The organism is Streptomyces mutabilis, assembly GCF_014649815.1.
In the GTDB taxonomy this organism is placed as follows: domain Bacteria; phylum Actinomycetota; class Actinomycetes; order Streptomycetales; family Streptomycetaceae; genus Streptomyces; species Streptomyces mutabilis.
The window spans coordinates 340530-398200 of record NZ_BMTT01000005.1 but is presented as its reverse complement, the minus strand read 5'-3'; the positions used below and the strand labels follow the sequence as shown (position 1 = coordinate 398200).

Here is a 57671-nt window from a genome sequence, read left to right as displayed (position 1 = left end):
GCTTCGACACCCACAACGCGCAGCAGAAGATGACCCTTGCGGACGGCACCGAGCTGGAGCCGGCGCTGGGCATCGGCGCCTTCGCGGAGAAGACCCTGGTCGCCGCCGGCCAGTGCACCAAGGTAGATCCGAGCGCCGCGCCGGCGGCCGCCGGCCTGCTCGGCTGTGGCGTGATGGCCGGCCTCGGGGCGGCGATCAACACCGGCAACGTCGGCCGCGGCGACTCCGTCGCCGTCATCGGTTGCGGCGGCGTCGGCAACGCGGCCATCGCCGGGGCGCGCCTCGCCGGCGCCGCGGACATCATTGCGGTCGACGTGGAGGACAGGAAGCTGAACTGGGCCAAGGACTTCGGCGCCACCCATACCGTCAACTCCCGCCAGTGCGATCCCGTCGAGGCCATCAGGGAGCTGACCGGCGGCTTCGGCGCAGATGTCGTCATCGACGCCGTCGGCCGCCCGCAGACTTACGAGCAGGCCTTCTACGCCCGCGACCTGGCCGGCACCGTCGTCCTCGTCGGCGTGCCGACTCCGGAGATGAAGCTGGAGCTGCCGCTGCTGGACGTCTTCGGACGCGGGGGCGCGCTGAAGTCCTCCTGGTACGGCGACTGCCTGCCCTCCCGCGACTTCCCCATGCTTATCGACCTCTACCGGCAGGGCCGGCTCGACCTGGACGCCTTTGTCACCGAGACCATCACGTTGGACGAGGTGGAGAAGGCGTTCGAGAGAATGCACGACGGCGACGTGCTGCGCTCGGTGGTGGTGCTGTGATGACCGCACGCATCGAACGCCTCGTCACTTCCGGCACCTTCAGTCTCGACGGCGGATCCTGGGACGTCGACAACAACGTGTGGATCATCGGTGACGACGACGAGGTCCTGGTCATCGACCCTGCCCACGACGCCGAGGCCGTCCGCAAGGCCATCGGCGACCGCCGGGTGACCGCCATCATCGCCACCCACGGCCACAACGACCACGTCAACGCCGCCCCGGCCCTCGCCGACCTCACCGGCGCCCCGGTCCACCTCCACCCGCAGGACGAGGTGCTGTGGCGCATGACCCATCCCGGCCGCCCCGCCGACCGCCCCCTGGCCGACGGCGACGTGTTCGAGCTGGCCGGTACCGCTGTCACGGTCATCCACACTCCCGGTCACGCGCCCGGCGCCGTCTGCCTGTATGCGCCCGCGCTGCGCGCCCTCTTCTCCGGCGACACCCTCTTCCAGGGCGGCCCGGGAGCCACGGGCCGCTCCTACAGCGACTACGACACGATTCTGGCCTCCATCCAGGACCGGCTGTTGCCGCTGCCGGGGGAGACCGTCGTCCATACGGGTCATGGCGACACCACCACACTCGCCGCGGAGGCGCCCCGCCTGAGGGAGCTGCTCGCCAAGGGCTCGTGACCGAGCGCCTCCTCTGTCCGGGCGGGCCCGCCCGCGTGCAAGGCCCGTACGAAGGTGTCTCACGTGGCGAGCCGCGGACTTTGCAGCAGGGCGGGTGCGGCGGCGAGGCCAGGCGTGATGGGTGTGTGGCCGGCCGGCGGGCCCGTCCGGGCAGGGGCCCGGCCAGTAGAGCAGGAGGTGACACCGTGACGCAGCGGCGCTGTCGCTGTTCGTGAGCTCGGCGTCGCCTGCCGGGACAACTCCCTTCTGGCTGTTGCGGGGGCGGGCAGTCGGCACTCCGGGCGGGTGCCGTCGTCGACGGTGGCGTACGGGCAGGAGCGCTTCTCCGGTCCGCTCCGGCCGAGCGGCTCGGTGGACCTGACGGCGCCCTGCAGCTGGTGGCGGGTTGCCGCTTCTCGTTACTCTTTTCGGCCACGTCGGCCGTCGTGGTGTGCGGAGCGCTGGGGTCGTCTGCGCGGCCGTCCAAGGCTTTGTGCTTCGTAGCCGCCGGGTGCAGAAGCGCTGGCGGCCGATGCCGTAGCAACAGGTGGTGGCGATGTTGCCGCTCACGTCTTGCGCGTGACGCAGCCCCGGCAGCCGCGGGCGGGCGTGTCCTGCGAGTGCGCGTGCGCGGGGGTTCCTCAGGGACGGCAGACCCACCTGTCAGCGGCGTCCGTCGGTTTCAGACCCAGCCGGTCCCGTGCGCCGCGTCGCAGGCTCGTGCCGCTTGCATGATGAGGAGCTCGGCTCGCTCTTCTCTGACAGCCTTCAGCACGTTCGCGGAGAGTGCTCCGTTGCCCAACAGGTCGTCCGTGCCCGCCAGCACGCTCTGCTCGGCGTGGGTGTAGCGGGGATAGAGGGCGCGAGCAAACGCCAACGCGAACTCGGGCTCGGCGGTTCCTGCCATGCTCTCCAACGCCGCCAAGTAGCGTGCTGCGTAAGGAGTGAGCAAGGCCTCCTGTCCCGGCTGCCGCAGCCCGGCCATGACGGCTTTCCGGTCCGCAAGCGAAAGGCTGCCGCTGAACAGCCGCGTCCACGCTTCTTCTTTGGCGGCGCGGGTGGGACGTGCGGCCTTGGCCCTCAACGCGTTTCGACGGCCGCTGTCCCCCGGATCGGCTTCCATCGCGACGTCGAGGAGCCCGTGGATGTCGCCTCCCGTCGAAGCGAGGCGGAGCAATCCCCGCCAGCGCAGATCACTAGCCACCTCCAGTCCCGCCCAGGGGGACCGGCCACACACGATGTCGCTCAGCAGACCGTGGCCGTCGGCCTGGGCGACGCCCACGAGGGCGTGGGCAAGGACCAGTTGGCGGTCGGTACCCGCGTCGGCGCCGTCCAACTGCTCCCGCACGTGGCGCGCCGCAACCTGGAGCATGCGGCAACTGCTGACCGGGTCCCCGTAGACCTGCACCGCCTGCACGGCCCGTTCCAAGAGCACGCGCAGGATGCCGGCATCGTTCTCCAGCACTCCATGCGCGAGAACCGCCGATGCGTAGCTCCGCGCGGGCAAGTGCGCGTCGAGCACGTCGTCCCACAACGCTCCCCAGACGACTGCTCGCGCTCGTCGATCACCGAGTGTGGACAGGCTGCGCAGGGCCGTCCGTCGAGATCGTGGGTCCAGCCTGACCTTGACATGACTGACCGCATCGTCGTTGGGCACCAGCAGGTCCGGGCTCGCACCGGACAGGGCGAGTTCACCTTCACCCCTGCGGGGACTGAGCGACACGTGCGCGCGTTGCCGCAGCACCAGCTTGGCATCGTGGTCGTCGAACACAGCGATCCGCAGATTCAGGTGGCGCGGCGGAACATCGGGATCGGGACACTGCACCACCCGGTGGCCGCCCGCCTGGCGCACCACCTCGACCGTGTTGACACCACGGCGCAGCAGCCATTCGTCCACCCACCGGTCCACATCTGCGTTCGACGCCTGCCGTAGCGCCGCCACAAAGTCGTCGAGGCCGGCGTTTCCCCACGCATGCGTCCGAAGATATGTCCGTACACCGGCGATGAAAGATTCCCAGCCCGAGCGCTCAGCGAGGTCGTGCAGCACCGCTGCGCCTCTCAGGTAGACGATCGGGCCGAGGTTCGACCGCGCAGCATCGGTGTCGGCTGTTTCGACCCGGATGGCGTGGCTGGTGGGCAACTGGTCGGCATGTCGCGCCGCTGGCAGGGCGTGGTGTGCGAAGGCGGTCCAGCCTTCCCCGTAGCGCGTTGCTTCGCCCTGTGCGACGACCGCCATCATCGTCGCGAAGGCCTCGTTCAGCCACAGGTCGTCCCACCAGCGCATCGTCACGTAGTCGCCGAACCACATGTGCGCCATCTCGTGCAGCAAGACGTCGGCTCGTCTTCGCCGCGTGTCCTCAGTGACACGATGCCGGAACAACAGTTGCTCGTTGAGTGTCACACAGCCGGGGTGTTCCATTCCTCCGAACGCGTACTCGGGTGCGAAGACGTGGTCGTACTTGCTGAAGGGGTACGGAAGGTCGAACAACTCGCTGTAGTAGTCGAGGCCACGGCTGATGACATCGAAGATCTCGGGTGCTTCGCAGGAGAGCTCTTCGAAGAGCGAGTTCCGCGCGTACAGCGCCAGCGGCACTCCTGCGTGACTGGAGGTCAGCCGCCGGAACGGGCCGGCGGCGAAGGCCACCAAGTAGGGCGGCAGCGGTGGCGTGCGTCCGAAGCGCCACGTCGAACGCTTCTCGCCTGCGGGCGCCCGTAGCTCCTCGTGGTCGGTGTTGGCAACCACGACCCAATGGGTGTCAGCGGTGACGGTCAGGTCGACCGTTGCCTTCAGATCGGGCTGGTCGAAGCAGGCGTACACCGTGTGCGCCGCAAAGGGTTCGAACTTGGTGTGCACGTAGACCTGTCCGTCAAGCGGGTCGCAGAAGCGGTGCAGCCCCTCGCCCGTTCGCGAATAGGGAGCGGAACCGACCACTCGCACCGTGTTCTCACCGGGTCGCAGGTTCAGCCGGACGCGTGTCCCGTCCTGCGCGTCCGGCCCAAGCGCACGGCCATTGCATTCGACCGACTCGGCCTCCCCCGCGAAGTCGAGGAAGATGAAGGCATCCCCCGACCGGGACTGGAAGCGAGCCACGGTAGTCGTAGCGAACGTCCGATCGCCTGCGGTCAGGTCGAGGTCCACCGCGTAGTGGACGTCGGAGATTTCGGCCGAACGCGCTGCTGCCTCTTCCTTCGTCAGCACGGTCCTGGGCACGAGACGACTGTCGCGTGGCATACGTCAGTTACCGCGCGCCGACCCGTGCGGGCGGCGGTAGACGAGCTCCTCGCGGACTGTTTCGGCCTCTGCCGTCCCATCCGCCTGATTGGCGCGAACGAGGACGTCGTGCACCAAGTGGTGGTCCGGTGAGTGCATGCAAACCGGATCGGTGCGCGCCGGGTCGCCGGTCAGGGCGAAGGCCTGGCACCGGCATCCGCCGAAATCCATCTCCTTGCGGGGGCAGCTACGGCAAGGATCAGCCATCCACTCAGTTCCCCGGAATGCCTCGAACGCGTCGGACTTCGCCCAGATCCACGCGAGGTCGTGGTCGCGAACCGAGGGGAAGTTCATCGTCGTGATCTCCGCAGCCACTGGACACGGATACGCGGTGCCGTCGGGTGCGACGGTCAGTGCGGTCTGCGCCCATCCGCCCATGCACGGCTTCGGATAGGGCTCGTAGTAGTCAGGGAGGATCCAGAGGAGTTCCATGTCCTTGCCCAGTTCGGCCTTCCGGCGTTTGTAGACGCCGACGGCCTCCTCCAGCTGAGCCTTGGCCGGCAGCAGCAGGTCGCGGTTGCGAAGAGCCCAGCCGTAGTACTGGGTGTTGGCGAGCTCCAGCCGCTCGGCGCCCCACGACACACAGACGTCGATGATCGCGTCCAGACGAGGCAGGTTCATCCGGTGCAGAACCACATTCATGTTCAACGGCAGTCCGGCCTCGCGGATGATGCGCGCGGCTTCCTCCTTCTTGTCGAATCGCTTGCTCGCTGCCACCAGGTTCGTCGACTCAGCGGCGTCGCCCTGAATGCTCAGCTGTGCACTGTTGAGCCCCGCCGAAACGAGCGACCGCGCGCGGCTCTCCGTGAGCCCGAGCCCGCTGGTGATCAGGTTCGTGTACAGGCCGAGACGACGGCACTCGGCGACCAGCTTCTCCAGGTCACCGCGGACAAGGGGTTCACCGCCCGAGAAGTGCACCTGTACGACCCCGAGGCCGGCTGCGTCGCGGATCACCCGCAACCAGTCCTCGGTCGCGAGCTCGTCGTGCCGATCGAGCAACGCCAGCGGGTTCGAGCAATAGACGCAGTGCAACGGGCACTGGTGCGTGACTTCGGCCAGCAGGGCGTACGGATGCGGCATACCGTTCATGTGACCACCACCCAGCCCCGTCCACGCGCGTCATGAAGGAAGGTCATCACGTCGTTCGTGAGATCGGCGGCCTCGAAATCTTTCTCCAGCTGGGTGACCACCTGCCGCACGGTTCGGCTGCCGTCGCACAACCCCAAGATCGCTGCCCCGGACTTGTTCAGGAGGACGACCCTCTCCGGCAGCAGGAGCAACTCCACGTCCCGGACACTGTCGTGCCTGAGCATCGCCTTGGTCGCCAACCGGGGGACGGCCGTCAGATCGGATTCGTCCATCACGGCTTCTTGCTGTACGCGAGTTCCACGGAGTCAAGCAGGCTCCAGAGGACGTCACACTTGAACTCCAGCGCTCGTACGCACGCGTCCTGCTGCTCCCTGGACTCGGCGTGGTTGATCACCAGGTCGAGCAGATGCGCGATGTCCTTGGGCTGCTGGGTGAGTCGCGCACGGAAGTACTCCAGACCTTCCGGTGCGATCCACGGGTAGTGCTGCTGGACGTCGGCGATCCTGCGGCTGAGCAGACCCGGCGCGAACAGTTCGGTCAGGGCCGACGCCACGGCCTCCAGCCACGGCCTCCGGTGGCAGAAGTCCACGTAGGCGTCCACGGCGAACCGTACTCCGGGCAGCACCGAGTCGCCGTCGAACAGTTCACGACGGGTCAATCCGACAGCTTCGCCGAGGCGAACCCAGTTTTCGATGCCGCCTTCGTCTCCCGTTCGCCCGTCATGATCGATGATGCGTTGAATCCACTGGCGCCTGTCCTCCCGACCGGGGAGCTTGGTCAGGATAAAAGCGTCCTTCACCGGCAGGTTCACCTGGTAATAGAAGCGATTCCGCACCCAACCTCGGAACTCTTCCTCGGTCAGCAAGCCCGCGTGCATTCGCTCGTTGAACGGGTGCAGATGGTGGTACCGCTTTTCTCCGATCGACCGCAGCTGCGCTTCGAATTCCTCAGCAGACCAAGCGTTCATATTTCCACCTCCAAGCCGGCTCGACCAACCTCGATACCCAAGTCCGTCAGCCAACGCCGCTCCTTGGACTCCTCGTTGAGAACAGGGTTCGTGTTGTTGATGTGGGTGTAGATCTTCCGCTTCGCGGGAAGTGCAGCCAGAGCGCGGGCGGAACCGTCGTCGCCGCTGATGGGCATGTGCCCCATGGAGCGTCCGGTGCGGCTGCCTGCCCCCTGGCAGGACATTTCGTCGTCCGTCCAGAACGTGCCGTCCAGGAAGACGCAATCAGCCGACGCAACCTGCTCGGTGAACTTCTCGTCCCACCGGGGCAGCGTCGGCGCGTACACCAGCGTCCCGCCAGTCACCCTGTCCTCCAGGCGGAAGCCCACCTCCCACTCCGACTCGCGCTGCCCTGGACCGCCTACGTAGCGGGGCGGTTTGGAGCCGGTCAGGAAGGCAGTCGCGGTCAACCGGTCGTCGAGGTCCATCGGCTTGCCGATCTCGACGGCAGACCAGGAGAAGTCCGCGTAGTCGCTCAGCAGCTGCCGGACCGGGAACCGCCGGGTCAGCGCGTCCAGCACGGGGCGCGTCCCGTACACCGTCAGGGACGACCCCTCACGCAGCATCAGCAAGCCGATCGTATGGTCGAACTCCGCGTCCGTCAGCAGCACACCGGCAACTGGCGTCGTCCTGATGCCCGGACCCGGATGCAAAGAGGGATCTGCCGCTATTTGATGATGGACATCCGGCGTAGCATTCAACAGGAGCCACTGCTCGCCGTCTCCGGAAACCGCAATCCCTGCGTGTGTCGTTGCGACCTCGGGCTTTGCGCGGGCCTCTCGGCACCCTGCGCAAGCACAGTTCCACTGCGGATATCCTCCGCCGGCCGCCACTCCGAGGCAATGAATAAACACGATGTGAAAACAGTCCGTTTATCGGCGACGCGAGTGGTCATCGGTTTCAGAGTGCGCCCCTGCCTCCGGAAAAACAGGCTTCTCCCGCCCCATTGCGTCCTCCTTGAGTTCAGCCATTCATGTGGTCGTCCAGCAACAGGCCTCGTTACCCGCCGAGGGCGTGGTCCGGGCGGCTATCGGCTATAGTCGGCCGGGACTCACCTTTGCTTTTCACAGCTTATTCGTCCTCGCCCGGCAGACAACCGACTGTGAACGAACGGCGCCGGACGACCGACGAACGGCTGCTGTGCCGCCACGAGCGGGCCGGCTTCGAACACTGAGCGTCCCGACCCCGTGCGAGAGCACGGCCGTCGACTGGCTCGGGGACGGCCTCCTCGGCGCGTGCGACCGTCTGATCGACGGGCGGGAGGGGGATCGCTCCGCGAACGCCGACGCCACCGAGCGCCGACGGCCGGCATGAGGCAGGCACCTTGTCCGTGACGCTTCGTGACCTGTGCCCGACACGGAGGGCACGCGGTCGCGGCACGGAGCCGACGAGCAGGGGCGGTGGCGGAAGCCGTCACCGACGCCTCCATGTGCTCTGTGATCAGGTCCCGTTCGGCCCGATATGCAATCCAGCCGGCGAACTCCCCACGGCGGCGGGTGGCTATTTGTTGTGCGCATCACGGGATTGTGATTTTGCATGCCGTTAAGTGTTGCCGCGTTTTACGTGGTGGGCAATTGTGAGGGAGGCCGGTGACCGGCCCGGTCCTCGGTAGCGGGTGCGCGGATGCCCCCGCCCTCCGCCCGAGTGCTCCCGACGACGTGTGCGCAGCACCGTCTCCACCGATGAGGAGAACGTTATGCAGTTGCAGGTTGCGCTGGATGTACTCGACCTTCCCTCGGCGCTGACCCTGGCGAATCAGGTGTCCGAGCACGTCGACATCCTCGAACTGGGAACGCCCCTGGTGAAGTCCGTCGGCATCAGCGCGGTAAGCGCGATCAAGGCCGCGCACCCCGACAAGCTGGTGTTCGCCGACCTCAAGACGGCCGACGCCGGCGAACTGGAAGCCACTCTCGCCTTCGAAGCGGGAGCGGACCTCATCACCGTGATGGGCGCGGCCGACGACGACACCGTACGAGGAGCGGTCGCGGCCGGCCGCAAGTACGGCAAGAGCGTCGTCGCCGACATGATCGCCGTGGTGGACGGCCGGGTCGACCGGATCCGCGAAGTGGCGAAGCTGGGCGTGACCTTCGTCGAGATCCACGCCGGCCTCGACGAACAGGCCCGGCCCGGATACACCATCGACACCCTCCTCCACGACGGCCGCCGGGCCGGCGTCCCCTTCTCCATCGCCGGCGGCGTCCGCGCCGACACCATCGCCTCCGTCCGGGAAGCCGGAGCCACCGTAGCCGTCGCCGGAGGAGCCATCTACAACGCAACAGACCCGGCCGCAGCCGCCTACGAACTCAAAAAGCGCGCAACCGCCTGACCGGACCCGCCCGAACACCACTTCCCATTCCATGCGATTCCGATGACCGGAATGCGCCGAGTGGGTCTCGAACCAGATCGTGACCTCGGTCCTCGGCGCGCTGTCTGCGGCGGAGTCGAGTCGGTGCCTGCGACGCTCGGGCGGTCTTCGGTCCGCTTGAGCGCTTCCCAGGGCCTTGCCCGCCCTTTGCCAGATCGATCCGGAAATGGCGGCTGGCGGCCTACATGACGGGTTTTCCTCTGTACGAATTCGAGATGAACCGAGATTATCCAGGAGTGCGCGTCCATGGCAGCAATCGAATCGATCTCCCGTGACAACGCGATCGAATCAACTGACGACGTTGTTCGCTTGACGACCAAGCGACTCCCCGAAGACTGGACCGAGTTGGACCAGCGCGCGGTCGACACCGCCCGTGTGCTGGCCGCTGACGCGGTCGAGCACTGCGGGAGCGGACATCCCGGCACGGCTATGAGCCTGGCGCCCGTCGCCTACGCGCTGTTCCAGCGGGTCATGCGGCATGACCCCAACGACGCACAGTGGATGGGGCGCGACCGGTTCGTGCTCTCAGCCGGCCATTCGAGCCTCACCCTGTACATTCAGCTGTTCCTGTCCGGCTACGGCCTGGAGCTCGACGACCTGAAGGCCTTGCGCACATGGGGTTCGCTGACCCCTGGTCACCCCGAGTACGGGCACACCGTGGGCGTGGAGACCACCACCGGCCCGCTTGGCCAGGGGCTGGCCAACGCGGTCGGTATGGCCATGGCTGCCCGCCGCGAGCGTGGCCTGCTGGACCCGGACGCCGAGCAGGGCAGGAGCGTGTTCGACCATCAGATCTACGTGATCGCCTCGGACGGCGACATCGAGGAGGGCGTCACCTCCGAGGCTTCGTCGCTGGCCGGAACCCAGCAGCTTGGCAACCTCACGGTGATCTACGACAGCAACGAGATCTCCATCGAGGACGACACCCGCATCGCGCTGTCCGAGGACACCGCCAAGCGCTACGAGGCCTATGGCTGGCACGTCCTCACGGTCTACGGCGGCGAGGACGTGGCAGGGTTCCTGGACGCCGTTGAGCAGGCCAGGGCCGAGACCACTCGCCCGACTCTGATCGTGCTGCGCACCGTGATCGGCTACCCGGCACCGACCAAGATGAATTCCGGCAAGGTGCACGGTGCCGCGCTGGGCGCCGAGGAACTCGCCGCGCTCAAGCGCGCCGTCGGCTTCGACCCGGAGCGCAGTTTCCAGGTGGAAGCCGGGGTCCTGGCCCATGCCCGCGAGGTGGCCGAGCGCGGGAGGGCCGCCCACGAGAAGTGGCAACTCGAGTTCGATGCCTGGGCGAAGGAGAACCCTGAGCGCAAGGCGTTGCTGGACCGGATCAGCACGCGCGAGCTGCCCTTCGGCTGGGCCGACGACCTGCCCGCCTGGGAGACCGACGGCCAGAAGATCGCCACCCGCAAGGCTTCGGCCGCGGTACTGGCCAAGCTCGGCGAGGTGCTGCCCGAGCTCTGGGGCGGGTCGGCGGACCTCGCCGAGAGCAACAACACCACGATCAAGGGTGCGGACTCCTTCGGACCGGCCGAGATCTCCACCCACGCCTGGAAGGCGCACCCCTACGGTCGCACGCTGCACTTCGGCATCCGCGAGCACGCGATGGGTTCGATCCTCAACGGCATCGCGCTGCACGGCGGAACTCGCCCGTACGGCGGCACCTTCCTCGTCTTCAGCGACTACATGCGCCCCGCGGTACGTCTGGCCGCGCTGATGCAGCTGCCGGTCACCTACGTGTGGACACACGACTCGATCGGTCTCGGTGAGGACGGCCCGACCCACCAGCCCGTCGAGCACTTGGCCTCGCTGCGCGCCATACCCGGAATGTCGGTGGTGCGCCCCGCCGACGCGAACGAGACCGCGCACGCGTGGAGAGCCGTACTGGAGGACACCAGCGGCCCTGCCGGGCTGGCGCTCACCCGACAGGACGTGCCGACGCTGAAGGGCACCTCCGCGGAGGGGGTGGCCCGCGGCGGCTACGTACTCGCCGAGGCGTCCTCGGGCAGCCCCGAGGTGGTGCTCGTCGGCACGGGTTCCGAGGTCCAGCTGGCCGTGGAGGCCAGGAAGATCCTCGAGTCCGAAGGGGTTGCCACCCGAGTGGTGTCGATGCCCTGCGTGGAGTGGTTCGACCGGCAGGACGGGTCCTACCGGGAGCAGGTGCTGCCCCCGTCGGTGCGTGCCCGGGTTGCCGTTGAAGCGGGTTCGGCGCAGCCGTGGCACCGGATCGTCGGGGATGCGGGCGAGATCGTGTCGTTGGATCGGTTCGGTGCTTCGGCGGACTACAAGACCCTGTTCAGCCAGTTCGGCATCACCACCGAGGCCGTGGTCGAAGCGGCACGACGAAGCGTGCGGTCCGTGCGCCCGAGTTGATGCCCGTCCGCAGCCGGCAGGAGGTGTCCCTGATCAGTCCGCCACCTGTTCGACGAGGCTGACGGGAATCTCCTGAACGGCGGTTGCTCCAGCGGCCCCGGCCGGAAGCCGGGGCCGCTTCCTCTTCCCGGCCTGCTCCCGCCACGAGTACAGGCTCTTGTGTGGCAATTATGTCGACCGTCATTCGTTGTCCCAATTACAGGATATTGTTTCTCAATGCCGTACGTCTTGCCAATCGGCGCGGAGATGAACAATTATTTCACGCAAGTAGCCTGTTCCCCCGCACTCTGACCCACGGCCTTCTGCTGAAGCAGAAACTGTGTCTGTGGCGAAGGTGCGGCGTGTCCTGGAAGATCCGCGCGATGGCTGTCCTGACCGCAACGGACGAGGATCCTTGCCCAGGATCCGGATTCGTGGCAGTGAAAGTGAACATTGCCATACGCCCAGCATTCGGAGGAAGATCTCGTTGACGCAGTCAATACCGCAGCAACTTGAAGCCGGCCATTTCGTGGACGCAACGCGTGCTGTTGTCGCAGAGGTGGAAAAGGTGCGTGCAGGGGTGCAATCCACCTCCTGGATCCGTGCCGGCGAACTGCTGCTCAAGGCGCCGAAAGTGTTCACCCTCGGTACCGGGCGGAGCGGGCTCGCCCTGCAGATGGCCGCGATGCGGTTCATGCACCTCGGGCTCCCCACCCACGTCGTCGGTGAGACGACTGCTCCGGCGATCGGCTCGGGCGACGTCCTGGTGGCGGCATCGGGCTCGGGGTCGACCGCCCGGGTGGTGCGGGCAGCTCAGACTGCTCGTGACCAGGGCGCGGACGTGATCGCGCTGACCACGGCGGCCGGCTCGGCGCTGGCTGAAGCCGCAACCGAAATACTCGTCATCCCGGCGGCGGACAAGCAGGACTTCGACGGCACTGCCTCCGTCCAGTACGCCGGCAGCCTGTTCGAGCAATCTGTCCTGCTGATCACCGACGCGCTGTTTCACACGCTGTGGAAGACCAGCGGGACGCGGGCCAGCGAGCTGTGGCGCCTTCACGCGAATCTCGAGTAGCCAGTACGCGCTCTTGAGGCCGGCGCTGGAGGAACGGCGTGATTCCCGATCGGCTCACGGAACGAAGGCACGGCGATGCATCGAGCTGGTCACACGGCGTGTACCGATCGATCGCGACCCCTCTGTCCCGCATCCGCACACGAGAATGGGAGCCCGATATGCAGTGTCAGAGTGAGGTCGCGCCGCGGACCGGCGCCGATATCCATACTTTGGAGGCGGTGGCACTGGCGGCTACCCGCAGTGCTGCAGTGGCCAGCTACGCCTGGGTAGGCCGGCACGATCAGCAAGCCGCCGATGCAGCGGCGACGTCGGCCATGCGCAAGGCATTGGCCGACGCGCCTGGGCGAGGAACAGTGGTTATCGGGGAGGGAGAGAAGGACGATGCCCCGATGCTGTTCAACGGTGAAGTCGTAGGCAATGGCCAGGGCCCCGACTTCGACATCGCCGTCGATCCCCTTGAGGGAACCTCGTTCTGCGCGAAGGACCTGCCCGGTGCCCTGGCTACGATCGCGTTCGGCGAGCCTGGAACCCTGTGGTCACCTGGTCCCGGCTTCTACATGGACAAGATAGTGGTGCCCCCCGGGGCGAGGGACGTCATCGATCTGAGCGACCCTCCCGAGCGCACCTTGGTCAAGGTCGCCGAGGCTCTCGGCAAGAAGGTCGGCGAACTCCGCGTTGTCATCATGGACAAGCCGCGGCACAAGGAGCTGATCGCCCGGGTGCTGCGGGCGGGCGCGGCCGTGCAGACGCCGGCAGGAGGCGATGTCGGGGGGAGTCTGGCGGTGCTCCTGCCGACGCTCGACGTCGACCTGCTCCTCGGAGTCGGCGGCACGCCGGAGGGAGTGATGACCGCCGCAGCGGTCCGTGCCCTGGGCGGCGGCATGGTGGGCCGCTTGGCCCCTCAGCGTGACGAGGAGGCGGACGCCATCCGCGCAGCGGGCATGTCCCTCGACCGCATCTACAACTGCGACGAGCTCGTGGCCGGCGACGCCTTCTTCGTTGCCACTGGTGTCAGTGGAGGATCCCTTGTCGGACGTCCACGGGAATGTGATGGCACGACGATCGCCGAGTCCCTCCTGATCTCCAGGGGCCAGGTTCGCCACATAACGCACACCACCTTCGAATCATTTCCGGGATAGGGTGCGCCGCGACTTCCGATTCTCCGTGGCGTCCATGTCCGAGCGGACACTTTTTGCGGCAGCTGCAAAAAAGGCCCTGCCGGTGCTCGTCACCGCTGTTCAGCGACGTGAGGGGGTGGGGCAACACAGAAGCCGACACCGCACCATGGCAGAAAGTTCAGCTGCCGCACACATACCATCACGATTTAGGAGATTCGGTGACGTTGCACCTGGACGACCTTCGCGTGCGCCGCCTCGGCGAGTGCCGTTACGATTCGCCGTTCGCCGAGATGCTCTCCACCAGACAGACCTCTCCGCATTACGTTGCGGAGGGTGACCGTGTCCTGCTCGAAGACACCGTCTCGATGCTTTCCGGGCACAGCCTCCCTCCCGGCCGGGTTCCGAGTTTCGAAGCAGCCGGGCCTCGCCGGAAGATCTATTTCGATCCCGCGGACGTGACCGCCGGCATCGTCACTTGCGGGGGGCTGTGTCCAGGTCTCAACAATGTCATCCGCGGCATCGTCCAAGAACTCGCTGTGCATTACAAAGTCAAGCAGATTCTTGGATTCCGGAACGGCCTGCAGGGGCTGACGGCCGCACACCGCGATGACACCGTCGAACTGACGCCTGAACGAGTACGTGATATCCATAACGCCGGCGGCACCATTCTGGGCAGCTCGCGCGGCGGCCAAGATGCCGACGAAATGGTCGACAGCCTCGTCATGCGGGGCGTCGACATCCTGTTCGTCATCGGTGGCGACGGGGGGATGCACGCCGCGACGTTCCTCAGCAGGGCGATCAGGGGACGCGGTCTTGACATTGCTGTCATCGGGGTACCGAAGACGATCGACAACGACCTGCCCTTCACTGATCAGTCGTTCGGGTTCCAGAGCGCGTTCGCGCGGGCCACCGACTTCATATCCTCGGTTTCCGTCGAGGCTGCAGCCAGCCCGAACGGCGTCGGGATCGTGAAGCTGATGGGCCGGCACTCCGGATTCATCGCCAGCTACGCCGCGTTGGCCGCCAACGCCGCGGACATCGTCCTGATCCCCGAGATTCCCTTCGCCCTCGGGGGAGATGACGGACTGCTGGCTCACGTCGAGCGGCTCGTGCGGTCCAAGGGCTTCGTGGTGATCGTCCTCGCCGAGGGGGCAGGCCAAGACCTCTTCGAGAAGCACGGCCTGCCCCAGTACAACGGTCGCGGAACCGACGCCTCGGGCAACGTCAGACTCGGAAACATCGGGGAGCTGCTCAAAGAGTGCATCACGGCCCACCTGACTGCGGTCGGCCTTGCCCCGGCGATGCGCTACATCGACCCGAGTTACGCGATCCGCAGCATCGCCGCCAACGCTTATGACAGTGTTTACTGCCTGCGTCTGGCCCATGCCGCGGTGCACGCCGCCATGGCGGGTCGTACTGAAGCCGCTGTCGCGCGCTGGCGGCGACGCTTCGTGCATGTCCCGCTGTCACTGATGATCAGCCGTCGTAACCAGGTTGACCCGGACGGTGACCTGTGGATGTCCGTGCTCGAAACCACCTGCCAACCGGCCGGATTCGGTTCGGTTCCGGACCGGGGTGAGCTGAACCGCGTTCCGTGAGATCCCGGAGATCGTCGTCCAGGCGGTGCGCAGATCTCCGTCCCGGCTCCGCAGTGATCGCTTTCGTGCTCGGCGGGCCGTACGCAGTCGAGGGCCGAGGGGAGCCGCCCACCCTCCCTGTGCACGCGCCCACGCACCCTGAAGAAGGGCAGTACGCATGTCACGTCGCACCGCGAACACGGCCGTGTCCGTCCACCCCCTTCTCGCCGAACGCTGGAGCCCGCGCTCGTTCGACGCGACCCGCACGATCACCGAAGAAGAGCTGATGTCATTGCTGGAGGCAGCCCGGTGGGCACCCTCCGCCCACAACTCACAGCCGTGGCGCTTCCTGGTCGGGCAGCGAGGCGACACGACGTACCGGCGCATCCTCGCCACCCTCGTGCCCGGCAACCGACTGTGGGCAGGAAACAGCTCACTGCTGGTCGCGGCGGTTGCGGCGGAGCGCCCCGAGAACGGCACACGGCACGCCGGCGCCGCATACGACACCGGGCTGGCGGTGGCCCAACTGTCCCTGCAAGCCCGCGCCCTGGGGCTGCACACCCACCAGATGGGCGGCTTCGACCCCGAGCGGCTGCGCACGTCGCTGGGCGTTCCGGACGGCTACCGGCCTGTCTCCATCACGGCGACAGGAGCCCTGGCCGCGCCGGAACTCCTCCCACAGGAACTGCGGGACCGCGAGACCGCCGCCCGTGAGCGGCGCCCTTCGGCGGAGACCTTCTTCGCGGAACGCTGGGGAAATCCGCTCCCCCTCGCGCCCTGAACCAACACCGCGGTCCCCGTCGAGACCAGGTGACACACATCAGGCATTCAGCAGCCCTGCGGCGGCCCGGGGCGTGGTGCAGCCGACGGGGGCGGGTCAGGCCAGCGCTGGACCATGCCGCCGCTCAGTCGTTCTCGCTCGGTCCCGAGGCCGAGCGCCTTCACCGGCGCACCCTCGCGACGCGGGCGAGGCGGGGCGGGGCGGGGCATGAAGGATCGCGGCGTGGATCGCGCCGTGGATCGCGGACGGCCACCACGAGGGATCGCCGTGTTCTTGTTCGTTCCCTGTCGCCCGGGGCTGTGCGGGGCGGCTGCCTGCGCGCCGCGGTCGGCCACGGCGGGGCCTTCTTGACGCTTGGCTCACCTGCCGTGGCCGACCATCCGCGGCAGGTGCAGCAGCATGGTGCACCGCCTCGTGCGTTCCACGAGCGCGCCGGCCGCGGACCGGCCGGCACCCGTGACCAGGTCGTCCTCCCGAGTCGTGAGACCGCCCGTTCCTCGGCCCCCGGCAGGCCGAGCGCTGGTCGACACCGCGAACGTGACGCCCGGTTGGCCGCCTGCGGGAGCGTGCGCTGGCGCGCGGCCGGCAGGCGCACGCCCGGTTCGCAGGCAGGCGGCCGGCTCACGCCCCTTGCGATTCCACGAGACCGCCCGCCGACGTTCCTGTCGTCGGTGCCTGTCCGCCCTGTCCCCTGGCGCCTGAGGCTCGCTCACCGTGCGCGTCCCGGAGTCGGGCCTGTCCAACCGGGTCCGGCCTGTCCGCACCCGTGCAGAGGCGCATTGGCTGTCAGCTTTGAGGGTGTCGGGCGCCGTGCAGCCGGCTCCGCGGCCTGCGCCACCGCCGTCGCCCGCTCTGCCTTCTCCCGCAGCACTGCCGCGGTCGTTGCGGCGCCCTGCTGGACTCCACCGGGGCGCTGCGGGCCGTCGGTCCCCGCTCGTGGGCTCCACGGTGCCGTTCGACACCGATTACCGCCCGCTAGTGGAGCGTAAGTTGTCGCCCCGTTAAATCGAAGCTACGGTTTCGATACCGCGGGATTTCGTGACGCGGCCGTCAATTACGTGGATCACGCTTCCCGACTTTCACCCAACCTTTCGGGCACAGTCGGCAGGAGGAGGAATCATGACGTGGGAAACTCCGGAATACACGGTGATCGAGGTTTGCGCCGAGGCCAGTGGATACTTCTACCGGGGCTGACAGCCGACCTGACGGGCCGTTTTACTCGATGCCCCGCAGTCACGGAAGGTGACTGAACCGAGACTGGATTAGTCTGCGTTGACGCAAGGCCGCAAGCATTGATCGTGCAGAGGCCTTGCGTCATTCGCTGAACCGGGGTTTCAGGCGTGCCGCCGGAGACAATCGATTGCGTGCGGCGTCAGCAGAGCTGCATTCCACGGTTCCGCGCCGGCGGGCAGATTGTATTGCCGTATCCCTCGATTGCATGCACCTTTCGCCACGCCAATGCCCATGCGATCGAACTCCCGTGCTATTTTCCTCCGGAATCGCGTTCGCGGAGGTGCAGAGCTCAGGCGGGGCGCTCTCAACGATTCCGTACGCGGCAGGGTTTCCGGCTGGAAACAGCGAGCGTGCCCCAGCAGTGAGCCAGTCCCGGCTGCAGAAGAAGTCTGAATTATCGTTGGACCTTTTAAGGTGGTTCAGATGACCCTTGAATTCCTTCCGCTGGTGGCGCTCGCTTTTGGTCTCAGTCTTGATAACTTCCGCTCGGCGATTGCCATCGGAACCATTCCGTTCAGCTGGCGCCGCGCCGTGCAGATATCCCTCATCTTCGGGGCGTTCGACACCGTGGGCCCGCTCTTGGGAGGACTGGTCGGTCACTACCTGGGCGGTTTCCTCGGTGATTGGGCGGAATACATCGGAGCGGCCGCACTCGGGGCGTACGGTCTGTGCTTTCTTGTCAGCGCAGTGCGGAACCCGGAGCCGGAAGAGATGGACCATCCGTGGGTGACGCTCTTCGGTATGCCGCTCACACTGAGCATCGACAATTTCTTCGCAGGCGCCGGTCTGGGAATCGCCGGATTCTCTCTCGTGATCCCCATGCTGACTTTCGGCGCGATGACGGTGGTCATGTCGCTGGCTGGACTGTTCGTGGGCCGGATGGCTGCCAAAGCCGTCCGGATCCGTTCCGACTTGTTCAGCGGTATCTCACTTGTCGGGGCGGCGATCCTGCTGCCGTTGGTCTTCAACGGCTGAACGGCGGGGCACCGCCGCCGTGCCGCGCCGGCCCGTTCTTCGCCTTGACCGGGTGCTGAAGAGGCACCCGGTCAAGGCGAAATCCACATGCACCGTCCACAGGGCTGTTCGTATCGGCCGCGGGCGACCGTGAGACCGGGTGCCGGCGCCGGTCTCCCGACACGATGCGCCCAGGCAATCGATATTCTCAGGCTCGGCAACACCTGGGAGGACTCCATGCCCGAGAATCCCGATACCCACGTCTACCGCACCTACGACAAGGTCTTGAGCGAGGGGCAGTCGGCGCGGCGGCGGAATCATCCGGCGGCCGGTGGAAGTCCCAACGACTGGTGGCCGCACAGGGTCGACTTGAAGGTATTGCACCACAACCAGCCCGCAGACAACCCGCTGGACGAGGACTTCGACTACGCCGAGCAGTTCAATACCCTGGATCTCGCCGAACTGGCGCGTGATCTGGACGCAGTGATGACGGCTTCGCAGGAGTGGTGGCCCGCCGACTTCGGTCACTACGGTCCCCTCATGCTGCGCATGGCCTGGCATGCCGCGGGGACCTACCGCGTCAGCGACGGCCGAGGCGGCGCCAGCGCTGGGATGCAACGCTTCGCACCGTTGAACAGCTGGCCGGACAACCGCAACCTGGACAAGGCGCGTCGGTTGCTCTGGCCGGTGAAGAAGAAGTACGGGCGCAGGATATCTTGGGCGGACCTGATGGTCTTCGCCGGCAACCGGGCACTGGAGTCGATGGGCTTCAGGACTTTCGGGTTCGGCGGCGGTCGTGCCGAGGTATGGGAGCCCGATGAGACGTACTGGGGCCCGGAACGCAAGTGGTTGGCCGAAGAACGGTACGGCGGTCTGCACGAACTCGACGAGCCGCTGGCGGCCACCGAGATGGGGCTGATCTACGTCAATCCGCAGGGTCCGGCCACCAATCCCGACCCGGTCCTCGCGGCCCGCGACATCCGGGAGACCTTCAGGCGGATGGGCCTGAACGACGAGGAAACGGTGGCGCTCATCGCGGGCGGACACACCTTCGGCAAGACACACGGCCCAGCGGACCCGAACGTGACCGGCGGCCCCGAGCCCGAGGCAGCGCCGCTCACCGCGCAGGGCCTGGGCTGGCTCGGCGGGATCGGGGCGGACACGGTCACCACCGGACTGGAGGGAATGTGGACGCGCACGCCCGTGCGGTGGGACCACACCTTCCTCGAAACATTGTATGAGTACAAGTGGGACGTCGAGCTCAGCCCGGCGGGCCTGTGGCAGTGGATCCCGAGCGACGGCCAGGGCGAGGGCACCGTGCCGGACCCCTTCGATCCGGACAAGAAACACCACCCGGTCATGCTCACCACCGACCTGTCCCTGCAGGAGGACCCGGGTTACGACGCGATCGCGCGGCGGTTCCTGAGGCACCCGGACCAGTTCGAGGACGCGTTCGCGCGGGCGTGGTTCAAGCTGACCCACATCGACATGGGTCCGGTCCGACGCTACCTGGGGCCGCTCGTTCCGGCCGAACGGCTGATCTGGCAGGACCCGGTGCCCGAGCTGGACCACGCGGTCGTGGACGCCGACGACGTCGCCGCCCTCAAGCGCGACATCCTCGGATCGGGGCTGACCGTCGCGCAACTCGTCTCCACCGCATGGGCGTCGGCTTCGACGTACCGCGACAGTGACAAGCGCGGTGGAGCGAACGGGGCGCGGATCCGGCTCGAACCGCAACGCGGCTGGTCGGTCAACGAACCCGAGCAGCTGGATGTCGTGCTGCCCGTGCTCGAGGCGGTCCAAGAGCGGTTCAACGCCTCCCAGCAGGGGGACAAGCGGATCTCGATGGCCGACTTGATCGTGCTCGGCGGTTGTGCTGCGGTGGAGCAGGCCGCCGCCGCCGGCGGCCACGAGGTCGACGTTTCGTTCCGTCCCGGGCGCACCGACGCCGTCCAGGAGTGGACCGACATCGAGTCGTTCGACGCGTTGAAGCCCACGGCAGACGCCTTCCGGAACTATCTCGGTGACGGCTTTCGGATGCCGCCGGAACATATGCTGGTCGACCGGGCCAACCTGCTGACCCTGAGCGCGCCTGAGATGACCGTGCTGCTGGGCGGGCTGCGGGTACTCGGAGCCACCCACAGAGGTTCCTCGGAGGGTGTGCTGACCTCGGCGCCGGGGACTTTGACGAACGACTTCTTCGTCAACCTGCTGGACATGGGGACGGTGTGGGCGCCGCGGCAGAGCGGACACGTCTGGACGACGATCTACGAGGGCCGCGGCCGGGACACCGGCGAGCTGAAATGGACCGCGAGCCGGGTTGACCTCCTCTTCGGTTCGCACTCCGAGCTGAGGGCGCTTGCGGAGGTCTACGCGAGCGACGACGCGGGTGAGAAGTTCGTCCGGGACTTCGTCGCCGCGTGGGTGAAAGTCATGGAGCTCGACCGCTTCGATCTGCGCTAGCGGATGGCGGATGGGCGGCAGGCCTTGTCGGCGAAGCAACCGGTGACCGCGGCGTGTGCGGCGCGCGGTCACCTGCTGTCGGGGCAACGGCTGCGGCACGAGGCCGTTCTGTGCCGTTCTGGCCGCGACTCGGCGGGGGGTCCGGAGGCTGCGGCCCCATGCGCCGGACCGCGGCACCGGGCCGGCGCGGCTGTTGCCTCCGACAGGCTCAAGGTCAGGTTCGGCACGGTTGCGGTGGGAGTGGACCGGCCCGCTTCCATCGGCGCCCTGCCGCTCACGGCTGCCCGGGAGGCCGGCTGCCAGGTCGCCTACCTGCCCGGACTGGCGATGCGGCGGATCGCGGGCCACCACCCCGGCGAGGTGAAGACCGACGCGAAGGACGCCACCGTCATCGCGGACGCCGCCCGCACCATGCCCCGCACTCCGCGCACCCTCGGCCTCCCCGCCGAGGTCACCGCAGAGCCGGCCGTGCCCGTCGGCTCCGACCAGGACCTCGCAGGTCCTGACCTCGGTGCCCGGCATCGGCGTCAGGACCGCCGCGGTCCTCCTGACCGCCGTCGGCGACGGCAGTTCCTTCCCCACCGCCGGCTCGAACGGGCGATGTTCCTGTCCGCGTCCGCCGCCCTGCATGGTCCCGCCTGCCGGGCCTACTACGACCGCTGCCGGAAACCGCGGGAAGGCCCACCCCCGGGCACTCCTCCGGCTCGCCCGACAATGCACCAGCGTCCTGCTCGCGATGCTCCGTGACGGCACCTTCTACGAACCCACAAATCCCCTCGCCTCGCTTGACGGAAGACATGGAGGCACCCCCCGGCGCGCGACATGGACGTGCCGCGCGGGTTCCGGGCGGCCTCGGGGGCTGTGGGGGCTGTGCCGTCCGTGCCGACTGCGTCCGGCGAGGCGACGATCGCCCCCTCGCGTTCTTGGCGGCCTTGCGAGGTGTGCCGGCCCGCCCGCGTCCTCACCGTCCGCGGGCGCCGGCCCTCATCCGGGGGCCGTGCACGGCGCAGAGGGGAGCTTTCCACCGCTGCCGTCGCCCGGCCCCATTGGGGGGGACACGTCTTCTCGGCGCAGCCGGCTTGCTGCTCGTGGGCTGTTCAGCCTCGGTACCGGTGCACGTCGCACACGCAGTACATGAGACGGCAGCTGAAGCATGCGGGCTTGTCGACGCACGTGATGCAGGGCCCGCAGTGCACCGGCTCGGTGTGTCGCGCCTGGTCTGCGGGCTCGTAGGCGCCGCAGTGGTGGCACGGCAGATGCTCGGCAGTGTCCCGCTGGGGCACCGACGGGTGATTCATCACATCACCTTTTCCTTCGCTGGTTTCCCATGGCCGAGGCACGGGCCGGGACATCCACCGCTTGCGAGACCACAAGGGCCCGTGGCGCAGCCCGCTTTCCCGCCCGTCAGCGGGAAAGCACTCGCCCGGTGATCGGGACGTTACCGGGACGTCTCGATCACCGGGCGGGTGAACAGCAGACCGCCGGGACGTTGCCTCGTGTCTGGCGTCAGTGCCTCGTCAGTGCGACTTGTCCGTCACAGGGAGAACGTGATCACCGCGGCACCGTGCCCCTGACCGGACATGCCGGGCATGATGCCTTCGAGCCAGCCACCCCAGCCGACCGGCACCGTGATGTACTGCTTCCCGTCGACCATGTAGGTACTCGGGCTGCTGTGGTGGCCGCTACCGCACTGGAAACTCCAGAGCTTTTCTCCGGTCTCGGCGTGGAGCGCCATGAACTCACCCGTGGGCGTGCCCGCGAACACCACGTTCCCTGCGGTGCTCAGGGTCGACGCGGCCATCGGCATGTCGAGCCGGTAGCGCCACTTCTCTTCACCGTGCGAGTCGAACGCGCTGACCGACCCGGCCATGTTGTCGATGTCCACCTCGACGGCGGCACCCCAGTAGGGCATGCCTTCCTTGAACTCGCGACGGCGCCGGGTGGCAGTGGCACCCACGTCGGCCACCGGGACGTAGAACAGATCGTGGTCCGGGTTGTACGAGGCGTGTGTCCACTCCTTCGCACCGGCGGGGCCGGGGTAGAAGTGGCAGGGTTCGCCTTCCTTGTCGGGGTACTTCCGCGGGGTCACCTTGCCGTCGCGGGTGATGACGCCCCAGTCGATCCGGTCGACGAAGGGCGTGACGTGCTGCAGCTCGCCGTTGGTGCGGTCGAGAACGAACATGTACCCGTTCTTGTCGAAGTGAGCGAGCAGCTTCTTGCCGTCCCGCTCGAACAGGGTCATCTCCATGGTGGAGTCGTAGTCCCACAGGTCGTGGGGGGTGAACTGGTAGTGCCACTTGATCTCGCCCGTGTCGGCGTCCAGCGCGACCACGCTGTCGCTGTACAGGTTGTCCCCCGGACGGACCTCGCCGTCGAAGTCGGGTGCCGGGTTCCCGGTGCCCGCGTAGTAGAGGTTCAGCTCCGGGTCGTAGGTTCCGGTGACCCAGTGGTTCGCGCCGCCTCGCTGCCAGGCCTCTCCGTCGTCGGGCCAGGTCTCCGAGCCGGGCTCGCCCGGCTTCGGCACGGTGTAGGTGCGCCAGCGCTGCTCACCGGTCTCCAGGTCCCAGCAGTCGATGTGACCGCGGACGCCGTACTCGCCGCCGGCGGAACCGGTGATGAGCGTGTCCTTGATGACCAGCGGAGCGATCGAAGCGCTCTCGCCCGCCCGCACGTCGCCGATGGTCTTCTGCCAGACCTTCCGGCCGTTCGTGGCGTCGATTGCCACCAGCTGGGCGTTCTGGGTCACCATGTAGACCTTGCCGTTGGCCACCGCACAGCCGCGATTGACGTTGGCGCAGCACAGCGTCACGTCGAAGGGGATCGCGTGCTTGTAACGCCACAGCTGCTCGCCGGTCGTCGCGTCGAGCGCCCAGAGCCAGCCGTCCCAGCCGGTGACGAACATGACGCCGTCGACGACCAGCGGGCATGCCTCGAACGCATAGGTCGAGGTGGAGGCGATCATGCCGGTTGCGCTCGCCTGGTGGATCCACGCGACCTTCAGGTTCTTGACGTTCTCGGCGTTGATCTGGTCGAGCAGGCTGTGCCGCTTGCCGTCGTAGTCGCCGTAGTAGGTGATCCAGTTCTGCGCTTCGCTGCGCGCCTGGAGGATGCGCTCGTAGTTGATGCCGCGTGTCACGTCCGGAGCACTGTGCGGCAGGCTGGAGAGCTGACTGTGGTCGAACGCCTCGCCGGCGTCGACGTATTCGACGGTCATGGTGGTTCCTGCCTTTCTACGGCCGGGGCTGGGCGGGTCGGTCGAGCTTGGCTTCCGGCGGTACTTCGCCGGTCACGACGATGGCGGCGGTCAGTCCCCTGCCCTCGTCATTGCCGGCCGGCGAGCCGTACCAGTAGTAGCCAGGACCGTCCAGTTCGAGCGTCGCGCGGCCCTTCGAGTGGTTCACCAGACCGATGAACTTCTTGTCGCCGTTACTGGGCAGCAGGCAGGCGTGGGTGTTCTTGTCGTCGTTGACGATCGTCAACTCGACGGTGCCGGCATGCGGCAGTATGAGGACCGCGGGCTCCCACACCATCGCATCCTCCGGGATGCGGATGGTCGCCTCCATGGTGCCGTCGGCACGCTCGGTTGCCTTGGCAATCGAGCCGGTCCCGAGCAGCGCACCCATGGTCGCCTTGTTCTGTCCGCCGATTGCGGCCAGGAGATCGGCTTGTTCCTGGGCAGTCGTCACCGGACTTCACCTCCTCGTTAGCAAGAAAGGAAAATTCTGGCGGGTTTCGCGGGACAAATCACCAACGGAAGACGTCGGCTCTTGACGACGAAATCGGAAGCGTCGTCGCCACGGCCGGCCCGACACCGCCGTTCCCCCGGCAGGACGTACCGTTCGCGTCAGTCCTGCGCCTGGTTCCTGGTGTAACCCGTGGTGTGGTCAGATACGTGCCAGGACACTGCTGTCTCGGCCGGCACGCCACGGAGGCCGTCCCCGCCCCGCACGAACCGCCCCCGCGCCCGGTGCACCGTTGCCTCGCCACGACTGTGAGTGGACGGGGCGAGCCAGCGTACCTGTGCCATGTAGGACCGCCTTTGGTCTGTCGCTGACCCGGACGGCACACATGCGTGTGGTGCCGATGATCGCTCGTGTGCTGCATGTATCGGGCCGGCCCGCGTTGCTTGACCTTCGACGTAAATTAAACTGACCCTCGGTTTGAGGACAAGCAGAGCGGGATGAATGCGGGCGAACAATCCACGAACGGTCGTGAAGCCGAAATCATCGGTGGCCATCCGCCCACGAGCGGTCGACATGCTTTTGCCCCGACTTGTGGTTGTTCCGGCCGAAGCTACGGCAATTGCCCAGGTGATGAGAAGCCGTTGCTCCGTCGGTCCGGGCGGGCGTGGTTTCGAGGTCGCCGATCCGGTCGGGTGATCCTGTGGCCGGCCGGCACGAGAGCGGGGCCTTCCGGCACAGCTGCTCCGGGTGCCGGATCAGGCCGGGCAGCAGGAGGGCCCTGGTGCTGCAGTCTTCCGTGCCGCCGCCGGTGCCGTCCAACCGGGCGTCTTCGGAGTGTGGTTGCCTCGCCCACCGGATCGGGAACGCCGTGGACCGGCCGTAGGGGCGGCCGGTGGATCCGTCCGGCATGAGCGACGGGGGGCCTGCCCGCCGGGGTCAACGACCGGCTGCGGCCCGGGATACGGAGCCCACGGCCGGCATCATCGACGCGCGGTCGGTGGGGGCGGCCGCGTCGGTGCCGGCCGCGGCCAGGGGCTTCGACGGCGGGAAGAGGGCCAACGGCCGCGGGGCGGCACACACCGTGGTGGGCACCCCCGGACTGCTGCTGACCGCGGCCACGTTCACGACACCCCGTCCCTCCCGCCCAAACACCGCGCCTTCACCTGACCCGGCGGCAACGGGCCCGTCGCTGCCGCAAGGACGCCGGTCGCCCGCGCAGGCTGTCCGCCTTGGTGGCCCGGTGGAAGCCGGGCAGCCGCGAGCCGATTCCTGCGCGCCCCGCACACGCACGACAGGCGCGCGGGCGGGGCGGGTTCAGCGTCCCGGAGGCGACCGGCCCGGCGGTATGCGCACAACGGCCCGCGGCCTGCTGCCGCTTTGGGTGCCGCATCTCCATGACACAGCCCTGTCCGTTCGGACGGCAGCGGCCACGTCGTCGTACGGCACCGTGAGAGCCACCCGGTCGCAGCGCCACCGGCGAGCCGTACTGCTCGGCAAGAGACGCCGCCGGCGGGGCCGTGAACGTCCCGGCCGTCTCCTCCCCCGGGCAGTCCTGTGCGGTTCTCCCCCGCGACACGCAGACCCGCCCGCGATCTGACGGCAGCCCGCGCTCTCAACCGTTGCAGGTATGCCTGACCTGGCAGGTTCCTCATTCTGGCCGACCGAGCCCACGTAGGCGCCGGCGCCACCGTCCGCCCCCTGCACACGGCCGCCGCGCACGCTGCGCAGTGCCCGCCCTCGCACGCCGGTGTCCTGGCGGGCACTGCGCAGAGCACGCTGTTCATCCCGACCGGTCTCACCGGCCATGCCGTACTCACCTTCATGACCTGCCGATACACACAACGAAGAGCGCACGCATGTCTTGAGATGTCGTGCGCCATGGGGTTACCTGATCGCTGGTGGTTGGGAACCTCACGCGCCAGGCGACAAGGAGGTCACGATGACCGGGACAGTGCCACCGCTGGCGATCGCACCGAGCAGGCCCAGCGCGGCCTCCGCCATGGCGAACGGCTCCGTGGTGGCTGCCTCATCAGCGAGAGAAGTAGCTCGTGCGTGGGAATGCTTCGCCGCGGGCGAAGACATAGAAGCCGGCGTCCGGCCCGAGATCCTCGCTTCGTGGTACCGGTGCCGTGATCAGTACGAAGTGGACCGGAAGCTGGATGTCGCACCGGCGGCGCGGGCCGACGTCCAACGAGTCGACACAGGCGTCATCTTCACCGCGCTCGGCGGCCTCGGCGCGCTGACTGGCCGGCAAGTGGAACGCGACGACGCCGTCGTCACCGTCACGGACGGGGACGGACGGGTCCTTGGAGCATGGGGCGACCCCACCGCACAGCGGCGGGCCGAGTTGCACAATCTCGCCCCCTGGTCGTCGTGGTCGGAGCAGTGCACCGGCACGAACGGAATGGGAACGTCCTTCGAGGTGTCCGGCCCCGTGACGGTGACGGGACCCGAGCACTGGTGCGAAGCCTTCCACCAGTGGTCCTGCGCGGGCATCTCCATACGCGACGTGGTGACCGGCTCGCCGGTCGCGTCGATCAACATCTCGCGTTGGAACGCGTCGCTGTCCACGTCCGTACCGTCATGGCTGACGAAATCAGTCGCGTGCATCGAACAAGAGATATACCGGCGCGCCGTCCACGAGGCGGACAAAGTAGTCTCCGAGTTCCGGAAGAAATGCTCCCGGATCAGTGGTCCGTTCATGGCGATGGACCGCGGAGGCAAGGTGATAGCGGCGAACGAAGCAGCCCTCAGGCATCTCGGCTTGCCGGACGAGCCCCCCATCGTCGCGGCAGCCATCGAACCGGCCGAACGCTGGGCACCGGACATCACAGGGCTTCCTGACGTGGTGCGGTGGGCCATGGACCAGGCACAGGGAAGCGAAGAGTGGACCGGCTACGCCTGTCTGCCCGTGTCCCCGGGAGAGGACGCCACACCGCTGACTATGCGGCCCGTCGTCGACTCGAATCACGTGGTGGGCATGCTGTGCATTCTCGGAGTGCAGGAGGGCGAACCCTATGTGGGCACCTCCCAAGCACCGGCCAGCCCGCTCCCCCAACGCGTCATCGGAATGCGTAATGACCGGCTGGTCCTGCTCGCTCCGTCGGAGATCCGCTATGCCGAGGCCGACCGGAACATCGTATGGCTGGTCACGGAGAGGGGGAGGATCCAAGCCGCCACCCGCGGTCTCGACAACGTCGAGCGGATGCTGACGTCTTACGGATTTCGTCGAGTACACCGGCGTTTCCTCGTCAACCTCCGCCGGGTAGCGGAACTGGAACGCGGCATCAAAGGTGAGCTCTTCCTCATCATGGATCCTCGTTCCCATGAAGTCGTCCCCGTTTCCCGGCGCCATGCCCCAGAACTCCGGCGCATGCTCGGTGTGTGAACCCCCGCTTTCGGTGTCCGCCACCCCAGCCGGACTCCGCGTACTCAGAATGCCGGCCCACGGCGCGGACCCGCGCCAGACCGCCGTACGCCCCGCCGTCACCTCGCCCACCGGGCAGCGCCACATCGGTCGGCACCCGCACCTCACCAAGGAACGGGCCGGCCGGTGAACGCCACGAGCGGACCGCCGTCCACGACGAGCTACTGCTGCGCAACCCGGCCCCGCCTCGCGGCAGACGCACTCCACGCCGCAACCCACCATCAGGCCACCAAGCCACGAGACCGAGCCCGACCAGGACCGCAGCCCCGCTGCCGGAACGGACCGGCGGCCGAAGCGGACCCGGCGGCGGCACACAAGCGTACGCACCTACGACCGGGCACTGACCGAGGCAACCTGCGACGCCCCCCACGACACGGACGCGACACGAAAACACCCGTGCGCCGGTCCGCCGGCACCGCTCCCCCCCGCGCAGCGTCCCCCTACCGCCTCCCGGCACGACGACGCCTCCACCGCCCCCCCTCCCGGCACGGCGTGCGGACCTCGCCGGCACCCGACCGGCGGAGAGAAAACGGCGCACACATCACACATACCCATCACACATACCGGCGCCGACCGGCCTGAATACCCGTCAAAGCCGACCGGACGATGCAGCTGACCGCCTGCCAGGTCCGGCAGCTGCATCCGCACCGCCAAGGCCACAGGCCGGCACGCCCCGCCTCCCACCAAGGCATCCTCAAACCAAGGCATCCTCAAACCAAGAGCCCCGGCCGGCCCCGCGGCCAGGCCGTGCCGGCTCCAGAAATCACCAAGCCCGGCAACGGCCAGCAGCAATGCCCTACCCACAGCAATCAACGCGCCATGCGCACAGCCTCCACCTGGCTGCGCAGCCGCTCCACGGCCTGAGCCGGATCCTCGGCAGCGTAGACGGCCGAACCCGCCACAAAACAGTCGACGCCGGCCTCGGCCGCCTGTCCGATCGTGTCGGTGTTGATGCCGCCGTCGATCTCCACCACCAGGTTCAGATGGCCGGTGTCGACCATTGCTCGGGCCTTGCGCACCTTGTCGAGGACCTCACCGATGAACTTCTGGCCGCCGAAACCGGGCTCCACGGACATCACCAGCAGCGTGTCGTAGTGCTTGAGCACATCGACATAAGGCTCCAGGGGCGTGTTCGGCTTGATCGCCAACCCGGCCTTCGCACCCGCGGCCCGCAGGTTCTTCGCAAGCATCACCGGATCGTCGGCGGCCTCGACGTGCACCGTGACGTTGTAGGAACCCGCCTCCGCGTAACCCACCGCCCAACGGTCCGGATTCTCGATCATCAAGTGGCAGTCCACAGGCAGGTCAGTGGCTGCCAGCAGCGACTGCACGACCGGCAGACCCAAAGTCAGATTCGGCACGAAGTGCGCGTCCATGACATCCACATGCAGCCAGTCCGCTCCTCGACCCGGTTGTCCTTTCACGGCAGCCACCTCGTCAGCGAGCCGTGCGAAGTCGGCGGAGAGAATGGACGGAGCGATCAACGTTTGGATAGACACGACGCCAAGCGTAAAACAGCCGGAGCGGCGGGTGGTTATTCGTTGTGCGCATCACGGGATTGTGATTTTGCATGCCGTTAACTGTTGCCGCGTTTTACGTGGTGGGCAAATGTGAGGGAGGCCGGTGACCGGCCCGGTCCTCGGTAGCGGGTGCGCGGATGCCCCCGCCCTCCGCCCGAGTGCTCCCGACGACGTGTGCGCAGCACCGTCTCCACCGATGAGGAGAACGTTATGCAGTTGCAGGTTGCGCTGGATGTACTCGACCTTCCCTCGGCGCTGACCCTGGCGAATCAGGTGTCCGAGCACGTCGACATCCTCGAACTGGGAACGCCCCTGGTGAAGTCCGTCGGCATCAGCGCGGTAAGCGCGATCAAGGCCGCGCACCCCGACAAGCTGGTGTTCGCCGACCTCAAGACGGCCGACGCCGGCGAACTGGAAGCCACTCTCGCCTTCGAAGCGGGAGCGGACCTCATCACCGTGATGGGCGCGGCCGACGACGACACCGTACGAGGAGCGGTCGCGGCCGGCCGCAAGTACGGCAAGAGCGTCGTCGCCGACATGATCGCCGTGGTGGACGGCCGGGTCGACCGGATCCGCGAAGTGGCGAAGCTGGGCGTGACCTTCGTCGAGATCCACGCCGGCCTCGACGAACAGGCCCGGCCCGGATACACCATCGACACCCTCCTCCACGACGGCCGCCGGGCCGGCGTCCCCTTCTCCATCGCCGGCGGCGTCCGCGCCGACACCATCGCCTCCGTCCGGGAAGCCGGAGCCACCGTAGCCGTCGCCGGAGGAGCCATCTACAACGCAACAGACCCGGCCGCAGCCGCCTACGAACTCAAAAAGCGCGCAACCGCCTGACCGGACCCGCCCGCTGTGTGCCGAACGAAAACCGGCACACAGCAGCCGGACCAGCCTCAGCACGCCCGGCGCCACGCACCCGGCCACCACAGGCACACCGGCCCAACTGACCGGTGCACCACGGCCCCCAACCTGACCACGACACCCGAACACACCCCGTCCCCCCCAGCCGTCCGACCCCCAGCGCCGGAAACCGGAAAAAAGACAGGCCGTCGTTCACACAACTCCAGTGCACCGCGCCGGAAAACTCGAACAGAAAAGAGAAACGGCGTGAAAACCCACAAGTCAGATACTCGGCCCCCACGGCACCACAAAGCCAACTCCTCCCTCCTGCGACTGGCCGCAGACATACTGCGGCTGCGCTACGCACACTTCAGCCGGCACACCGGCCTGTCCCCGACCGCAGCCGAAAAACTGGCGAACACCTTGGAAAGCATCGCCGACGGCCTCCCCACTCCCAACCACATCGATCCGAGAGAAGCAACAGCCCTGGCACACCGCCTGATCGACGACGACCATCCGGAACTGTCAAACATATGGCCCGCCACCCGGCCAACGGCCAGCCGATCAACCCACACGTGACAGCCAGCCGACCCGTGACCCACACCCCGAACCCACACAGCGGCTCCCTCATCAAAACCCCCGGCAAAGTGAACGAGACGGTCAACCAAAACCCGCCCACACCCCACCGCCCAGACACGGCACAGAAAGCCCCACCCCGCCACCACGTCTCCCCCCCACACACACAACCGGCCACCCCCCAAAACCGCCGCCCCGTTCGACAACTCCGACAACCACTCGCCGCCCAACGAGGAGTACACGATGACCGCTGCCGATGCCACCCAAGCCCCCGCCCGATCTGCACCAGCGGGCGACCCCGCCCTGATCGGCGTGCCCACCTTCATCGTCGGGGCGACCGCACTCGGCCTGGTACTGACCGGGTACGTTCCGGCGGGCGCCGTCGGCGCTTCGATCGCGATCATCCTGCCCGCGACCGGCCTGGGCCAACTCGTCGCCGCGGTATGGGCAGCGACACTGGGCCAGAACGCCGTCGCTGCCGTGTTCGGCGTGTTCAGTGGATTCTGGCTCAGCTACGCGGCACTCGTGCTCGGCCTGATCCACGGCTGGTTCGGCATTCCCGACAATGCGACGGTCGCCACACAGGGCCTGTTCCTGATCTCCTGGCTCGTCACGATCGTCCTGCTGACACTGGCCACGCTGCGGCTGCCCGCCGCATTCACACTGCTGTTCGCATTGATCGATGTCGCGCTCGCACTCGTGCTGTACGGCACAGTGAGCGCCTCCACGGCCGCCACCACCGCGGGCGGATACGTCGTGTTCGCGTTCACCGCAGTCGGGGTGTACATGTTCACCGGCGCACTGTCCGCCGCAACGGGCGGCAGACCGCTGCCACTGGGCCCTCCGGTGCTGCGCTGAAACACCCCGAGTGGGTACCCCGACCTGCCCGACAGCTCAGTGCGGCCGGCGCAAGCCATGAGGGCCATGAGGGCATCCGTACGCGAAACTCGGCGACAGCAGAGAAAAGAAACCACGGGCCACCCACCCAAAAGCTGTTTCCTCAAGAAGGACGGCCAGACGAAGGGGAAGTCCATGCTCTTCAAAATCATGCGGCTCGACGACAACGACGGCACACCCGTGGACACCACCATTGTGGACACCACCACCGTGACCCATATCGTCCAGCAAGCCGCCGCCATCGGACAACGGCTGTGGATCCGCCCGATCAAACCCTCGGGCCCCCAACCAGCGGAACCCTCCCTGAACCGCTCCGGGATCGGTGGAGGCTCTATGCGTTGACTCCAGCCGCCGGTCGGGGCTGGTGTTGAGCGTAGTGGTTGGTTTCGTGCTCGTGGGGCGGGAGGTCTCCGATCGCGGTGTGGAGGCGCTGGTTGTTGAACCAGTCGACCCATTCCGCGGTGCCGAGTTCGACGTCGGCGAGGCCGTGCCAGGGCTTGCGGGGTTTGATCAGCTCCGTTTTGTAGAGGCCGATCTGGGATTCCATGAGCGCGTTGTCCAGGGCGTCGCCGACGGTGCCGATCGCGGCGTCGATGCCGGCCTCGAGGAGGTGGGCCGTGAACGCGAAAGACGTGTACTGACTGCCGGCGTCTGAATGATGAACCAGCCCCGGGCCAGCGGGAGTTCCGGCCCGGTCTCGGCGCCACAACGCCATGTCGAGGGCGTCGAGGACGAGCTTGGCCCGCTTGCTGGTGGCGGCGGACCAGCCGACGACCGCCCGGGAGAAGACGTCCACGACGAACGCGACGTAGACGATCCCGGACCAGGTGGCGACGTAGGTGAAGTCCGCGACCCATCGCTCGTTCGGCCGGGATGCGGTGAAGTCGCGTTGCAGCAGGTCGGTGGCCCGATCATGGCCGTCGTCCCGGACAGTGCTGCGGATCTTCTTCCCTCGCCGGGCGCCCTCCAGGCCCAGGTCGCGCATCAGCCGTGCGACGGTGCAGCGGGCCACCGGTATGCCCTCGCGATGTAGTTGCCGCCAGACTTTCCGGACGCCGTAGACGCTGAAGTTGTCCTTGTGGACGCGGCTGATCTGCGTCTTCAGCTCAGTGTCGCGGACTGTCCGGGTGCTGGGGGTGCGGTTTTTCGCCGCGTAGTAGGTGCTCGTTGCGATCTTCAGTCCGTGGCTGGTCAGGACTCGGCAGATCGGCTCGACTCCGAACACCTGGCGGTGTGTGTCGATGAACGCTACGAGCGCTTCGCTGGCCGGTCGAGCTCGGCCGCGAAGAAAGCTGATGCTGCCTTGAGGATCTCGTTCGCCCGCCGCAGTTCGGCGTTCTCCGCCTTCAGGCGCTTGATCTCTGCTGCCTCGTCCGAGGTCACGCCCGGACGCTGGCCTGCATCGACTTCGGCCTTGCGGACCCACGTTCGCACCGTCTCAGCGGCACCGATGCCCAGCTTCGCGGCGACCGCCTTCATCGCGGCCCACTCCGTCGGGTAGTTGGGGCGGATCTCCGCGACCATGCGCACCGCACGCTCACGAAGCTCGGAAGGGTAGGGGGACGGACGTGCCATGACTCGATCCTCTCAGGGAATCGAGCCTCCATCAGACCCGGAGCGGTTCACCCACATGCACTCCAGAACCCCTGTACCGGCACCGGTTCCCGGTTCGGCACCCACCCGGTCTGCAACATATCCACGCGAGTGGCGGAGCAAGCGAGCGGGACGATGAGCTCGGTCGAGGACCCTGACGAGCGCCTGACCGTCACGCCGCCCACGACATGGGCGACCGGCACGCCAGCCGTCGCACACGCGATCCGGCCTCCCTGGGGCAGACCTCGGTGCGGCGCACTGCCCTGACGCTGCTGAACGTCAACCAGGCGGAGGGTTTCGACTGCCCGGGCTGCGCTTGGCCCATGAGCCCACTCGGCGTCACCGCAACGAGTAATGAGAACGGTGCCAAGCAAACGAGGGCCGGTTTCCGACACCAAGCGGCAAGGCGGTCTTCACCCTCAAACGCATTCGAGATGCTGCACCCCTGAGGGACACCTCACCCAGCAGACACTGCGCTCGCACGACCAGTGGAACACTGTCCCGTACTCCATGAACGACCGCTACCGGGGCATCCACAACGCCCGCAGGGTCTGCTGGTGAACACGGCAGACCTCAAAGCCCTCGGTCTTGAGGACCCCGACGAAGTCGATCTGGTCAGCGTCTGGCACGACGGTGTGGAACGCCGCGCCCCGGGTTCCCGAGTGGTTTCGTATCCAACGCCGCCCGGCTCCGCCGCCTATCACCAGACCAACGTCCTGGTGCCCCTCGACAGCGTTCGCCGACATCAGCAACACACCCACCTCCAAAGGTGGCGTCGTGCGCCTGGTGCCGGTACGGGAGCGGACGGACGCACGGGCCGGGTGACCGCCCGCCGACCGTGACCATGCGCACTCCCGGCCACGACTTCGACCTCGCGTGCCGGTGGCGGCCGCGGAGGACCTCATGCCCCGGGCAGGCGCGTGGGTACCCACTCATCGCCTTCGCCGAGAAACGAGACAACGCTCTGACCTGAACTCGCGGGCGTAGAGCAGTTCCTCGGCGAGGATCCTCTGGTAGCGCTCGACCTTTCCGTTGTGGCGTTGGGTATACGGCTTGGTCTTCTGATGCCGCGTGCGCTGGCCGACGATGCAGGCAAAGTCGCCGGATCGGTAGCAGGCCCCGTTATCGGTGACGACGCGGTGGATGTGAGTGATGCCGTGGGCGGCGAACCAGACTTTCGCTCGGGCGAGGAACGCCGCGGCGGTGGTTCCCTTCTCGTCGGGAAGGGGCTCTGTGTAGGAGAGCCGGGAGAAGCCGTCGACTGCGGAGTGCAGGTAGGTGTGGCCGCGTTTTGCGCCAGCTGACTTCGCTCGACCGACGGTCTTGGCCTGGTCGCTGGCGCGGCCATGGACGCGCCAGCCGCCGCCGTCGGGGATCCTGCCGACCTTCTTCACGTCCAGGTGCACCATGTGGCCGGGCCAGCGGGCGGTGATCTTCCCGGGCTTGCGGTTGTTGTCTCCACCAGGGTCGATGAACCTGCGGTTGCCCAGGCCGAGGCTGCTCAGGTGCCGGGTGACGGTCCGGCGGTTGATCACGAACCCGAGGCCGGCGAGCTCGTCGGTGATGCGCTGGGCCGACCACTTGTGCTCGCGCCGCCAGGACTCGATCTTCTCGATGACTCAGGCTGGTGTGGCGTGCGGGCTCCGGCGTGGGCTCGATGAGCGGTCGCGCAGTCCAGCCTCGCCGTGACGACGCCACCGGTTGACCCACTTCGACGCACAGGCACGGGAGATGCCCATCTCTGCGGCCACGTGCGCGATGGGGCGTGTCTTGCAGCGCTCGACCAAGCGGCGGCGGCCCTCGATGCTCAGCGGGGCATTGGCGTGGCTCATGCGTCCATCGCGTAGGAGCGCTCCATCAGGTCGGTCATCGCCTGCTGGAAGTCGCGGCGCTTCTTGTCGCTCCAGCCTGTGGTCAGCTGAACGAAGATGTCCTCCTGCCAGCGATGTGCCTGGTCCAGCATGGACCTGCCCGCGGAAGTGAGTGATGCTTCGCGTCGTCGACCATCGGCCGCGGACGCCGCCATGACCAGGCAGCCGGCTGCCGCACCGCTCTTAATCAACCGTGAAGCGCCACTCTGGTCGATCCCGATCTCGTGCGCGATCGCATTCACCGTTGCCGGGGTCCCGCGCAGGCTGAGCGCATGGACTGCCTCGCAGACCAGCACGAGTCGCCCCTGCTCGTCGCCCGTGTCTGCTGCGACAGGTCGGCGTGACCAGTGCCTGACGAAGTGGAACAGGACCTGTCCCGGACCTCGGTCTGTCATTCGGTTGCTGCCATCTCGCGGCAGATGTAGGCCAGCTCGAGAGCAGCCTTGAGGTCCGGCAGCCTCAGCGCAGCCGTGACCTTCCCGTCGGAGGCACGGAAGACCGTCGCCACCCGCGTGGGCTCCGTGCTCTCGGGCCAGGTGGCGTCTTCCTCGACCACCATCAGACGCTCGCTGACCGGGTGCCACGACAGAGGGACCAGCTTGATCCCCGAACGCTCCACCCAGTCAGCGAACTGCGTAGGCGTGATCGGACCCGCACCCTTCGGGCCGAGGACGACGACCGGATCACCGACCGCTGTCGCAGACCGCTGCAGGTCAACGGCGTTGACGCTCGCGTGCCACTCGTTGACCGCTTCTTCAAGGCTTGATTCCATACCCAGAACTATATGCGATCCGCATACATCTGCTCTCGGGTGGGCGCGACATCAACCTCCTGCCCCGCAACAGCTAACCAGTCGGTAAGGGGCCCGGTCCCCCGGTTGGTGAAAAATCCCTGGCCTACAGGAATCACCCAGGACTGACTCACCTGAGGACGGACGCGTACTGATCTCACCCGCCGTAGGTGAGGTACCAGTAGGTGAAGGCGCCGAGACAGTGGAAAGCCCCGCAGGCTGGACCATGCCTAACGAGCTCGTGCACGGTAAGCGGTGAGACGTCGAACTTCTGATCATCGATCATGGCCATGTGGTGGGGAACGTATCTCGTGCAGCGATCGTCAGCGACCGGAGGATGACGGGCCTGTCGGCCAACGTGATCGCTGAACTGGTCGCAGAGCTTGGCCCGTTGTGGCACGGACGACACCAGGCCGAGCTTGCGTCCCGTCCGCGGAAGCGCGCTGTGGGCGCAGGAGCGAAGCACCGGTCGGTGTTCGTCGACCGGCTTCTGGCCACGCTCGTGCACCTCCGGCATGCCACCACGCACGACGAGCTCGCCTGCTGGTTCGGTGTCGACCGCTCCACCATCACTCGTGCCATCGGTGAGGTGCGGCCTCTGCTGGCCGAGCGAGGGTGCAGCGTCAGCCAGGGGGTGCGGCTGCGGACACTGGCCGAGGTCATCGACCACCTCGGAACCAGTGAGAAGACCGGCATCATCGACGGCACCGAGATTCGGGTCCGCCGCCCGGCCGCCGGACGCAAGGACCGCGACCAGTTCATCTCCGGCAAGAACAAGCAGAACGCGATCAAGACCATGGTCGTCACGGACGGGGACGGCCGCATGCTCTTCTGCAGCCCGACCGAGCCCGGCAGCTGCGCAGACATCACCCACGCCCGCCAGTTGGTACTGGTCAGGCTCCTGGCCGACGGACCCGCGGTGGAGATCCTCGCCGACGCCGGCTACCAGGGCCTGGGCGCCCAGACCGGAGGCCGGGTGATCACACCACCACACCGCAAGTTTAAGAAGAACGCCCCCGACTGGTACGAGGAGATGTACGAGCGCCAGCGCAAAACGCACTCATCACGGCGTATCCGCGTCGAGCACGGCATCGCCCACCTCAAGAACTGGCGGGCACTGGCCCGCCACCTCGGACGCCGCGAGCACATGAGCGACACCGTCCAAGCCATCGCCGGCTTGCTGTCCCATCAGCAGACAGCGGACCTGAAGCTGGCACGACAGATGTGACCACGGGCCACACCGGAGTCCGCGACGTCTCACCGCTTACCGTGCACGAGCTCGTTAGCCCTGCCGCGAGGAAGCCGCTGCCCTGTCCGATGACACGTCTGTGAACCTTGGAGTCAGGGCCGGGACGGCGCCCGCTTCGGCATGGACGGCAGTGCCCCGTTCACGCCTGGTGTGGTCGGTCGAGCCCGGACACACGATGAGCTGCTGGACGGCCGCTGGCGTCATAGGCGGCCAGCTGCCCGTGAGGCCGAGCCGGGGAGAGTGGGCCTCCTGGACAGGCCGGCCGCAATAGCCGTAACGCAGCAGTCATATGCCGCCCTCACTCGGGCTGGAAGTATGCGCAGCACAGGCCTGCATTGGGATGAGACGGGTCCGGAAGGACTGTTACGGGCGTATCATTGCGGACGTGAGTGATGACGAAGGCAATGAGCCGGGGCCGGCGCGGGGTGAAGCGGCAGCCGAGGATGCCTGGCTGCTGGTAGCGGTGAGCACCGCGGGCGGCGCGGATTCCCTGCGCGTGCACGTGTGGCGCAAGCTGCGCGGGCTGGGGGCGGTGTACGTGCAGCAGTCGGTGTGCCTGCTGCCCGATCGCCCGCCGGTCGCCGGAACGGTACGCGCGCTGGTGGACAAGGTACGCGCCGGCGGCGGCACCGCCCGCTGCCTGCACCTGACCCTGACCGACCCGGTCGAGCGCAGCGAGCTGATCGGCGCGTTCCGCGCATCCGTCACCGCCGAGTATGGCGAGGTCCTGGAACGCCTGCCTGCTTTCTTCGCCGAAATCGAGACCGAGACCGCCAAGGGACACACCACCTTCGCCGAAGTCGAGGAATCCGAGGCCGACCTGGCCCGCTTCGAGGCATGGGTAGCCAAGATCGATGCCCGGAATTACTTCGCCGCCCCGATCGGCGCCGAGGTCCGCGCAGAACTCGACCGTGCCCGCAAAGCCATGAAGGCGTTCGAGGCCGCTGCCCTCGCCGCCGAGACGGCTCCCCACACCGACACCGGCCGCGGTGCGGTCCGGCTGCGCGCCGTGGAAGGACGAGGACCCCGCCCGTGAACACCTGGCTCTCCGTCGCCCTTGCCGTCGTCGGCGGCCTGATGCTGACCTGGCTACTCGTCATCGCCGCCATGCTGATCGTCCGGCCGCGCGGCAGCCTGTTCACCGAGGCCATCCGGTTGCTGCCCGACCTGCTGCGGCTCATCCCCCGCCTGGCCCGCGACCCGGACCTGCCGCGCGGGGCGCGGGTCCGGCTGTGGCTGCTGCTGGCCTACCTCGCGATGCCCATCGACCTGGTGCCGGACTTCATCCCCGTCCTGGGCTACGCCGACGACGCCATCGTGGTCGCCGCCGTCCTGCGGGCGATCGTCCGCCGTGCCAGCCCGCACGCCCTCAACCGCCACTGGCCCGGCACCGACGACGGGCTCGCCGCCGTGCGCCGGCTCGCCGGCCTGCCCGCCGCTACTACCCCGTAAGAGCGGCCGTGGTTCGGCCGCTCGGACCGGGGAAGGACCGGGAACGACGAAGCGACGTGCGGTGTGAGGGGGAGAACGGGTGTGCAGACTGGAGCCGGGCCTTGCCGGGAGACTTCCTGCTGGCTGTGTACCTGGACGGACAAGGCCGTGTCCCCCCTTATCGCACCGGCCTCGACTTCGGCCTGAGCGCAGCGGTACTGACCGAACTCGCTCTGGGCGGCTTCGTCCACACCGTTGACGGATACATCGTCGCTGGCCACGGAGCCAACCCGCGTGACCCCGCGCTCCGCGAGGTTCTCGGGCGGATCCGGTCGTCTCGCAGACTTCGCGGGGCAGCGGAGTGGGTCAGACCCTGAGCGTCAGCGCCCACAGGCGTCTCTCGGCCGGCCTGATCGCTCACGGCGTCCTCGTTCGCACGCCGCGGCGGGTATGGTTGCCGAAAAAGCGCACGGACCGCAGCTACGGTCAGCCGACCACAGCTTGGCATGAACACCTCACCGCTTCACCGCTACTGCGCGGGAGAGGCGGTACCGCTCAGCTCCGCGGACGTGGAGCGCTTCGCGGCCTGTGCGGCACAACGTCCCAGCAACGTCTGGGACTTCACCGCCGTTGGCTCCTGGCCGTGGCAGCCCGCCACCGTTCCCACACGGCGGGAGCGGGGTCAACACGTCCCAACGCAGGCGTTGAAACGCAGGCGGTGAATGATCCGGCAGACAGCGAGGCCGAGGAACGCTTCGTGCATGTCGTCGCGTTGTCACGAATGCGCAGGCAGCGAAGAGCCATGGAACCAGACGACCGTGCGCTCGACGACACAGCGGAAGATGCCCAGGCCAGCGCAGTGCGGCTCGCCCCTCTACGCGATCACGGGGCGAATGCCTCGTCACCAGAGCAGGCGGCGGTACGTGTCGTGGTCATAGCCGCGGGTCAGCCAGCAGCGCGTCAGAGCGTCGCCGGGGGCGGCCCGGCCCGCGACGGAGAGAACCTCGTCGAGCAGCAGCTCGAGCGGGATGACGTCGTTGCGGTTCCCACCGGTCAGCGACACCCCGAAGGAGATGCCCTGGCCAACGACAATGAAGTGATGCTCGCTGCCCAGCCGCGCGCGGTCGACCGAACTCGGCCCCGCTTTGAGACCCCGCCGTGCAGCCCGCGCATGCCATTGGAATCGAGCACCGCCCGCTCCAAGTCCAGCTAGGACTTGTCCGGCCGAGACAGAAGGCGGTGTGATGGAGTACTCGCACGAGGACGGGGAACTGGTGAACCAGCCGATCGGGTACTGGACGTGGGCTGCGAACAAAACGCTGACGGCGTATGTCAGGGGGCGACTCGCGGCGATCGGGATCACACAGCCCCAGTGGTGGGTGCTGCACCAGGCCCTGCACAGCGAGAACGGTGTCACCCGGGAAGAGGTGATCAGTAGCCACCAGGCCAACCTGGACGTCGGCGCTGGTATGGCCCCCGACCTCGACCTCCTGGTGGAGCGGATGCTGCTCGTCTCGGACGCGGACGGCCGACTCCACATCACCGACGAAGGCAGGGCGCTGCATCAGCACGCCGCCGAGACGCAGCAGGCCAGCCGAAGGCAGGTGCACGCGGGTGTTCCGGACGAGGAGTACCTGATAACCCTGAAGGTTCTGCAGCGCATGATCCGCAACGCGGGTGGAGATGTGTCACCGGACTGACAGTCCGCGGCGCGCGCCTCGCAGCAGCCCGGACTCATCCGGTACCAGACGCTCGACGAGGCGCGCAGACGAAGGCCGACGAGGTAGCTGTTTGGGGCTTGCCGTATCGGGCGGCGATACCTCGCGTGGCCTTGAGCTTGCCGATCAGGCGTTCGGCGGCGTTCCGCTCTTTGCAGAGGTAGGCGGCGAGGTGCACTCTGCCGGTCCACCCACCCTGGGAGCGTCCGAGGCCGACGGCGCCTTTGCGGTGGCCAAAACAGGCCTGACCGCTGGTCAGGCTCGCAGTCGCGCTCGGCCTCGTTGACGTCGGCCAGCGGGTAGGTGCGGATGAGTCGGTCGAAGGGGAAGCATCCGGTCTGCCGTAGTCGGGCCGTGCCACCAGGCCGATAGTGCCGGTGGGGCGCGGCGCGCGCAGCGCCTCGTTGATCAGTTCGGGGGCGTGGTCGGGTAAGGGGGTCGGCATACCGGCGGTCAGCTCGCCGCGGTGACGCCGGCCCGGTGATCCCGGGCGTGCCGGTCCATCTCTGCCCGGAAGGCGGCCACCAGGCGCGGCCGGATGCGTCCGGCGTTGCGGTCGCCGCCCTCGCAGACCGCTCCGCGCACCCCGACGATGTCCGTGCCGATACGGACGAACCCGGCGCAGGTGTCCGGCGGCGTGGCGGAACAGCCGCGTGCCGTCTCTGACCGCGGTGTCGAGCATCGCGGCGTCGGCGCCGGATGGGGCGGCGTTGTCGGGCAGGGCGGGCGGGTTGACACAGCCGATCCGGTGGGCGTCCGCGTAGCCGGAGGCGACGACGAGCGCTTCGGGGCGGTGGTCCTTCACCGCCCGGACCACCGTGCGCATGACCGCGATGCCCTGTTCGGACGTCGTGTATCCGTAGAGACCGACATTGATGTACGTGGTCCCGAGACCACCACGCCTAACGCGGTCTGCGCCACGGTGCCGGGCTTGTACGGAACGTCCCCCACGGTGGCGGAGACCGGCTTGTCCGCCGGTACCGCGTTGCCGATCTCCCGGATGACCCACGGGAAGTTCGCGCTCAGGGAGCCCTCGTCGGACTTCCTGACGTCGACGATGTCGAGGTGTTCCGCCGCCTTCGCGCGATCGAGGGCTTCCTCACCACCGTCCGGAGAGATGAGAAGCGACACCGTGGACTCCTTCCGTCACCGGCCCCTGACCGAGCAACAGGGGGCCGCGGACCACCTGGCCCATGCGCCGGTACGCTCATCATTTCCGTCACCCAGCGGAATCGGGAGGGCGCAACGGTGTTCATCGGGCGCTCTCACCCACGTCCGATGCGCCGCACCACGTCCGATGCGCCGTACATAACGGGACATTAACGCTTCACCGCAAGGGTGCCGCCACTGCGGCGCCGGGACGTCGGTGTTCCGTCGACGCGTTTGGATGTTCCACGAATCCCGGGCTGTATCGCCATAGACGGTGGCGGGCACCGCAGGTGTTCGCCACCGGTTCACGCGGACACATGCACGAGTCCGCACGGAAGAATCGTCAGGTGCCTCCTGCATGTGAACGGCTTCAACGGGCACATGCACGTTCCATGACGGGAGGGGAACGACGAGCATGACGACTGAGCCGATCACGTGGTCGGAGGCGAAACGCGGCAGTTGCGGCGCGTGCGCAGGACACGGCACCGAGTCCCCGGACGAGGCGCCGGAGACGCCGCGCGAGCGCGTCAACCGGCGGTGGAACGAGATCATGCAAGAGACGCGCGTCGCTCAGACGGGCGTCCAGATCCTTTTCGGCTTCCTGCTCAGCGTCGCCTTCACGCCCCTCTTCCACGACCTGGGTACGTTCGAGCACGCCGCCTACGTCCTCACCGTGGTCTCGGGTGCCACGGCCACCGCCTGCCTGATCGCCCCGGTCTCCATCCACCGCTTCCTGTCGGGGCAGCGGATGAAGGACGAGATGGTGGAGGTGGCGCATCGCCTGATGATGTGCGGCATGCTCCTGATGGCCGTGACCATCGGGTGCACGCTCCTCCTGATCCTTCACGTGGTGGTGCCGGGGCTACTGGCGAAACTGCTCGTCGGCGGCGTCATGGCCTGGTTCGCCCTGTCGTGGTACGCCCTTCCCCTGTGGCTCCGCCGCCGGTCCGCCCGGCGCGCAACCCGGGAGGAGTGAACCGTCAGCGCATCGGAGGACGTGCACCGACTGCTGGACGCGCCGGCCGCCTCCATCACCGCCCGCTGCCCCGTCAGCGCCAACGACCACACCCCGGGCGATCAGGTTTTGAACCAGCCTCCCCCGCTCCGATGTCAGCGTCTCGTCGCAGGCGGCGGCGACCTTCCTGGAGTGCGTCACGACGATCACGCACTGGCCGTCGTCGTGCGCCGGCCTCCGGTAGAGCTCGATGGTGCCGTCGGCGGTCTCGTGACCGAGGGCGCCGGTCGGCTCGTACCGGCGAAGAGGATGCACCTCGCAGGGGAGCGCACGGGCGATGGCCACGCACTGTTGCCGGCCGCCGGAGAGCTGGAGGAACGGCTCGTCGGCCTCGACCACGTCGTCCACTACGAGCCCGCCGCAGCGGTCACCGACTGCGTCTGGCCCGGCATGGGCGTCGTCGAACCCGTGGACGATGACAGCTGCCTGCTGCACCTGGGCGCCGACGCCCCCGTGGCCTCGCCTGGATGATCACCTCGGTCGACGCCGACTTCACTCTCACCGACGCGGCCTTCTACGGGTGGGGAGGCCGACCGCCACGTCACTTGCGGAGCTCAGTCCAGCCCATCAGCTCCGACACGACGTGTACGAGCTCGCTCGTGCGGTAGGAGCGGGCGGTCTCCCGAGGCGAGGTCCGCCCTCATGCCGTGCAGGTACGTTCCTGTCGACGCCCGTTGGTGCGCCGTTCCGCCCCGGCTCGCCACGGCCGGCACCGCGGTCGGCGACACGCTCCTGCGCGCGGCACCAGCACCCGTACTCACGCCCTCAGCCGCTTCCTGGACGCGGAACTGCTGCGCTCACACTACTTCGACCTCACCGCGGCACGCCGCGACCTGGGCTTCGCACCGCCGATCGGATTCGACGCCGGTATCGCGGAGCTCACCCGCTCCCGCTCCGCCCGGGACGACAGCGGTGAGACACCGTTCCGATCACCTACGACGCCCTCCACTCCGTCCTGTGAAGGCGCGTACCGACCTCCGCAGTGATCACCGGGCACCCTCCTTCGCAGCGCCCTGCCCTGCCGCACGGTCTTCATTCCCGCCGCCACGAAGAGTCCCCGGCGCTCCAGGGCGATTCCCGCGTCGGGTGACCACCCGGTATCTCCGGACCGGCGGGACGGGAGAGGATGCCGCGCAGAAGACCCTCGAAGCCGCGGAGCCCTCGGCGACGCCGTTGCGCGAATCGACTGGGCCGGCGTGAGCGAGCGGGCCCAGCCGCTCAAGGGAGCGACCAGGCCGTGCTCGACGCGGCCCGGGCGCCTGCCCGGCGGAAGCGCCGACAGTCTCAGCCCACGGCGCCGACGCCCTCCTCCCCCCGCCGTTGCGCCGGCGTCATGGCCCGGGCCGGGCCCTCCTGGTCGTCCGGCCGCAGGCACTCGATCAGGTAGTCGCCGGTGTCGGGGACGCGGGTCACCCCGTGTGTCTCGCTGCCGAAGCCGGGGAAGCTCCGGTCGAAGGACTCCAGGGCCGCGAGGTAGCGGAGGAGAGGCCCGTCCCCGGGTCCGACGCTCTCGCCCGGCATGAGGACCGGGATGCCGGGCGGTGTCACGGTGACCATCGCCGCGGCGACCCGGCCCGGCGCGTCCGCCAGGCGGACACGTTCCGTACCGCCACGGATCAGGCGCTGGTAGCAGTGCTGAGGCGGGGCGACCGGGTCCGGGAGTTGCTGGAAGGCCGTGTCGAGGAGTTCGACCAGGCGGGCCCGGCGCAGGTGGTCGTGCATCTCCTGGCACAGGTCCCGCAGGCCCCGCCCTGAGTAGCGGCTCGGGTGCTCGGCGACCAGCGCGGGCAGCACGCGGTCGAGCGGCGCGTCGTCGTCGTAGAGGTCCTTGAAGTCCATCAGGGCGTCCAGCAGAGTGCCCCACTTGCCCTTGGTGATGCCCATGGAGAACAGCACCAGCGTCGTGTAGCTGTCGGTCTTCTCCACGACGATGCCGCGTGTGGTCAGGTAGGCGGTCAGCACCCGGGCGGGGATGCCCCAGTCGGCCATCGCCCCGGTCGCGTCGAGCCCCGGGCAGGTCAGGGTGACTTTGATCGGGTCGAGCATGCAGTAGCCGTCGGTCAGGCCCGGGAAGCCGTGCCAGTCGGCGTCGGGCGCCAGGTGCCAGCAGGACGGCTCGGTCCGCAGCAGGTCCGCCGGAGCCTCGTCGAAGGGCAGCCGCGCCCCGCTTGCGGGGTCGGTCACCTCGGTCGGCTGCCACACTCCGAAGAACCAGGCCGGCCGGTCACCGGCGGCCTCGATCCGACGTCCGATCCGAACCATCTCCTGGCGGAACCGGACCGCCTCCGACACCGCCTCGTCGACCAGCCACTGGCCTTGCGGACCGTCCATCATCGCCGTGGCCACGTCCAGCGAGGCGATCATCGGATACAGCGGTGAGGTCGTACCGTGCATCATCAACGCCTCGTTGAACCGGTCGTGGTCCACCGGCGCCCGCGGCGCCGGCCGCACGTGCACCATGGCTCCCTGGGACAACGCCGCCAACAGCTTGTGCGTCGACTGGGTCGCGAACACCGTCGGCCGATCGGGGCCCGGGAAGACCTCCGCGTCGACCGACATGCCGTAGCGCCCCTTGTAGAGCGGGTGAAAGCGGGCGTAGGCGAACCACGCCTCGTCGAAGTGGAGTCGGGGCGTGCTCGCCGCGAACGCCCGGGCTGCCGTCACCGCGTCGTAACAGAGTCCGTCGTACGTGGAGTTGGTGAACACCGCGTACTGGGCACGCGCCGACACCGCGTCCGCCGTGAGGGGACTCTGCGCGATCCGCGCCGCGACCGAATCCGACGCGATCTCGGCCGGTGGCAGCGGTCCGGCGAGACCGTAGCCGTTGCGGGTGGGGACCAGGTACACCGGCCGCGCGCCGGAGACGACCAGGCCGTGCAGGACGGACTTGTGGCAGTTGCGGTCCACCAGGGCGATCTCGTCGCGGGTCACGCTGAAGTGGCCGACCAGACGGTTGCAGGTGGAGTCGCCGTGCAGGACGAAGTACGTCTGATCGGAGCCGAAGATCCGCGCGGCGTTGCGCTCGGCCTCACCGATCGGACCGGTGTGCTCGAACAGCGAGCCGAGTTCCTCCACCGAGATCGACAGGTCGCTGCGCAGCAGCCGTTCCCCGAAGTAGTCGTGGAAGGCGCGGTTCACGGGCGACTTGAGGAAGGCGACACCGCCGGAGTGCGCCGGGGTGTGCCACGAGTACTCGTGGGCGTCGTCGAAACGTCGCAACGCCTTGAAGAACGGCGGAAGCAAGGCGTCCTGGTAGGCGCGCGCGGCGGTGGTGATCCGACCCGCGATGAACGCCGGCGTGTCCTCCAGCGGCCATACGTAGCCCACCACGGACTGAGACACCCACAACGGCAGCTCGCGGAGCCCCTCGTCCTCCATGACGAGGAACACCGGCAGGTTCTGGAACCGGCGCCCGATCCGGCGCAGTACCGTGGCTCCGCCCGGGCTGTCGTCCGCTGCGGGCGGTAATTCCCAGGCGACCACCGCGGCGGCCAGACCGGCCTCCGTCCTGAGCACCGCCTCCGCCTCGGAGACACTCCTCACCCAGCGGACCTGTAAGCCGCTCGTCCGGAGCCCGTCGGCAACGCGCGCCAACTGTCCGGCGGCACCAGCGCCCTCCGGGTGCTCAGCCACCGCCACCATGACGATGCCGTCGGTCATGCCGTCCCCCCTCGTGTGATGCTTTGCCGGTTCCCGGCCAGTGTCTTCGCCCTGAGCACGCCCCGGTCTCCCGACGGCGCCCAAACCACCCCCTAGGGGCACAGCACGAATCGCTCCTTGACTCGCCGCCAGCTCCACGGTCGGGGCGTCTCGGCAGTGGGTACGTCTGTCCGGGATAGATCGCCGGCGTGAACCACCGACGCGCCATGGCCGGGCAGATCCGGAACGACCGCCCGGTGAGTTCCGACCAGGTCGGTGACCACCTCGATCCGGACGGCCGGGCTTCGTCATCCGTTCCGCCGAGAGCGGCGGGCGCAGGAGCCGCTGGTAGCACGCAGCACGATCCGACGTGTGCCCTCAGTGACCCCGGACGTCTCCGGGGCCACCGGCATGCTCCGTTGCGGAACACACCGTCCGCATGTGCGGAACCCTCGGGCCCTGGACGGACTCGCAGGGCGGACAGTCCTCGCCGTTCTCCGTGCCGTCGGCCGCCGGGCCACCGCTTCGACGGCCTGCCGACCGGTGGCGGCAGTTCGTTTAGAGGCTGGGTCCCAGCACTTCCAAGGCACCGGTCACGGTGTCGTAGCTGCGCAGGGTGGTGAGTCGGGCCGACAAGGGCGGCGCCGGCAACAGGCCGGGGACGTGTCGGCCGGCGAACGCACCCGCCCGCCGGGTCCGGCCGAGGGTGATGTGCGGCTTCCAGTCTCGAGGGCTGTGGAACGGACTAAGCGCTCCCGGTGGGCTGTCCGACGCCACCGCTTCCCACACCCGACGGTGCAGGGACGCCAGCGCGGAGTCGAGCTCCAGAGACCAGGCCAGCACCGAGGTGGGACGCTCGAAGCGGACCGTGCCGGCGAACCGTACGGGCAGTGGCAGGTCGGCGGCCACCTCTGCGAGTTCCCAGCGGATCGGGGCGGTCAGCTCAGGGCAGGTGGCCAGGGTGAGGTGCGGTCTGTTGGTCGTCGAGGGGTGTCGCGCCTGGCTGGGCAGTCCCGCCTCCGCCAGCCGCCGCCAGGCGTCCCGGACATCGAGCTCCGCCGCCTCATCCAGAAGAAGCTCCACCGTGCGCACCCACCGCAGCCTACCGGCGGCCGGGCGCGGAGACCGCTTTCGTCGGCGGGTCACATGGCTCAGGGCTGAGCCACGACGCGTCCGGCTTGCGGCGGCCATTGCCGGGGGGCGTCATGCCCCGCGTACCGACTTGTGTTCGTGGCCGTGCAGACCGAAGGCGGTACGGGGGGTGAGTGCCTGCAGGAAGTCAGGGGCTTCGAAGATCTCGCCCGCAGAGGCGACGCCCGTGGCTCGGGCGCGACCGGTGAGGACGCGGTCGAGGGCTTCGACTACGAGGGGCGCGGTGATGGCGTAGATGTCCTGGCCGGTGGCTGTGGCCCGGCGTTCGGCGCCACCTGAGCGGACGGCGACGTCGACGAGGAAGGTCTGGTCGGAGCGTCCGCTCCCGTCCGCGGCGGTCGGTGCGGGCGTGTCAGGAGCGGCTACGTCCCGAGCCGCCTCGGCGTCCATGTAGGTGACGTCGGGAATGGCCAGATGCTTTGGCACGGTCACCACGTCCGCCATGGTGAACTCCGCGACCATGGACCGCCGCCCCACGGGCTCGGGAAAGGTCCACTGCGCGAGCGGCGCGGCGTCGCTACGGCGCTCGCACTGTCCGCCGCGGTAGCGCAGGCGTGCGCCGCCGCGCCGCTCGCGGGAGACCGCGCCCGACAGCCGGGTTCCGGCGGTGGGGTGCCAATTGCTGAGCGCGTAGGCGATGTGGGCCTCGTCGGCAGAGGTCCAGTCCCCCATCGCCGCGGTGACCAGTCAGGTCGCCAAGGCCTCCGAAGAAGGCCATGGCCTGGACGATCAGCGCTCGCGCGTCCGGGCCCGCTCGCGGAAGTGCGCGAACGTGTCGAGTCGGCCTCGATCTCGGCGGCCACGTCCAGGTAGGGAATCCCGGCACGGAGCGCGGCTTCCGTCACCGGGCCGGTGGTCGAAGCGAACGGCCCGGCACAGTTTGCGACCGCCGCCGCACCGCGCAGGGCTCGGTCCAACGAGGCAGGGTCGTCGACCGACGCCACCCGGGCCTGGAGCCCGTATGCGTCGGCCAGCTCGCCGAGCGTTTCGGCGTTGCGTCCGGACAGCTTGCATCGCATCGCGCCGGCCGTCACCGACGGCATGCTCCACTACCGGGTCAACCCCCGTACGGACGTGCGGCGCGGCCGTCGCGCAGGGTCCGGCCCCACCAGTCGAGCTGGTCCAGCAGGACGGCGGCGGCTTTGGCACAGCCGCCCTCGTCGAGCGGGCGACCGTTGTCGTCGAACTGCTCCCAGGCCATGTGGAAGCTGACGGTGTCGCGCAGGGTGACGGCGTGCAGCTCGGCGAAGACCTGCCGCAGCTGTTCCACGGCCCGCTGGCCGCCGGCCATGCCGCCGTAGGAGACGAAGCCGACCGGCTTGGCGCGCCACTCGCTGTATACGTAGTCGATGGCCAGCTTCAGGGAGGCCGGGTAGCCGTGGTTGTACTCGGGGGTGATGACGACGAAGCCGTCGAGGCCGCCGATGCGCTCGGCCAGTCCTGGGGCGTCCTCCGGGGCACCGGACGGGTCGAGGGTGAGCTTCAGCTCCTCCACGAGGGCGGGCTCTGACAGGTCGATGACATGTGTTTCCATGTCGTCGCGCTTGTCGATCTCGGAAATGAACCACTGCGAGACCTTGTCGGCGAACCGGCCGGTGCGCACACTTCCGATGAGCACGCCGATCTTCAGCGGGGCCTGGGACATGGGGGGTCCTCGATTCGGTGAAAGACGGGCGGGGGGGCGACGCGGGGCGGTGCGGCCTCGGGACGGTGCGCCGGGACCGCCCGGCGGTGTCAGCCGACCAGCAGAACGATCTTTCCGCGGCCGTGACCGGTCTCCAGCTCGCGGTGCGCGTCCGCCGCGTGCGCCAGGGGGAAGGTCCTGCGGACGTGGACCTTGACCTTGCCGTCGGTGACCAGCGCGGCCAGGTCGGTGAGCCGCTCCGCGGAACGCTGGCTGCCGATCCAGCGCACGCCCAGCTCCTGGTAGGCGTCGACGGCGAAGATGGTGCCCACCCGGTCCTTGTCCTTGACCAGTTCGGCCGCCACGCGCAGGCCCTCGGCGCTCGCGGTGTCCAGGGCGGCGTGCACGCCCTCGGGCGCGGCCTCGCGCACCCGGTCGATCAGGCCCTCGCCGTAGGTGACCGGGATCGCGCCCAGCTCGCGCAGGTACCCGTGGTTCTCCTCACGCGCGGTGGCGATCACCTTGGCACCGCGCAACACCGCGATCTGCACCGCGATGGTGCCGACGCCCCCGGCGGCGCCGTTGATGAGGACGGTCTCGCCCTCGCCGACCCGGAGGATCTCGATCGCCGTGTGCGCGGTCTGCCCGGAGGCGGAGAGACCGCCGGCCACCTCCCAGGAGAGCGCGGCGGGCTTGGTCACTATCTGGTCGGCGGGGGCGACGACGCACTCGGCATAGGTGAGCTGGGTCCGGTAGCCCAGCACCTCGTCGCCGACGGAGAAGTCGGTGACGCCCTCGCCGACCTGGTCCACCACGCCGGCGAAGTCGCCACCGGTGATGTGCGGGAAGGTGATGGTGAATCCGGGCGGGTTCCAGCCGGAACGCACCGCGCAGTCGATGGGCTGTGAGCCGGCCGCCTTCACACGCACCCGCACCTCGCCCGGGCCCGCTTCGGGAGCCGCAACCTCCATCAGTTCCAGAACCTCAGGCCCTCCGAACGCGTGGAAAGCAGCAGCCTTCATGTTCAACACCCTTCACAGCAACGTCATTGCGGTCGTGGGCCCGTGGTGGAGGGCCCACTGAAGAACCTAGAAGCTCAAGCATGCTTGAGGTCAAGCGTCGCGTGGAGGACGCGTTCGCCACCGAGGCTGCTATGTCGTGTCAAGCCGCTTGAGTGAGTGCCTCGACGTTGCCGAGTTGGTTCCGGTCGGAGCGCTCAAGAATCTTGAAGACCTGGCGGCAGATCACTCGCTTGAGGCATCGCTGCGCGTCACGGGAGGTCTTACCTTCGGCGATCTTGCGTGCGACGTACGTCTTCGTAGAGGGATCCAGCCGCATCCGGATCAAGGTGATCGTGTGCATGGCCCGGTTGAGCTGCCGGTCGCCGCTGCGGTTGAGCCGATGTCGGTTGGTCAGCCCGGACGAGGCAGGGATCGGCGAGACCCCAGCGAAGGAGGCGAAGGCGGCTTCCGAGCGGAATCGTCCCTGGTGAGACCAGCTGACCAAGATCTGGGCGGCGGTGATCGGTCCGACTCCGAGCAGGTCGAGAAGCGCGGGGGCCTGCTGCCGCACCAGCGTGAGGATCTCGTTCTCGAGCCCCTTGGCCTCGGCCTGCAGGGCCTGGACGCGTTGGGCCGTGGACCGCATGGCCCGCACCGTCATCCGGTGCTCCAGGTCCTGGGCCGGGCGATCGCGGAACTGAGCGCAGTAGGCGATCTGTTCGGGGCGCTTGAGCTTCCGCAGCTCGGAGCGGAGGCCGTCCGGCGCGGAGACGATCAGGGCCTTAAGCTGGTTGATCGCGGCGGTGGAAGCGAGGACCGCGCCGTGACGGGTGGCAAGCAGCACCCGCAGTGCCTCGCGTTCGCCGCGGAGGCGGGGCTGGATCAGATGCTCGGTGGTCAGGGCCTCCTTAGTGGAGGACAAGCAGTAGGCGTTCTTGCTGGAGGTGCACTCGTCCGCCGAGTAGGACGTGGCGCGACCGGCGCGCGGCGATGGGCTGCGCGAGTGCGTCACCGGCCTGCCGGGAGGTTCCCGCGGGACGGTAGCGGCCGGAGGGAGGGCAGGGTCAGGTGCCACCAGTCGGTCAGGCGGTCGTCGAGGACGGTCGTACCCTCGAGGGCCTCCGTGAGGGTGCACAGGCCGAAGAACGCGCGCACAAGGGCCCGGGCCGTGCGGGCGGGGCGGACGCGCTCGTTGAGTTGCCCTGCCAGCCGGGCCTGTGCGAGCAGTCGCGTGGCGGCAGCGGTCCACAGCGCGAAGGGGTCGGGAACGGGAGCCTTGATGACGGTGCGCTCGGCCCACAGGCGGGCACCGGCACGCGTCACGGGATCCCGGGCGAGGGCATGGGCGATTTCATAGCTGAGGGCGACGAGCCGTTCGAGTGGGGGGACCGTTTCGTCCCCGTAGCGTGCAGCGAGCTGAGACCAGGTTGCGAACCGGTCCTCGACGACGGCGACGGCGATGCCCTCCTTGCCGGTGTAGTGGAAGTAGACCGCACCACTGGTCCGGCCCGACCTTGCGCTTATGTCGTTGACGCTGGTGGCCGCGTATCCCTGTTCAGCGAACAGTTGGGCAGCCGCTTCCAGCAGTGATCTGCGGGTTGCCTTCGCCCGTTCCTGCAATGTTCTGTCCGCCCTCGCTCTGTTCTCATGTCGGCCACGAATTTAGTGCGCCAGCGTACGCCCGGAGCCCAAACAGGCACTTTCGGGCGGCGATTACACAGTTCATTCGAATGCGAACGCGTGCGAGTGGTATGCGAGTGGTCACGGACGCAAGGTGCTCCGGACTCCACGCGACCGAGCAGGCGTGGCAACTGACGCGCGATCCACCGGTGTTGACGGTGCCAGCGGCTGCGTCACAGTTGTCACCGCCGCCCGGCCATACGCCTGTTAACGGCGCCCGTCGAGTCACCGGAAAGGGTTATTGCCCGATTTGCCTGGACGGAAATAACGTAGCGGAAACTATCTTTCCGTTTCCTGTGGATACGGAAGTGCCGCATGCGTACCTGTGAAGGCATGGGAGGCTCCAGTGACCACCTCAGACCACGATCAGCTCGACTGGTCGCCCGAAGCCGTCGTCTTCGACTGCGACGGCACCCTGATGGACAGTGAACGCCACTGGCAGGAAGCTCGCAGCCGGGCCTTCCGGGAGCACGGACTCCAGCCACCGCCCGGGTTCGCGGAGCAGGCCCTTGGCCTGCACTACGAGGACTGCGGCCGGCTCATGGCGCAGTCCGTGCACAAACCCGAACTGACCGAGGATCTGACAGCCGCACTTCTCGACCACTTCCTGGCACTCGTCACCGACGAACCGGTGACGATGCCAGGTGCGGTCCGGCTCGTACGGCTGCTCTCCGACCGGTTACCGCTGGCGGTGGCCAGCAACTGCCCGAGGGTCGTGGTCGAAGGCAGCCTGGAACGGGCCGGGCTCCTCGCGCACTTCCAGCACCTCGTCGTCCCCGACGCCGGGGACCGCGTGCGCCCCAAGCCGCACCCCGACGTGTACGCCGTGGCGGCCCGGCTCTGCGGTGTCCCCCCGCACCGGGCACTGGCGGTGGAGGACTCCCTCACCGGTGTGGAAGCGGCCCGCCGGGCCGGTCTGCGGGTCCTGGGCGTCGGTCCCCGGCCGCAGGGCGACGGCGCCACCCGGGCCGACGGATGGTTGCCGGCGCTGGACGCTCCCGAACTGCTGGCCTGGGCCCACGCGCTCGGCAGCCCGCGTGGGACGCAGGGGCCTTGACAGTCCGCCGATGTCCGGCAACCCCGAGCGCTCGCACTCCCCGGTGGACACGGACGGCGGCACGCCGGTGCGGCGGGGCGAACCGGAGGTGAGTCGAGGGTGAAGGTCACCGGGCCGGGCGGTCGGGGCAGGAGCAGCGAGCAGTGGTGCAGGGTGAAGCCGAAGTGGCCCAGACAGGCAGCGGGCGTGTCGTCCCCGCGCCCGTCGGGATAGCCGCGGGCCCGCACCCACACCCGTCCCTTCCGTCGTCGATCAGGAACGCCCACATGTTGGCGACGTCCGCGAAGATCTCCTGTGCCAGGAAGTCTGCGCGCCGCAGGTCCGAGTCCTCGGGCAGGCCCTTGAGCAGTTGCTTGGTCACCATCAGGTTCCTCAGTCACCGAAAAGTGCGTTCTTCCAGGTCAGTCCTCACTCTCTTACAGTTTTCGAGTAATCACAGGAGAGCGAACGGGAAGGGAGCGCACCGTGGCCACGATGGACGTCTTCAGCTACAACGTGCCGGCCGAGAGCGACTTCGGCTACTCACAGGCGATCAAGTCCGACGAGCTGATCCACGTATCCGGACAGCTCTCGTTCGATGAGGCAGGCGAGTTCCTCTACCCGGACGACTTCGCCGCCCAGCTCAAGCAGACCCACGCCAACATGGACAAAGTTCTGGACCACTACGGCTCCACCCGGAACCAGGTCGTCTCGCAGACCCTGTACGTGGTGAACCTGCGGCAGAACGCCGCAGCGACGGCGGAGGGCAACCTGGCGTACTTCGGCGACCACCGCCCGGCCAGCACGGTCCTGGGCGTTCCTGAACTGACCTTGCCCGGCCAGGTCATCGAAATCAGCTTCGTCATCGATACGAAACTGCCCGCTTGAGGTTTCCACTCGCACGCTGCCCCCGCCAGCTGCACGACCACGTCGAAGTCGACCTCCGCCGCCATGCCGGACGGGCGGGGCTGCGGGACGAAGCTCATTGGGCGCCTTGCCGAAGAGCCCCCAAGGGCTCCTGCCCGCATGCCTGTCAGTGCCTCTGCCACTGTCCACGCGCGTCGTCAACCACCTCGCCGGTCTTCTGCGACGCTCCACCTGAAAGCCATCTGGTCCCGGTGGCGGATCCTGCCCCCGGGAAGAGCACGGTGATCGTCCTGGCCGTGCTGCGCCACGACCAGCGCCTGTCCGACATGGCCGGCGGCAGCAACGTGTCCGAGTCCACCGTTCGACGCTGGCGCGACGAGGCGATCGGACTGCTCGCCGCACAGGCCCCGCGCCTGGACCGAGCGTGCAGGATGATCGCCCGGCTGGCCAGTTGCACGGCCCTTCCCTCGTCGGCCGGCGAGGTCACTCCCACACCACGATGTTGCGTCGCACGGGCACCGACGACGCGTCGGTGGCGAAGAGTTCGGGCGAGTGTGCGCGGATGCGTTCGATGTCGCTGAAGACGGCCCGCAGGTGAGTGCGCATGGCCGTGTGGGCGCGCGGGACGTCCCCGCCGACGATCGCCTCGAAGATCTCGTGGTGCTGGGCGACGAACGCGGCCGGGGACACGTTCTCGTGCAGGCCGAGGCGCCGAGCTCGGTCGAGATGCCCCTTGGCCGCGGCGACGGTGGTCCAGACGTTGCCGTGTCCGCTCAGCCGCATCAGGTTCTGGTGAAACGCCTCGTCCAGCTCGAAGAACTCCTCAAGGTCGAGAGCCCCGCGCTTCTGGCGGTCCAGGTTGACACGCAGGTCCTCGACGACGGCGGGGTCGAGCCGCTCGGGAAGGGCGTGGAGTGAGGCGAGTTCCACAGCCTCCCGGAGGAACTGGGCGTCGGCGACCTGCGCAGGATCCACCCGCGACACGAACGACCCGACCTTCGGGAAAACCTGTACGAGGCCCTCCTGGGCCAGCAGGATCAGGCTCTCCCGCACGGGCGTGCGACTGACGGCCAGTGACGCGGCGAGTTCGTTCTCCGAGAGGGCCGCCCCCGGAGCGAGTTCGAGGGTCAGGACCATGTGGCGCAACTTCAGGTAGATGTCGCGCCGACTCGTCCGCCCGTTCATTTGAGGCATGTGCACATCGTACGTAGGGCGTTGCCGTGCTCGGCGACAGGTGCTTGTATACAAGAACTTCGCGACCAAGGAGCACCTGTGAGCAAGATCGAACGCGTCGAAGTGTTCGTGGCCTCGCCCGGCCGTACCTTCGTCACCCTGCGTATCACCACCTCGGACGGAGTGACGGGGCTCGGTGACGCCACCCTCAATGGTCGTGAGCTGGCCGTCGCGAGCTACCTGCGCGATCACGTAGCTCCACTGCTGATCGGCAGGGACCCCGCCCGGATCGAGGACATGTGGCAATACCTCTACAAGGGTGCCTACTGGCGGCGCGGGCCGGTCACCATGACCGCGATCGCCGCCGTGGATACCGCATTGTGGGACATCAAGGGCAAGACGGCAGGGCTGCCCGTCTACCAGCTCCTCGGCGGCCGGTCCCGTGACGGCGTGCTGGTCTATTCACACGCCAGCGGCACCGACATCCCCTCGCTGCTGGACGACGTCGAGCGCTGTCTGGAGCTGGGTTACCAGGCTGTACGGGCCCAGGCCGCCGTGCCCGATGTCGGCGGCACGTACGGCGTGCGCAAGGGCAAGGTCTACGAGCCGGCCGCGACCGAACTGCCCGACGAACAGCCCTGGGACACCGAGGCCTATCTGGGGTTCGCGCCGACCTACCTGGAAGCAGTGCGGGAACGCTTCGGCTTCGGCTTCCACCTCCTGCACGACGTGCACCACCGGCTGACCCCGATCGAGGCGGCCCGGTTCGGAAAGAGCGTCGAGGGCTGCCGACTGTTCTGGATGGAGGACCCGACCCCGGCCGAGAACCAGGAATCATTCCGGCTCATCCGGCGCCACACCACGACACCGGTCGCGGTCGGCGAGGTGATGAACTCGATCTGGGACCTCCAGCACCTGATCACGGAACAGCTCATCGACTACGTCCGCACCACCGTCGTGCACGCGGGCGGCATCACCCATCTGCGACGGATCTTCGACCTCGCCGCGCTCTACCAGGTGCGGACCGGGTCACACGGGGCGACCGACCTCTCCCCCGTCAGCATGGCGGCCGCCGTCCACGTCGACATCGCCGTGCCGAACTTCGGCATCCAGGAATACATGGGCCACCCCGACGAGACCGCCGAGGTGTTCCGCACGGGGGTCACCTTCGCCAACGGCATGCTGTACCCCTCCGAGGAACCGGGCCTCGGCGTCGAGTACGACGAGAAGGTGGCGGAGCGCTTCCCCTACCGACGGCGTTACCTCCCGGTGGCCCGTCGTCTCGACGGGTCGGTGCACGACTGGTGAGCACCTACGCCCTCCCCCGGCTGGACCGCGCGGTACTCCCCAGGCTCGCGCCCGAGCTACGGCCCGCGGTCGATCCCGCCGAACTGCGCACCCGCATAGTTCACTTCGGTCTCGGCGCCTTCCACCGGGCGCACCAGGCCGTGTTCACAGAGCACGCTGCCGCCCGCTCCGGCGAGCCCTGGGGCATCACCGCGGTAGCCCCCCGATCGACCGGGACCGTACGCGAGCTGCGGAGCCAGGACTGCCTGTACTCACTCACCGAACACCGTCCGGACGGACACCGCACGCGCGTCCTCGGTGCCGTCGTCGGCGCACTGGCCATGGGGCCCGACGCCGCTGCCGTCGACGCTCTGCTCGCCGACCCCGAGGTGACGGTGGTGACCCTGACCGTCACCGAGAAGGGTTACCACCGCTCCCCGTCGACGGGCGGGCTCGACACCCTGGCCGGGCCGGTCGCCGCCGACCTCGCCGCGGCCTCCGACGGGCAGCTCACAACGGTGGTCGGACGACTGGCCGCCGGGCTGGCCGCGCGGATGCGCGCGGGCGCACCCCCGGTCAGCGTCGTGTCCTGCGACAACATGGCGGACAACGGGGCCGTGCTGGGCCGTGTCGTCCACGATTTCGTCCGTGCGTCGGCCTGGCCGGACCGCGCGCGAATCCTGGACCGGATGACGGAGGCCGTCTCCTTCCCCGCGACGGTCGTGGACCGGATCGTACCCGCGACGAGCGAGGCCGGCCGGGCGGCGGCCGACGCCGCACTCGGGGTGCGCGATGCCCTCCCCGTGACCGGTGAGCCGTACCGGCAGTGGGTGCTGGAGGACTCCTTCGTCGCACGCCGGCCACGCTGGGAACTGGACGGCGCCCTGTTCGTCCCGGACGTCACGCCCTACCAGCTCACCAAGCTGCGGTTGCTCAACGGCTCCCACTCGGCGCTCGCCTACCTCGGTACGGCCGCGGGACTCACCACGATCGCCGAGACCATGGCGACCGGATGGGGTGAGCGCCTCGTACGGGCGCTGTGCGCGGAGATCGCCCCCACCCTCCCGGCCGGCGGCCCCGATCCGGCCGCGTACGCCGACGACCTCGTCGTACGCTTCCGCAACCCGTCCATGCACCACCGGCTGCGGCAGATCGCCTCCGACGGATCGCTGAAGATCACGGAACGCTGGCTACCCGCCCTGCGCGAACTGCGGGCACGCGGCACCAGCACCCCGGTCCTCGAACTGGCCCTCGCCGCCTGGGCACACAGCACCAGGACGGCCGACGCACCCGCCGATCCCGCCACCGAGGCGCTCACCGCCTGCTGGCGGCCCGCGGCCCGCCCCGCCACCACCGTACGCGCGCTGCTGCGCGTGCTCGGCGCGGCGGACCTGGCCGACGACGACGGTCTCACCGCCGCCGTCGCGAACCGGCTCCCCGCCCTACGTACCGGAGTCGTCGAGTTCTAACCCCTCAGTAACCGCCGCTCTCCACTCGATCCGCCGTATCTGAGCCGCACTTCGATTCCCCGAACAACGGAGTTCACGATGAAGGACAGCGTCATAACCGCTCAGCAGACGCCATCCGCACAGCGCACCACACGCGATCTCACCCGGGCCGCTGTCTCGGGCTGGCTCGGCACCGCCATGGAGTTCATGGACTTCCAGCTCTACTCGCTGGCTGCCGCGATCGTCTTCAACAAGATCTTCTTCCCGGACGTCAGCCCAGCCATCGGCCTCATCGCCGCGATGGCCACCTACGGGGTCGGGTACGTCGCCCGGCTCG

46 protein-coding genes and 8 pseudogenes (2 of these 54 cut by a window edge) are annotated in these 57671 nt (G+C 68.2%); 29 read left to right on the top strand and 25 right to left on the bottom strand.

The genetic code is table 11. The annotated features are described in order from the left end of the window. Both IE142_RS14705 and IE142_RS14700 read left to right on the top strand, forming a co-directional pair. Window positions 1–767: the 3' portion of an S-(hydroxymethyl)mycothiol dehydrogenase gene (locus IE142_RS14705; protein ID WP_191886159.1), read on the top strand. It extends 319 nt beyond the left edge of the window; only the last 767 of its 1086 coding nucleotides appear in the window; the start codon falls outside the window, past its left edge; it ends in the stop codon at window positions 765–767. Beyond that, window positions 767–1396, top strand: coding sequence for an MBL fold metallo-hydrolase (locus IE142_RS14700; RefSeq protein WP_191886158.1), 630 nt, complete (start codon window positions 767–769; stop codon window positions 1394–1396). The genes IE142_RS14705 and IE142_RS14700 overlap by 1 nt, the downstream gene beginning before the upstream one ends. A gap of 661 nt (window positions 1397–2057) precedes the next feature. On the opposite strand, the gene pepN is transcribed toward IE142_RS14700, so the two are convergent. Genes pepN through pqqB form a run of 5 tightly spaced genes read right to left on the bottom strand, consistent with a single transcriptional unit; the run spans window position 2058 to window position 7574 of the window. Beyond that, window positions 2058–4586: an aminopeptidase N gene (pepN, locus tag IE142_RS14695; protein WP_229830489.1), complete on the bottom strand. Its 2529-nt coding sequence runs from the start codon at window positions 4584–4586 to the stop codon at window positions 2058–2060. A gap of 24 nt (window positions 4587–4610) precedes the next feature. After that, window positions 4611–5735 (bottom strand): pyrroloquinoline quinone biosynthesis protein PqqE, encoded by a 1125-nt coding sequence (gene pqqE / locus IE142_RS14690; RefSeq protein WP_229830485.1) that lies wholly within the window; start codon window positions 5733–5735, stop codon window positions 4611–4613. Beyond that, on the bottom strand, window positions 5732–6007 hold the full coding sequence (gene pqqD, locus IE142_RS14685; protein WP_191886156.1) for a pyrroloquinoline quinone biosynthesis peptide chaperone PqqD: 276 nt from the start codon (window positions 6005–6007) through the stop codon (window positions 5732–5734). The genes pqqE and pqqD overlap by 4 nt, the downstream gene beginning before the upstream one ends. Beyond that, the gene (gene pqqC, locus IE142_RS14680; protein ID WP_191886155.1) at window positions 6007–6702 is read right to left on the bottom strand and encodes a pyrroloquinoline-quinone synthase PqqC; all 696 of its coding nucleotides are present in this window, start codon (window positions 6700–6702) and stop codon (window positions 6007–6009) included. Before pqqC ends, pqqD begins: the two co-directional genes overlap by 1 nt. Further along, window positions 6699–7574 carry a pyrroloquinoline quinone biosynthesis protein PqqB gene (gene pqqB, locus IE142_RS14675; RefSeq protein ID WP_229830484.1) on the bottom strand — a complete coding sequence of 292 codons (876 nt, stop codon included), beginning with the start codon at window positions 7572–7574 and terminating at the stop codon, window positions 6699–6701. Before pqqB ends, pqqC begins: the two co-directional genes overlap by 4 nt. 863 nt (window positions 7575–8437) lie before the next feature. Between pqqB and hxlA (IE142_RS14670) the strand changes: the two genes are divergently transcribed. The 9 genes and pseudogenes from hxlA (IE142_RS14670) to IE142_RS14630 all read left to right on the top strand — a co-directional run. Continuing rightward, on the top strand, window positions 8438–9067 hold the full coding sequence (hxlA, locus tag IE142_RS14670) for a 3-hexulose-6-phosphate synthase (protein ID WP_191886146.1): 630 nt from the start codon (window positions 8438–8440) through the stop codon (window positions 9065–9067). Between the two features lie 285 nt (window positions 9068–9352). Beyond that, the gene (gene tkt / locus IE142_RS14665; RefSeq protein ID WP_191886153.1) at window positions 9353–11485 is read left to right on the top strand and encodes a transketolase; all 2133 of its coding nucleotides are present in this window, start codon (window positions 9353–9355) and stop codon (window positions 11483–11485) included. Window positions 11486–11951: 466 nt separating this feature from the next. After that, the gene (gene hxlB / locus IE142_RS14660) at window positions 11952–12539 is read left to right on the top strand and encodes a 6-phospho-3-hexuloisomerase (protein WP_191886152.1); all 588 of its coding nucleotides are present in this window, start codon (window positions 11952–11954) and stop codon (window positions 12537–12539) included. A gap of 158 nt (window positions 12540–12697) precedes the next feature. Continuing rightward, window positions 12698–13678, top strand: coding sequence for a class II fructose-bisphosphatase (gene glpX, locus IE142_RS14655; RefSeq protein WP_191886199.1), 981 nt, complete (start codon window positions 12698–12700; stop codon window positions 13676–13678). Between the two features lie 197 nt (window positions 13679–13875). Next, the gene (locus tag IE142_RS14650; RefSeq protein ID WP_191886151.1) at window positions 13876–15255 is read left to right on the top strand and encodes an ATP-dependent 6-phosphofructokinase; all 1380 of its coding nucleotides are present in this window, start codon (window positions 13876–13878) and stop codon (window positions 15253–15255) included. A gap of 157 nt (window positions 15256–15412) precedes the next feature. Next, window positions 15413–16015: a nitroreductase family protein gene (locus IE142_RS14645; RefSeq protein ID WP_191886150.1), complete on the top strand. Its 603-nt coding sequence runs from the start codon at window positions 15413–15415 to the stop codon at window positions 16013–16015. A gap of 1656 nt (window positions 16016–17671) precedes the next feature. Next, window positions 17672–18223, top strand: coding sequence for a manganese efflux pump MntP (locus IE142_RS14640; protein ID WP_043384834.1), 552 nt, complete (start codon window positions 17672–17674; stop codon window positions 18221–18223). Window positions 18224–18439: 216 nt separating this feature from the next. Then, window positions 18440–20665, top strand: a complete 2226-nt coding sequence (gene katG / locus IE142_RS14635; RefSeq protein WP_191886149.1) for a catalase/peroxidase HPI — start codon at window positions 18440–18442, stop codon at window positions 20663–20665. A gap of 108 nt (window positions 20666–20773) precedes the next feature. After that, a pseudogene (locus tag IE142_RS14630) lies at window positions 20774–21449 on the top strand (IS110 family transposase); the annotation flags it as partial. Between the two features lie 750 nt (window positions 21450–22199). Here the strand turns inward: IE142_RS14630 and IE142_RS14625 are convergent. The 3 genes from IE142_RS14625 to IE142_RS14615 all read right to left on the bottom strand — a co-directional run bounded on the left by IE142_RS14625 (window position 22200) and on the right by IE142_RS14615 (window position 25473). Beyond that, on the bottom strand, window positions 22200–23879 hold the full coding sequence (locus tag IE142_RS14625; protein ID WP_043384828.1) for a PQQ-dependent dehydrogenase, methanol/ethanol family: 1680 nt from the start codon (window positions 23877–23879) through the stop codon (window positions 22200–22202). A 16-nt stretch (window positions 23880–23895) separates the two neighbouring features. After that, window positions 23896–24351, bottom strand: coding sequence for an MSMEG_3727 family PQQ-associated protein (locus IE142_RS14620; protein ID WP_043384826.1), 456 nt, complete (start codon window positions 24349–24351; stop codon window positions 23896–23898). 933 nt (window positions 24352–25284) lie between these two features. Then, window positions 25285–25473, bottom strand: coding sequence for a hypothetical protein (locus IE142_RS14615; protein WP_191886148.1), 189 nt, complete (start codon window positions 25471–25473; stop codon window positions 25285–25287). A gap of 814 nt (window positions 25474–26287) precedes the next feature. Between IE142_RS14615 and IE142_RS14610 the strand changes: the two genes are divergently transcribed. Next, window positions 26288–27736 carry a DNA-binding protein gene (locus IE142_RS14610; RefSeq protein ID WP_191886147.1) on the top strand — a complete coding sequence of 483 codons (1449 nt, stop codon included), beginning with the start codon at window positions 26288–26290 and terminating at the stop codon, window positions 27734–27736. Window positions 27737–28584: 848 nt separating this feature from the next. Here the strand turns inward: IE142_RS14610 and rpe are convergent. Continuing rightward, the gene (gene rpe, locus IE142_RS14605) at window positions 28585–29268 is read right to left on the bottom strand and encodes a ribulose-phosphate 3-epimerase (protein ID WP_229830506.1); all 684 of its coding nucleotides are present in this window, start codon (window positions 29266–29268) and stop codon (window positions 28585–28587) included. A gap of 237 nt (window positions 29269–29505) precedes the next feature. Here rpe and hxlA (IE142_RS14600) point away from each other — a divergent pair, with 237 nt between their 5' ends. The 4 genes and pseudogenes from hxlA (IE142_RS14600) to IE142_RS14585 form a co-directional block, all read left to right on the top strand. After that, complete coding sequence (gene hxlA / locus IE142_RS14600) at window positions 29506–30135, top strand: 3-hexulose-6-phosphate synthase (protein ID WP_191886146.1); 630 nt, start codon at window positions 29506–29508, stop codon at window positions 30133–30135. A gap of 270 nt (window positions 30136–30405) precedes the next feature. Continuing rightward, window positions 30406–30717 (top strand): hypothetical protein, encoded by a 312-nt coding sequence (locus tag IE142_RS14595; RefSeq protein ID WP_191886145.1) that lies wholly within the window; start codon window positions 30406–30408, stop codon window positions 30715–30717. A gap of 240 nt (window positions 30718–30957) precedes the next feature. Continuing rightward, a complete protein-coding gene (locus IE142_RS14590; RefSeq protein WP_191886144.1) occupies window positions 30958–31572 on the top strand; it encodes a GPR1/FUN34/YaaH family transporter in 615 nt (204 codons plus the stop codon). 174 nt (window positions 31573–31746) lie between these two features. Continuing rightward, window positions 31747–31890: pseudogene (locus IE142_RS14585) on the top strand (DUF8834 family protein); the annotation flags it as partial. 52 nt (window positions 31891–31942) lie between these two features. Here the strand turns inward: IE142_RS14585 and IE142_RS14580 are convergent. Further along, a protein-coding gene (locus tag IE142_RS14580; protein ID WP_191886143.1) for an IS3 family transposase occupies window positions 31943–33186 on the bottom strand; the annotation gives its coding sequence in 2 pieces (ribosomal slippage) (window positions 31943–32904 and window positions 32904–33186; 1245 coding nt in all). Window positions 33187–33577: 391 nt separating this feature from the next. Between IE142_RS14580 and IE142_RS36625 the strand changes: the two are divergent. Continuing rightward, a pseudogene (locus IE142_RS36625) lies at window positions 33578–34029 on the top strand (molybdopterin dinucleotide binding domain-containing protein); the annotation flags it as partial. 134 nt (window positions 34030–34163) lie between these two features. Here the strand turns inward: IE142_RS36625 and IE142_RS14575 are convergent. The 3 genes and pseudogenes from IE142_RS14575 to IE142_RS14565 all read right to left on the bottom strand — a co-directional run. After that, window positions 34164–35036, bottom strand: a pseudogene (locus tag IE142_RS14575) (IS481 family transposase); the annotation flags it as partial. Further along, window positions 35033–35371, bottom strand: coding sequence for a MarR family winged helix-turn-helix transcriptional regulator (locus IE142_RS14570; RefSeq protein ID WP_229830478.1), 339 nt, complete (start codon window positions 35369–35371; stop codon window positions 35033–35035). The pseudogene IE142_RS14575 and the gene IE142_RS14570, both read right to left, overlap by 4 nt. 95 nt (window positions 35372–35466) lie before the next feature. Beyond that, the gene (locus tag IE142_RS14565) at window positions 35467–35847 is read right to left on the bottom strand and encodes a hypothetical protein (protein WP_191886141.1); all 381 of its coding nucleotides are present in this window, start codon (window positions 35845–35847) and stop codon (window positions 35467–35469) included. 463 nt (window positions 35848–36310) lie between these two features. On the opposite strand from IE142_RS14565, the gene IE142_RS14560 reads away from it, so the two are divergent. From IE142_RS14560 to IE142_RS37655, 4 genes are all read left to right on the top strand, one after another. After that, complete coding sequence (locus tag IE142_RS14560) at window positions 36311–37093, top strand: transposase family protein (RefSeq protein WP_229830476.1); 783 nt, start codon at window positions 36311–36313, stop codon at window positions 37091–37093. 406 nt (window positions 37094–37499) lie between these two features. Next, window positions 37500–38150, top strand: coding sequence for a Chromate resistance protein ChrB (locus tag IE142_RS14555; protein WP_229830475.1), 651 nt, complete (start codon window positions 37500–37502; stop codon window positions 38148–38150). Beyond that, entirely contained in the window at window positions 38147–38566 is a 420-nt protein-coding gene (locus IE142_RS14550) for a YkvA family protein (RefSeq protein ID WP_229830473.1), read from the top strand. The genes IE142_RS14555 and IE142_RS14550 overlap by 4 nt, the downstream gene beginning before the upstream one ends. Window positions 38567–38574: 8 nt before the next feature. Further along, window positions 38575–38922: a GPP34 family phosphoprotein gene (locus tag IE142_RS37655; RefSeq protein WP_368857229.1), complete on the top strand. Its 348-nt coding sequence runs from the start codon at window positions 38575–38577 to the stop codon at window positions 38920–38922. Between the two features lie 524 nt (window positions 38923–39446). Here IE142_RS37655 and IE142_RS14540 read toward each other — a convergent pair. After that, window positions 39447–39608 (bottom strand): hypothetical protein, encoded by a 162-nt coding sequence (locus tag IE142_RS14540; protein WP_191886138.1) that lies wholly within the window; start codon window positions 39606–39608, stop codon window positions 39447–39449. Between the two features lie 181 nt (window positions 39609–39789). Between IE142_RS14540 and IE142_RS14535 the strand changes: the two genes are divergently transcribed. After that, entirely contained in the window at window positions 39790–40245 is a 456-nt protein-coding gene (locus IE142_RS14535) for a MarR family winged helix-turn-helix transcriptional regulator (RefSeq protein ID WP_191886137.1), read from the top strand. A gap of 278 nt (window positions 40246–40523) precedes the next feature. On the opposite strand, the pseudogene IE142_RS36615 reads toward IE142_RS14535, so the two are convergent. Then, a pseudogene (locus IE142_RS36615) lies at window positions 40524–40675 on the bottom strand (NAD(P)-dependent alcohol dehydrogenase); the annotation flags it as partial. A 41-nt stretch (window positions 40676–40716) separates the two neighbouring features. Then, window positions 40717–41394 (bottom strand): annotated as a pseudogene (locus tag IE142_RS14530) ((5-formylfuran-3-yl)methyl phosphate synthase). Between the two features lie 433 nt (window positions 41395–41827). Here IE142_RS14530 and IE142_RS14525 point away from each other — a divergent pair. Beyond that, complete coding sequence (locus IE142_RS14525; protein ID WP_191886136.1) at window positions 41828–42388, top strand: DUF6328 family protein; 561 nt, start codon at window positions 41828–41830, stop codon at window positions 42386–42388. A 171-nt stretch (window positions 42389–42559) separates the two neighbouring features. Next, window positions 42560–42898 carry a hypothetical protein gene (locus tag IE142_RS14520; RefSeq protein ID WP_191886135.1) on the top strand — a complete coding sequence of 113 codons (339 nt, stop codon included), beginning with the start codon at window positions 42560–42562 and terminating at the stop codon, window positions 42896–42898. An 813-nt stretch (window positions 42899–43711) separates the two neighbouring features. Here the strand turns inward: IE142_RS14520 and IE142_RS14515 are convergent. From IE142_RS14515 to IE142_RS14485, 7 genes and pseudogenes are all read right to left on the bottom strand, one after another. Next, entirely contained in the window at window positions 43712–46087 is a 2376-nt protein-coding gene (locus IE142_RS14515; protein WP_191886134.1) for an Orn/Lys/Arg family decarboxylase, read from the bottom strand. Between the two features lie 537 nt (window positions 46088–46624). Further along, window positions 46625–47158, bottom strand: coding sequence for a 2'-5' RNA ligase family protein (locus IE142_RS14510; protein WP_191886133.1), 534 nt, complete (start codon window positions 47156–47158; stop codon window positions 46625–46627). 111 nt (window positions 47159–47269) lie between these two features. Next, window positions 47270–48225: pseudogene (locus IE142_RS14505) on the bottom strand (saccharopine dehydrogenase NADP-binding domain-containing protein); the annotation flags it as partial. A 50-nt stretch (window positions 48226–48275) separates the two neighbouring features. After that, window positions 48276–48863, bottom strand: a complete 588-nt coding sequence (locus IE142_RS14500) for an NADPH-dependent FMN reductase (protein ID WP_191886132.1) — start codon at window positions 48861–48863, stop codon at window positions 48276–48278. An 89-nt stretch (window positions 48864–48952) separates the two neighbouring features. After that, window positions 48953–49864 (bottom strand): NADP-dependent oxidoreductase, encoded by a 912-nt coding sequence (locus tag IE142_RS14495; protein ID WP_191886131.1) that lies wholly within the window; start codon window positions 49862–49864, stop codon window positions 48953–48955. Window positions 49865–50003: 139 nt separating this feature from the next. Beyond that, window positions 50004–50765 (bottom strand): transposase, encoded by a 762-nt coding sequence (locus tag IE142_RS14490; RefSeq protein WP_229830471.1) that lies wholly within the window; start codon window positions 50763–50765, stop codon window positions 50004–50006. Window positions 50766–50851: 86 nt separating this feature from the next. Continuing rightward, on the bottom strand, window positions 50852–51463 hold the full coding sequence (locus IE142_RS14485) for a ScbR family autoregulator-binding transcription factor (RefSeq protein ID WP_191886130.1): 612 nt from the start codon (window positions 51461–51463) through the stop codon (window positions 50852–50854). A 406-nt stretch (window positions 51464–51869) separates the two neighbouring features. On the opposite strand from IE142_RS14485, the gene IE142_RS14480 reads away from it, so the two are divergent. Next, on the top strand, window positions 51870–52580 hold the full coding sequence (locus IE142_RS14480) for an HAD family hydrolase (protein WP_043376696.1): 711 nt from the start codon (window positions 51870–51872) through the stop codon (window positions 52578–52580). 250 nt (window positions 52581–52830) lie between these two features. Here the strand turns inward: IE142_RS14480 and IE142_RS14475 are convergent. Then, window positions 52831–52944 (bottom strand): annotated as a pseudogene (locus IE142_RS14475) (winged helix-turn-helix transcriptional regulator); the annotation flags it as partial. A 101-nt stretch (window positions 52945–53045) separates the two neighbouring features. Here IE142_RS14475 and IE142_RS14470 point away from each other — a divergent pair. Beyond that, on the top strand, window positions 53046–53447 hold the full coding sequence (locus IE142_RS14470; protein ID WP_191886129.1) for a RidA family protein: 402 nt from the start codon (window positions 53046–53048) through the stop codon (window positions 53445–53447). 462 nt (window positions 53448–53909) lie between these two features. Here IE142_RS14470 and IE142_RS14465 read toward each other — a convergent pair whose 3' ends face one another. Continuing rightward, entirely contained in the window at window positions 53910–54620 is a 711-nt protein-coding gene (locus tag IE142_RS14465; RefSeq protein WP_191886128.1) for a GntR family transcriptional regulator, read from the bottom strand. A gap of 78 nt (window positions 54621–54698) precedes the next feature. On the opposite strand from IE142_RS14465, the gene manD reads away from it, so the two are divergent. The 3 genes from manD to IE142_RS14450 form a co-directional block, all read left to right on the top strand. Next, window positions 54699–55907, top strand: coding sequence for a D-mannonate dehydratase ManD (gene manD / locus IE142_RS14460; RefSeq protein WP_191886127.1), 1209 nt, complete (start codon window positions 54699–54701; stop codon window positions 55905–55907). Next, window positions 55904–57355 carry a mannitol dehydrogenase family protein gene (locus IE142_RS14455; protein WP_191886126.1) on the top strand — a complete coding sequence of 484 codons (1452 nt, stop codon included), beginning with the start codon at window positions 55904–55906 and terminating at the stop codon, window positions 57353–57355. Before manD ends, IE142_RS14455 begins: the two co-directional genes overlap by 4 nt. 78 nt (window positions 57356–57433) lie before the next feature. Continuing rightward, on the top strand, window positions 57434–57671 hold the beginning of the coding sequence (locus IE142_RS14450; protein ID WP_191886125.1) for an MFS transporter. It continues 1157 nt past the right edge of the window; the window shows 238 of its 1395 coding nt (coding positions 1–238); its start codon is at window positions 57434–57436; the stop codon falls past the right edge of the window.

Excerpts from the sequence above, each read along its gene's own strand:
- IE142_RS14700 (WP_191886158.1), top strand. The coding sequence starts at position 767 with ATGACCGCACGCATCGAACGCCTCGTCACTTCCGGCACCTTCAGTCTC.
- pqqE (WP_229830485.1), bottom strand. The coding sequence starts at position 5,735 with ATGAACGGTATGCCGCATCCGTACGCCCTGCTGGCCGAAGTCACGCAC.
- pqqD (WP_191886156.1), bottom strand. The coding sequence starts at position 6,007 with ATGGACGAATCCGATCTGACGGCCGTCCCCCGGTTGGCGACCAAGGCG.
- pqqC (WP_191886155.1), bottom strand. The coding sequence starts at position 6,702 with ATGAACGCTTGGTCTGCTGAGGAATTCGAAGCGCAGCTGCGGTCGATC.
- hxlA (WP_191886146.1), top strand. The coding sequence starts at position 8,438 with ATGCAGTTGCAGGTTGCGCTGGATGTACTCGACCTTCCCTCGGCGCTG.
- tkt (WP_191886153.1), top strand. The coding sequence starts at position 9,353 with ATGGCAGCAATCGAATCGATCTCCCGTGACAACGCGATCGAATCAACT.
- glpX (WP_191886199.1), top strand. The coding sequence starts at position 12,698 with ATGCAGTGTCAGAGTGAGGTCGCGCCGCGGACCGGCGCCGATATCCAT.
- IE142_RS14645 (WP_191886150.1), top strand. The coding sequence starts at position 15,413 with ATGTCACGTCGCACCGCGAACACGGCCGTGTCCGTCCACCCCCTTCTC.
- IE142_RS14640 (WP_043384834.1), top strand. The coding sequence starts at position 17,672 with ATGACCCTTGAATTCCTTCCGCTGGTGGCGCTCGCTTTTGGTCTCAGT.
- katG (WP_191886149.1), top strand. The coding sequence starts at position 18,440 with ATGCCCGAGAATCCCGATACCCACGTCTACCGCACCTACGACAAGGTC.
- IE142_RS14625 (WP_043384828.1), bottom strand. The coding sequence starts at position 23,879 with ATGACCGTCGAATACGTCGACGCCGGCGAGGCGTTCGACCACAGTCAG.
- IE142_RS14610 (WP_191886147.1), top strand. The coding sequence starts at position 26,288 with ATGACCGGGACAGTGCCACCGCTGGCGATCGCACCGAGCAGGCCCAGC.
- hxlA (WP_191886146.1), top strand. The coding sequence starts at position 29,506 with ATGCAGTTGCAGGTTGCGCTGGATGTACTCGACCTTCCCTCGGCGCTG.
- IE142_RS14590 (WP_191886144.1), top strand. The coding sequence starts at position 30,958 with ATGACCGCTGCCGATGCCACCCAAGCCCCCGCCCGATCTGCACCAGCG.
- IE142_RS14565 (WP_191886141.1), bottom strand. The coding sequence starts at position 35,847 with ATGGAATCAAGCCTTGAAGAAGCGGTCAACGAGTGGCACGCGAGCGTC.
- IE142_RS14535 (WP_191886137.1), top strand. The coding sequence starts at position 39,790 with ATGGAGTACTCGCACGAGGACGGGGAACTGGTGAACCAGCCGATCGGG.
- IE142_RS14525 (WP_191886136.1), top strand. The coding sequence starts at position 41,828 with ATGACGACTGAGCCGATCACGTGGTCGGAGGCGAAACGCGGCAGTTGC.
- IE142_RS14515 (WP_191886134.1), bottom strand. The coding sequence starts at position 46,087 with ATGACCGACGGCATCGTCATGGTGGCGGTGGCTGAGCACCCGGAGGGC.
- IE142_RS14500 (WP_191886132.1), bottom strand. The coding sequence starts at position 48,863 with ATGTCCCAGGCCCCGCTGAAGATCGGCGTGCTCATCGGAAGTGTGCGC.
- IE142_RS14495 (WP_191886131.1), bottom strand. The coding sequence starts at position 49,864 with ATGAAGGCTGCTGCTTTCCACGCGTTCGGAGGGCCTGAGGTTCTGGAA.
- IE142_RS14465 (WP_191886128.1), bottom strand. The coding sequence starts at position 54,620 with ATGCCTCAAATGAACGGGCGGACGAGTCGGCGCGACATCTACCTGAAG.